Genomic DNA, 48,029 nt, shown 5'->3' with positions numbered 1-48,029 from the left:
ATGTCTTGCGTAGAAATCAGGAATTTCATTTCTCTGCTTTGGAGATTGCTAAAAGTCAGTTGTCTTGGATTGGCAAGGGAGAGCAAAAGCATGGAGTTTATTTCATTGAGGCTTTCAAGCATGATTCTTGGGCTACCGTGAAGGTGGTGAACGCTCAAGGACATACCTCCAGCAATCCTTATGCAGAAGAAGTGGCTTTGCACTCTGGGGTAAACAAGTTTAGAATCCGCTATGTGAACAATCACGGCAAGATGTTTTTCTCTAAGGAAATAGTATATTTCTCTGACAAGGAATCTGTGAGTTTTTTCCCTAAGCAAGTAGAGCATAGTTTGACTTTCTCTGCACAGGTCAAATATGAAATCCATGATGAGCATAACAACTTGGTAATGAAAGGCGAAGGAGAGCAGGTGAACTGTGCTACACTCAGAGCAGGCAATTACTACATGATTTATGACAACAAGACCGAGAAGTTTAGCAAGGTAGAACCTGTCATCTTGGAAACAGCTAAGAAAAATAAAAAGGGAGGAAGATAAACCAAATAAGGCTTTTATTACCATATTTTTCATAGGCATCATATCAACATAAAAAATATAAACCGATTTAGCTATATTTATGCTAAATCGGTTTTTGTTGTATTTTTGTAGTACATAAAAAATTTACAATTCCTATGCTCAACTATTTTATTTTTTTGTTTTTAGCAAGTTGTTCATTTGTTGTTCAAGACAATGATAAGCCCCAAATTATCAAAAAACACCTTGCCCATAAGTGTTCTCGCTCCCGTACAGCCAACGATGATGTAAGTAGAATTATGCTTCATTTTTGTAGCATTGCTCCTGAGGAGCCTGATAATCCGTATGATTTGGACAAAATTTTAGCTTTGTTTGAAAATAACGGAGTTTCTGCTCATTACATTATCCATAGAAACGGGCAGATTTATGAGCTTGTAAGCGAAGACAGAGTAGCTTACCATGCAGGCAAGGGCAAACTCCCCTTTTCTCCTTCTTTTGAAAATAGTTTGAATGGTCATTCTATTGGTATAGAAATGACCGCCATAGGCTCAGAAAAAGACATGATGATGTTCATGAGCAAGGAACGATATGCCCAAATAGACAAAAAGCATATAGGCTTTACTGAGGAACAGTACGCGGCGTTGAATTGGCTATTGAAAGATATTATGAGCCGCTATCCTGCCATCAAAAAGGATAGACAGCACATAGTTGGTCATGAAGAATACGCACCCCTGCGCCGCACTGACCCCGGTGAGCTTTTTAATTGGAAAAAGATAGGCTTAGAGAAATAGTGTTAATTAATGATAAATAGAAGCACTTGTCGGAACTTTGGTATTATTTTGAACATTTGAGGATAAAATATGTTATAACATATATATAACATTATTTCCCAATAATACCAAATATAATTTCTTTTCTTCAGTTCACTAAACACTAATTTTTTAAGATTATGAAAAAGTTTTTCGCTTCTATCATCGGATTTGTTGTGATTTTTTCAGTAGTAGCTTTCACTACTTTTAAAACTGAAACTTACAAAGCCAGTGTTCAAGAAAGTAAGATTGGCTGGTTTGCTAAGAAAGTAACAGGACAACACAATGGATATGTAACGCTCAAAGAAGGCGCACTCAAAGTAGAAAATGGGAAAATCGTAGGAGGGGAGTTTACAATGGACATGACAAGCATTTCTTGCGAAGACCTTAAAGATGAAGGGATGAACACTAAACTTGTAAATCACCTCAAGTCTGATGACTTTTTCTCGGTGGAGAAAAATCCAACTTCTAAGTTTGTTATCAAGAAGGTAAAATACACAGGGAAAAAAGGGAACGATGACACTTATAACCTTACAGGCGATTTGACTATCAAAGGAATTACTAACTCTATTACTTTTGATGCTAAGACTACAAGCAGCGAAAACAAAATCACTGCGGCAGCAAAATTTACCTTTGACCGTTTACTTTGGAAGATAGAGTACCGCTCTGGAAAGATTTTTGAAAGTATAGGCGACAAGATGATTTATGATGATGTAGAAATGACCTTAAACATGGTCTTTACTAAGTAATTTATCATAGCAATTTTTTCTAAATGAATACCCTTGTGAAGTTTGGTAAACTTTACAGGGGTTATTTGTTTGTTTTTCTGCCTATCAGTAGCGTATTCGCCCCTTCTACTTTCTCGTACCTGCTCAAATCAAAACAAGTCGCCAATTGAGTACAGATACAAGAAACCTTCTCGTCCTCGATTTGATGAATACCAGCATTGAAAATGAAATACCCATTTTTTTGTATCAGTAAAGTAAGTTTTTTCCAAAAGTCAAACTGAAAAAGTGAATCAGGCACCGCATCATCAATAAATATATCAATTATCACTAAATCATATACTTGTTGGCATTGCTGGACATAGCTTATGGCATCTGTACACAGAATAATTAAGTTTTCATCTTGCTTAATCCTAAACTCTTCGTCAGCGATTTGAATAACTACTTCGTCTATTTCTATTGCCGTAATTTTCCCTTTGTGCTGATACTTTTCTCTCAAAGTTTTTAGTACACTTCCACCCCCTAACCCAAGAAGAAGAAGGTTTGCCTCTTGGTGAAAATTTACTTTGGAAAGTCCGAAATCCAATATTTTTTGCAAAGAACCATACGAATAGTTAGCATGAAGGCTGTTAAGGTATTTTTTCCCATCAGCCCAAGTAATCTCTAATTCTCCATTGATATTTGAGCTAATTTTTTTTGTAATAGGGAAAAGGTAACTCAGTAATTTTTTCATTTGGGATAGACTTTTAGTTCTTTGTAAGTAGAAATAGTATCTAACTCACGAGTAAAACGCAACTGTGGTAGTATGCCTATGGCAATTTCTGCGGTGGTGTAAACTAAGCAACCTTCTAATAAGTGTCCGCCAATGGTTTTCCCTGTACTGTCCGAAATAGAAAGATGCAAATGACTTCCACTTGTGGCAAGCGTTCCTACCAAAGATACTATTTCTTGTTTGCCTTCAAACGTAGTACCTTGCGGTTGATTTGCCAAACGTAAATGACTTGCTTGCAAGCTACCTACACAAGTCAAGACAATTCCCGCTTTTATCTGATTTTCTTTGACGAAGTTTTCTAATGACTTTTTTAAATCTTCCATAGGTCGCAAGCGAATAACACTTACTTGCATTGAGCTGCTTAACATAGTATCGGACTTTGAGTTTTCAAGTGAGCTTTTCTCTTGACAGGCGAGAACAAGCCAACACAAAAATAGGTATTTTCTCATTGAGTTTCTTTGAGTTTGAAAAAATCACGAACAGCTCGTACCGCATTCTGAAGTCTATCTTCTCCCAATCCTCTAATTTCTATAAAATTTTGCTGATGATGTATAAGTGCATTTTTAAAAAGAGCGTGCATTTCGCTGCGAGCATAGGGACGATCGCGCAGAGGGTCTGCCTCCCAAACCACATCTACATCAAGCAAAAGGTATAAATCGTATTTCCGATTTACTACTGCTCTGGGTAGCCAAGCTGGGTGTTTTTGGAAATAGTAGTTGCTGTAAATCAGGTTAGTAAGCAAGTTGGTATCATAAAATATCAAATTCTGTGCTTGACCTTCTAAGCTATCTTCTAAAGCAATTTGTCCAATAGCCATAGGCTCTATGTCTGCATAAGTAGATACAATATGCTTGGCATATCTGCCCTCAAGATGGTTTTTCATAGTCAAGTAAGCACGCGTAAACTCTGGACACCAAAGCGTATGAAAATATATAGCTAACTGCTTAGCCAAAGTGGTCTTACCTGTGGACTCGGGACCGAAAATGACTACTTTCTTTACTATTTCATTCATCTAAGAAAAGTGCATGTAGCTTGAGCTTGCGTTTTTCACAAGGCATTTTTCAATAAGTTTCTTTCAACTCATAAAAATAAGACATTTTCTCAGGAACGTCATCATAAGTCAAGATTTTCCTTTGTCGGTTTTCCCAAAAGAAACTTACTAAGGCAAAATCACCTCCAGAAGCCAAACTATGAAAAATCAGGATACTCAAGCATACGTAAAACCAAAAACCTGTGCATAGAAAAAGTCCTACTACTAAGCCCAAACTAATGCACACAAAAGGAATCAGAGCAATGAAGTAAAACTCTTTGGCATTGGCTACAAACTTATCTGCTACGGCTACAAACACAAATTGCTTCCAATTAGCGTGTATTTCAGTGTTTTCTGCTCCTACTATTTTATAAGCCAATACATGCAAATACTCGTGAATCAAAATTATCCCTGAGAAGCAAAGCAAGATACCAAGCCCGACTCCTCCCAACAGTTTTGCCCAAGAAATTTTTGCCTCAAGGAGGTCAATAGTAACCACTGCTCCCAAAAAGCCAAAGGAACTCATGCTAAAAAGAAAATAGGCAACAGTAAAAATATTGCGTTTTTTAAGTTCTTGTTGTGCAAATTCTCTAATTTGCTCATGATTGAGTTTATAGAGAAGTTGGTATTTGTGCGTATCTTGTAATTCTTGAATGGATAGTTGCATAGTGATTTTGTTTAAAATTATTCAACTTAGATTTTTAATTTTCTACTTAATCATTTTTTTAATTTGACGATGAGAAAAGCTATCAATTTTACAATACAAATAACGAGGCTTTATAGAAAAGTGTTAGTGAAAAAAAAACTAAAGAAAACTTAAAGAAAACTTAAAAATATATCGCATCAATCATGTTTTTAGAAGTCAAAAATATTTCCAAAAAGTATCAACAACAAGCAGAAAAAGCAGTATCTAACATTTCCTTCTCAGTCGATAAAGGAGAAATTTTAGCCATAGTCGGTGAAAGCGGCAGTGGGAAAACTTCACTTCTGCATATCATCGGCGGTCTTTTAGAACCTGACGAGGGCAGTATTTTCTTAGAAAATGAAAGAGTACTACCTCCCTCAGCACGCTTAGTAGCAGGACACCCACACATCAACATAGTACATCAGAACTTCAAGATGTTTCCTTTATTCAACGTTTACGACAATATTTCTTACTTTTTACGCCATTACAATATTGATTATCAAAACCATAGAGTATCAGAACTCCTTTCTTTATGCAAGTTGGAGGGTATAGAACGCAAACTCCCCAATGAACTTTCTGGAGGGCAATTGCAAAGAGTTGCCTTAGCTGTGGCTTTGGCAAACAGACCTAAATTGTTGCTTTTGGACGAACCTTTTAGTAACTTAGATGCCAGCCTCAAATTGTATTTGAAAAAAGAAATAGCTAATATTCTCAAAGAAAGTAAAACTACAGCAATTATCGTTACTCATGACCCCCAAGATGCTTTCTTGCTTGCGGACAGGATTGCCGTGTTGCATCAAGGGAAGTTGCTTCAAGTAGATAAGCCTCATATAGTTTATCAGTTCCCTATCAATCAATACGTTGCACAACTTTTTGGAGAAGTAAACTTATTTGATAATGGTACGGCAGAGCTATTTCAACTCACCCATAAGCAATCGTCTATCATGATTCGCCCTCATGATGTTCTGATTGGCAATAAAAAAACCCTCAATGCAGTAGAGGCAGCAATAAAAACGATAGATTTTATGGGCGCGTTTTATCGTTTGGAAGTAGTATTGCCCAATGACAAGGCATTTATTATTTATACTTCTTTTACAGATGCACAAGTCAATGAAAAAATTTGCGTACAAATAGACAAGCAAAAACTCTTAATATTTTGACAATTTTACTTGCATTTTAACAGATTATTTTTTTTCATATCCCAAATATTTTGCCTATATTGACGTTCCAATTACTAATTAAACCGAAAGTAAATTATGGCAATATTAGTAGAAGTTTCTCTTTGGATACTTATTACCGTTACGATACTTACTTCATGGCAAGGCTTCCGCAATTACGCCTATTTTGATAGATATTTATTTGAAGTGGAAAAGATAATCATAGACAAGCAGTTTTATCGTCTGCTAAGTGCAGGTTTTTTGCATACCAATTGGCTACATTTGATTTTTAACATGGTATCGCTCTATGTTTTTAGCGTAGGCGTAGGGCATATACTTGGAGTAGTTAATTTTTTTACTGTATATTTCGGCAGTATGTTGATAGGAAATTTATTGGCATTATACATTCATAGGCAACATGAGGACTACTCTGCCGTAGGTGCTTCTGGGGCGGTAAGTGGTGTTATTTTTTCTTCTGTCTGCTTCATGCCCCAAGCAGAAATTGGTTTTTATTTCATTCCCTACACTATCCCTGCTTGGGCTTTTGGGTTGTTTTTTGTCCTTGTATCTATTTACGGCATTAAAAAGCAAGCAGATAACATTGGACACGAGGCACACTTAGGGGGTGCTTTGGCGGGCATTATTATTTCTATTTTTCTTAGTCCTCATCTACTCAAACTGAACTATCTCCCTATACTTATCATGTTAGTCCCTATCATAATTTTTTTGCTTTTAATTGCTCTTTATCCTACTTTTTTGCTTCTCCCTAATCATTGGAGCATTACAAAAACTACCAAAGAAACTGTTAAAACCAATTATGATGACTTAGATGATGAAACTGCCCTCAATGAACTCTTAGAAAAAGTAAGTGCCGTCGGCTACTACAACCTCACTAAACAAGAAAAGAAAAAATTGGAAGAATTGTCAAAGAAAATTGAGAGCTAATTTTTTCATGAAATCTTTGAAATGTTAAATCCTGTTTAATGACTATCAAATTTCAAACGATTGCAGGACGCATTTTTTAAACATTTTACCTAAGAAAAATATAATTTTCATAAAAAGCCTTGACTTGTAAAGTAAAAGCACTAATTTAGCCTCATGGTTTTACTAATATCTGTTAAAATTAATACAAGTAAGTAGTCATATATATGGATTTATGACTTTGTCTTTAACCAGTTTAATTAATTCACCTATCTATTTTAAACCTTATTTTTTATTACATTTTTATTCACTCTTATCTAAAAAAAAAGTAGATATGAAAAGAGCAAGTACAACTCGTTCCAAACCAAACACAACAAGTAAGAGAAACTTGTTTTCTTTTATCCTTGCCTTTTTACTTTGCATGGTGCTGATTCAAGGGACTTATGCACAAAGTAGAACGGTAAAAGGGAAAGTAACCTCGGCAGATGATGGTTCTTCCTTGCCCGGGGTAAACATTGTTATCAAAGGGACTTCTACAGGGACAACTACCGATGTAGATGGAGCTTACACTATCAACGTTCCAGACGGAAATGCTGTTTTGGTGTTTTCTTTCGTTGGTTTCTTATCACAAGAAATAACCGTAGGGAATCAATCTACCATTGATGTCAAACTGGCGGCTGATATAAGAGCTTTGTCAGAAGTAGTAGTAGTAGGTTACGGCGAAGCTAAAAAAACAGATGTAACAGGTGCAGTAGCCCAAATTACTTCTAAGGACTTCAACGTTGGGGTGATAAATAACCCCATGCAAGCTGTGGCAGGTCGCGTAGCAGGTTTAGTAGTAGGTTCTCCCAACGGCGACCCTACTAACAATAGACCTACTATTCGTCTTCGTGGTACCTCTTCGCTTAGTGCTAACTCCGAACCTTTGGTAGTCATAGACGGAGTAATTGGCGCACCCTTGAATAGCGTTGCGCCAGAAGATATCGAGAAATACGATGTGCTAAAAGATGCCTCTGCTGCCGCAATTTACGGTTCTCGTGGTGCCAATGGGGTCATCATTATTACTACTAAGAAAGGCAAATCTGGCAGAACAACTGTAGATTACAATACTTATGTAGGATTTGAAAGCGTGGCAAAGTTTGCAGACCTATTGACTGCTGACGAGTTTAGGCAAAAAGCCAGAGAAAGAGGCTTGCCTTCTCAAGGCTTAGACTTCGGGGCAAGCACCAATTGGTTCAAAGAAATTACCAGACAAGCAGTAAGCTATAACCACGGTCTTTCTGTTTCTGGCGGTAACGATAAGTCTAACTATCGCGCTTCTGTAACTTACTTGAATCAACCCGGTGTAGCTTTGAACTCTGGCTATGACCGCTTAAATGCTCGCTTGAATATTGGACAGAAAGCATTGAACGACAAGTTAGACATGCAACTCTTAGTTTCTGCAAACACAGAAAAGTATAACTTTGTCCAATACGATGCTTTCCGTTCAGCTTTCCGTGCTAACCCTACCCTTCCTGTATTCAATGCTGACGGTACTTACCGCCAGCCTGACGGCTTTGAGATTGAAAACCCTGTAGCAAGGTTGCAACAGCTAACAAATGAAAGACGCGATAAGCAGTTCTTAATCAATGGGAAAGCTTTTTATGAGATTATCCCCGGATTAAAAGCAGGTATCAATGCTTCTTATAGCATCTATAATCAAAATGGCTCAAACTTCACCCCAGCAGAGTACAGAGGTTTTGGCAATAGGCTTTCAAGAGGGGAAAGATACACCAGAGAGGTAGCTGATAGGTTAGTGGAAACTACTCTGTCTTACAATAAAACTATTGATAAGCACAGATTTGAAATCTTAGGTGGTTATAGCTATCAACTTTTAACTAACGAAGGTTTTGGAGCCAATAACAGAGATTTTCCTGACGTATTTGGAGCAAATAATTTGGGAGCTGGTGAGGTAAACGTAGATGGTACATTCTTAGGAGGGGTATTCTCTTACAAATCTGAAGCTAAATTAGATGGATTGTTAGGTCGCGTGAGCTACTATTTTGACGACAAATATTTGATTACGGCTAATATACGTCGCGACGGTTCATCTCGTTTCGGTTCTGCTAATAGATATGGGGTTTTCCCTTCTATTTCCGCAGGCTGGGTGATTAGCCAAGAATCTTTCATGAAGGGAATTGACTTTATTAACTTCTTGAAATTGAGAGTAGGTTATGGAGTTACTGGTAATCAGGACGGTATTGCTGACTATGCTGCTCGTGCCTTATACGGTCCAAGTGGTAAATACTTCTCTGGTGGAGCTTATAGAAACGCTTATAACTTTATCCAAAATGCTAACCCTGATTTGAAATGGGAGTCTTCTGCTATGACTAACGTAGGCATTGATTTCAAAATCATGGAAGGCAAGTTGGAAGGTTCTATCGAGTACTACAATAAAGATACCAGAGATTTGTTGTTTAACTACCCTATTGCCTTAGGAACAAGATATGGTTCTCAAGAACTTACTGCGGTAGCAAGCTCTATTTTGACTAACGTAGGTAGAGTACAAAATAGAGGTATAGAGTTCCAATTAGCTTATGCGGTAGTAGAAAAAGAAGATTTCTCATGGAACATGAACATCAACTTTGCTCATAACCGCAACAAGATTGTAAGTTTGAGTAACGATGTCTTCAAATTCCCAGAAGATGGTATTCGATATGGTGGTTTTGGTACAGGACAAGGTGGCTTACAACAACCTTCATGGATTCAAGAAGGCTATCCTATTGGTCAGTTTATTGGTGCGGAGTTCATAGGCTTCAATGACAGAGGAGAATTCCAGTATAGAAACGCACAAGGTCAGTTAGTAAATGATGCTTCTCAGGCAGTTTTAGCTCCTATCGGCGATGCTCAACCAAGATTAACTTTTGGGTGGAATAACTCCTTTACCTACAAGAATTTTGATTTGAGTTTCTTCTTTAGAGGCAACTTAGGACAAAAGATAGCCAACGGACCTGACATTGTATTCGGCAATCCTACACTTTTCCCTAATAACAATGTACTGCGTTCAGCATTCCAAGCACCTTATGACCAAATCAAAGCACCACCTCAGTTCTCAAGTCTATATGTGCAAGATGGTTCCTTTGTACGCTTAGACAACTTTAACTTAGGCTATAGGATTCCATTCAAGAATATGTTGGTTAAGAGTGCAAGATTGTATGTTTCTGGTCAAAACTTAATCGTGATTACTAAGTACAAAGGCATAGACCCAGAGTTGCGTACAGGGGCGCCGAGAGATATTTATGGTGGTGCTGATTTAGGTTTGAACCTCTCTCCGGGTGTGAATGAAATTTCGTTCTATCCACGTACCAGAACTTTTGTAATAGGCTTGAATGTTTCCTTCTAAAAATGAAACAATTAATTTAAACAAATTGCTATTAAACTAATATCATATATTTTAAAATTTAGTTAAATATGGTTCAAAAAATTAAAATCTCAGGCATTGCACTAACATTGGTGTTATTTTTAGCACTGAGTTCTTGCAACTTGGATACTAAGGTTTATGATAGGGCTTCCGCGGAAGACTTCCCTAAAACCGAAGCAGAATTTCTTTCCACAGTGAGTGGTGCTTACAGTGCTTTAGGTGGATACAACTGGGCTCCTTTTGAAATCAACGGTCCTACTTCAGATGAAATCGTAGTGCCTACACGTGGTCCGGACTGGGACGACCAAGGCTCTTGGCGTTCTTTGGAAACGCATACATGGACACCTGACCGTCCCGGACAAATCAATGGAGCATGGGAATTTGCGTATGGAGGTATTACCAATGCTAACTTAGCTTTGGCAAGATTAAAAGCAAGTCAATTGCAGTTAGCAGGTAAAGACGTGATTGTAGCAGAAGTGAGAGCCTTACGTGCTTTTTACTATTTTGTATTGTGCGATTTCTTTGGTAATGTGCCTATCATTACAGAAGATACACCCGCAGGAAATCCTCAGCAATCTACTCGCCAGCAAGTATTCTCCTTTATCGAAAGTGAGCTAAAAGCGGCTATCCCACTTTTGCGTAGAGAAAATTCTCAAGAAACTTATGGTCGTGTTACTCAAGGTGCAGCAAACGCTATCTTAGCTAAGTTGTACTTGAATGCACAGGTCTATACAGGAACGCCTCGCTGGGCTGATGTCATCACGACTTGTGATGCTATCATCAACTCTGGTCAGTACCGCTTGAACCCTAACTTCTTTGATAATTTTTCTGTGAACAACAGGAATAGTGCTGCTGCAAGAGCAGAGAACATGTTTATCATTCCTTATGATAAAGTTAATCAAGGTGGCATGATATTCCAGTATAGGACTTTGCACTATGCTCAACAAGCTACTTATCGCTTAGCTTCAACTCCTTGGAATGGTTTTTGTACCATTGCTGAGTTCTATAATTCTTTCCCTGACAACGACGTAAGAAAGAGAATGTGGTTAGTAGGTCCTCAACCCGGTCCCGATGGGCAAACGCTCCGATACAATGACGCTGTAACAGGAGAAAACAACGTGCCTTTGAATTTTACTCCATCAATTGCCTCTCTAGAGCGTGCTTCTCAGAGAGATGGGGTAAGGTCGCAAAAGTTTGAAATCCAAGTGGGCAACAACGTAAACGACCAAGATAACCACTTTGCTATCATTCGCTACGCAGACGTACTAATGATGAAAGCAGAAGCCGCATTTCGCTTAGGTCAAACAGGGGTGGCACTTCCATTAGTTAATGAGGTAAGAAGACGTGCAGGATTGACAGAACTTACTTCTTTGACTTTAGATGCTATCCTTGCAGAGAGAGGTCGAGAGTTTGCTTGGGAAGGCTGGAGAAGAAACGATTTGATTCGCTTTGATAGATTTGCTAATGGCACTTGGCAGTTTAAGCCTGTTACTCCAAAAACTCGCGAGTTACTTCCTATTCCTACTCAGCAGTTAGCTCGTAATCCTAACCTAAGACAGAACCCAGGATATTAATAAATCATTGATTTAAAAAACGTTATAAGGTTTTAAAAATCTTATAACGTTTTTATTTTAGCAGTTTTACTTCTTATTGTTCTTTCTTACCTCTGCAACCTCTTCCTCTGTAATTGCCTCATAATCGTTGCCAAAACTTTTTCTAATAAAAGTCAGCACATTAGCAATTTGTTTATCTGTGAGGAAGTCATGCGAAGCCATTACTCCTTGATATTTTTCTCCATTAACGGTAATCGGTTCATTTAGTCCATTCAATACTACCTTAATCAAACGAGTTTTGTCCCCTCCTACCCATTCTTTGTTCACCAAAGGCGGATTCATGTTAGGTACACCTTTGCCGTCAGCTTGGTGGCAAACACTGCAATAAGTCGTATAAATCCCTTTGCCCGGTAAGTCTGCCACAGTAGCGGTTGCCGTATTGTCTGAAGGAGTAGTTTGTTCTTTTTTTGTTTCCTCTACCTTTACTTCTTCTGTCTTTGCTGTTTCCTGTTTTTCAGTGGTTTGTTCCCCACCTCCACAAGCTACTAAGATGCAAGACATGGCAATCCCTAATAAAAAAGTCATGGAAAAGTTTTTCATTTTAAAAATAGTTTTTGAAATTGATAATATTTTCAGGCTCTTCTGACCTTTTAGCGCAAAGTAATTCATGTGATAACACATAAATTAACGAAATATTAGTTTTGCTGTAAAATTACTGATGAGCCAATTTTCATATTTGCTTTCAAATATATGAATGGAATCAGCCAAATTATTACTAATTTTTGAAAATCCTTAATTTTTAATTACCTTTTCTATGCGAGCCAATCGTACTAATCTCTTGTATATACTTGCTTTTGTTTGTCTAATAGTAGGCATAGGGCTGTTATTTACTGATTTTAACCACGTTGCAGGTTTATTTCTGACGACATTTTTTATTTTCATTGCCTTTGCTTTCCAAACTCACCCTTTCCTCAAAGGCTTTTCCTATACCATGACTATTTTTGCGGCAGTAACAGTAGCGATGTTTTTTCCTCAATATCTCAAACAAGTGGGTGATTTTCAGTTAAAAACACTCATTACTCCCCTTTTACAAGTCATCATGTTTGGCATGGGAACAACTATGAGTTTAAAAGACTTTGCTGGCGTAGTTCAAATGCCCAAAGGCGTAATCATAGGAATTCTTTGCCAGTTTACTATCATGCCTTCTTTAGGTTTTGGTTTAGCAAAACTCTTTGGCTTCGAGGCAGAAATTGCGGCAGGAATGGTACTTATTGGCTGTAGCCCAAGCGGATTAGCTTCCAATGTGATGGCTTACTTAGCCAAAGCCAACGTTGCCTTGTCTATTACTTTGACTGCAATAGCTACTCTCATCGCTCCTTTGGCGACTCCCTTTCTCATGGAAAAATTAGCAGGGCAGTTCATAGAAATCAACTTTTGGAAAATGGTCTTAGATATTACCTATATCGTGATAGTTCCCATAGTGATTGGGTTGATTTTTAATAAGTTGTTTTATGGGAAAGCTAAGTGGTTAGATAGACTCATGCCTTTGGTTTCTATGGCAGGCATAGCCCTGATTATTACTATTATTACTGCCTCAGGAAGAGATAACTTGCTCAAAATCGGCTTGTTACTCATTTTCGCTACTTTCTTACACAACATGTTTGGCTACTTGATAGGCTACTGGACAGCCCGCTTATTGGGCATGAGCGAGAAAAACTGCCGCACTATTGCCATAGAAGTAGGTTTGCAAAATGGAGGCTTGGCTTCGGGCTTGGCAGTGCAAATGGGCAAGGAAGCTACTGTAGGGCTTGCCCCTGCCGTTTTTGGTCCTTTGATGAATATTACAGGCTCATCTTTGGCTACTTGGTGGAGTAGCAAACCTCCTAAAGAAAATAATTAAAGTTTTCTTAACTTTGCAGAAACAATTAGGCTTTTTAACAGTCCTTAAAATGTATATTTATTCCTTTAAAACCAATTAAACGCTTTTACTATGAAAAAAATAGCAATCTTCTCTTTCCTATTTTTGGCAGTCTGCCTAACTACTTCCGCCCAAAGTATTGTGGGCAAATGGAAAACCATAGATGATGAAACCAAAAAACCCCGCTCTATCGTAGAGATTTACGAGCAGAATGGGAAATACTTTGGGAAAATTTTGGAAGTGTTCTATGAACCAGATGAAAAACCCACAGGAATATGCGATAAATGCACAGATGACCGCAAGGGGCAGAAAATAGCAGGTTTGCAAATCATCCGAAATTTGGAAAAGAAAGACAGCGAGTACAAAAACGGAACTATCTTAGACCCAAAGAACGGCAAGGTATATGACTGCAAACTTTGGTTAGAAAATGGGGCATTGAAAGTAAGAGGTTATGTTGCTTTCTTCTTCCGCACCCAAACATGGTACAAGTACGAACAGTAGCAATGGACTTAGCCTAATAACCTGACCTTATTAGGCTAATTTTTCTCACCTAATCCTATTGGGATAATAAAATCGGCGTTTGAGGATTTCCGTAACTGAGCCTTTGTGTCGGTAGCCTTGGAAAGTTCCCAAAAACTGCATGAATCGGAATAGGGGAATATCTACGATGTTTGCCCAAAACTTGCCTTCTTTGAGGGCATGGGCATAGTCAAAAAGTGTATTGGAAAAGAAAAGCAAGATGAAATCCCAAAAGGAAAAATGGGCTTCGGGGAAAATGCGCTTGTAAGCTATGGCTTCTCTTTTGTAGCGATTTTTGATTTTAGCGGGAGTTTCTTCGTGTATATGCACGATGCAAGCCTCTGCTACGTAGCTAATCCAATAACCTTTTTGTAAGATTTTATTTGCCCAATCTAAGTCCTCTAAACCTGTAATATTTTCATCATAAGGCTGCTGCTCCCAGAGCGATTTACGAATCGCACAGTTGGCATTGTTGCAAAAAGGGTGCTTTTGCAAGGGGTGCGACTCTGCGGGAAACCATTTTTTGAAAATTTGATGCTCGGAATATTTAGTAATTTCGTTGCCGATTTGTCTGCCATAGCTTAAAGCAATTTTCTCATTTTCAAAAGGTTTTACTAAGTTTTCTATCCAAAAATCGTCCGTAGGATACACATGTGCAGAGGCAAAAATCAATATCTCGCCCTGTGCCGCCGCTATGCCCTTGTTTAAGGCTCTACCAAAGGTAAACTCTGCGGGCGTAATCGGCACTATTTTGACTGCAAACTGTTTGGCAATTGCTACGGTGCGGTCTGTAGAGCCAGAATCAACTAAAATTACTTCTGTTTCTTTGATAAAACTCTGCCTAAAGATTCGTTCAAAAAGCTGACCAATGTATTTCTCCTCATTATAGGCTCTGATAATAATAGAATATTGGGGCATACGGCTATTTTTTCTCTAATATTTGAACCTTATCATTGTTTTTGGCAATGATGATTACCTCTTTCTGATTAGCTAACCTTAAAGAAATCATATCTCGGACCTCTCCTTGTGCAAAAAATCCACTTTGGCTCACAGGAATGGGGGTAAAGTTGTTTTTCCCATCGCCTTTGAGCAGCAAACCATAGCAAGCATCGTAATTACCTATTTCTGGCTTGACCGCAGTGAAGTTCCCTGCCAAAAGTAAGTCTTTGTTTCCGTCCTTGTCGTAGTCCAGCACTAAAAAACAAAATACAGGGCTTAACTGGGCTAAGGTGGGTAGGGATTTTACTTCAAAGTTGCTACTGCCCTTATTTTCTATAAAACAAGATTGTAAGTTTCTTGCTTCCAATATTTTAGCTCCTTGTAATTCCTCAGTAGTAAAAATATCTTGAATAGTTTTTTCCGCATAATCCTCGTATTTCAAGTACTTTCTCTTTAGTGGTAAAATTTGGGAAATCAACTCGTCTTTGAGTGCCAAAGGATAACTATTCCTCCCTCCTTTTTCGTTGGGTTTATAATAAGTAAGAATGGGGTCTAAATCCCCATTTTTATCAAAGTCACTCAGATACAATTGGATAGGTTCTTTTGCAGAGGCTTGGAGTTTAGTGTTTAAGCCTAAGTTTCCAGCAAAGAAATCTATGTCGCCATCATTGTCAAAGTCATCTGCAAGAAGGCAGTTCCAGAAACCACTGTTAGAGGTGAGTTGTTGGTTATTTGTTGTTACGTTGATGAGTTTATTGTTTTTATTTTCAAAGAAAGCTATCGGCAACCAATCACCAACTACCACCAAATCAGGCTTTTTATCACCGTTAAAGTCTGCCCAAACTGCTTCTGAAACCAAGCCCAGTCTTTCTAAGTCTGGGGCTACCTCTTTGATGACATCTTTGAAAACACCTTTGCCATCATTTTGCAAAAGCATATTGCGTGGGGGAATACCGTACTCAAAAGGAATGACCCTGCTCCCCACAAATAGGTCTAAATCTCCATCTCCATCAAAATCAGCCGCTTGTACGCAAGAACCCACATTAAACTCACTTGGAATGGCGTTTTCTGCTTTTTTGAAATTGCCTCTGCCGTCATTCAAGTATAGTCGGTCTTGCAAAGGTGAGGCTTGCCCTGAAAACTCATTGCCTCCACTTACTACGTATAAATCCAAATCTCTGTCCCCGTCTGCATCAAAAAATAGGGCATCTGTATCTTCTGAGGCTTTGTCTGTTTCAAAAAGAACTTGGTTGGTACTCAAAAAAGTACCATTTTTCTGCTGGATAAATAGTTTCCCCGCACTGTCTTTTGCCCCACCTATATAAAAGTCTTCCAAGCCATCGCCATTTATATCTCCTTTGGCTATTTTAGGTCCCAAAGTGGAAAACATTTGAGGAATTAGGCGTTCTCTATTAAACTCATTAAACTCATTTTCAAGGTGTTTATAGTCTAAACTGATTTGCTGGCTAATGTCTTGGAAAATGGTTTGTGTATTATAAACTTCTGAAAGTGAAAAAGTTTTAGCGGATTCAGGCGTTTGATTTGCTGCATATTGAGCATTTTTTTCCTCTAAGACAACTTGTTGATTAATTTTTACTTGGGGAAGCACTTGTTTTCTCCCACTCGACCAAATCACTACCAAAGAATCTATGCCCTTATTTTTTCCCAAACCAAAATTCATCACAGGGTCTATGGAAGATTGGAAACCGCGTGCGGGGGCTTGTTCTAAGAAAAGCATATTGGGAGAATTGCTGATACCTATATTGATTTCAGGGGTTTCTTTGGCAAAAATCATAACTTTTGCTCCTATGCCCAAAGTGTTTTTCCCTTCACCTACAAGTTTGACTTTCAAATAGTTATTTTGTTCTAATTTTTCTGCATTATTTCTGTAAATGAAAGCCTCTTGGTTGACATTATTCACTATTAAGTCCAAATCTCCATCATTGTCCAAGTCAGCATACGCCGAGCCGTTGGAAAAACTTTTTTGGTCAAGCCCCCACTCTTGTACTTTGTTGGTAAAGGTCAAATCCCCATTATTTTTAAAAGCATAGTTAGGAATAAACACAGGATTGCTTTTTTCTTTGAACTTTGTAAAGTCAAAACTCTTGGTTCTGATAGCCTCCATGATGTTCTCATCGCTGGTAAGAAAGTTCACAAAATCCTGATTAGTAAGGTCTTCAAAAATGCCATTAGAAACAAAAATATCTTTCAAACCGTCATTGTCTAAGTCCATAATCAGTGCGCCCCAACTCCAATCAGTAGCAGAAACTCCTGAAATCTGACCAATTTCTGTAAAAAATCCCGCTTGTCCATTTTTTGTACCTTTAGCCAAAGGTATATTGAGTTGGAGCATATTGCGGGTAAATTGGTGGTAGTAGTCCTGTTTGAGTTTTTCTTGGTAGGTATCATAAGAATTAAAAGTGGTCGTTCTTTTCAATCTGCCGTCAGTTTCGGGGAGCATATCGGTAGAGAAAATTTCAGGACGACCGTCATTGTTGATGTCTGCCATGTCTGCCCCCATAGAGGCTTCGCTGGTGTGGGCTATCCATTCTCTTAGACTTTCTTTGAAAGTGCCATTTTTTTGGTTGATATACAGATAATCAATCTCAAAAAAATCATTGGAAACGTAAATATCGAGCCAACCATCATCATTGACATCGCCAATCGTTACGCCTAAGCCAAAGCCGATAACGCTGCCGTAAATATTGGCTTGGGTGCTAACATCTGTAAATTTACCATTATCGTTTCTATACAGTTTATCGCCTCCCTTTATATCTCTTTCATTTCTAAGGTTTTCCAACCCAAAGCTACTGATGGGTCTGAAAGAATTGTTGAGTAGGTACAAATCCAAATCGCCGTCTTTGTCATAGTCAAAAAAGGCGGCATGGGTAGAAAGTCCCTCATCGGCTATTCCGTATTCTTTGGCTTGCTCTACAAAAGTAGGGATTCCGTCTTTAATACCTTGATTGATAAATAGTTCGTTTGCTCTGTCATCTCCTTTGAAATTCCCAGAGTTGCAAACATAAATGTCCAATAAGCCATCTCCATTGATGTCGACCATTGCCACCCCCGTACTCCAAGATTTTTTACCTTCTACTCCCGCCTCTTTTGTAATGTCTTTGAACCGCCAATTACCCAAATTGAGGAACAGTTTATTTTCTTTCATATTGGCAGTGAGGTAAATATCAGGCAAGCCGTCATTGTTCACATCTCCTATGCCTACGCCACCCCCGTTGTAGAAATTGCGGTAGCTAAAAATATTCATCTCTTTAGACCCCTCGACCTCGTTTTTAAAATCTATGCCCGTAACTGTTTTAGGAATAAGGGAAAACAGTTTGTCTTGTGGAATATCTTGAATAGATTTTTGTTGGCAAGAAAAAACAGAAAGTATCAGTAAACAATAGAATAATCGCATCTTATACGAGTTTTAAATTTAGAGGGCAAATTTAAGACAAAATTTGAGAAGTTACAATTTGGTAAGGGTTTCTAAAAATAGAAACAAGAAAATGGTTTTTCTATTTACAATGCGTTTATTTGGTCATAAATACTATGATAAATCCTATTAAATTGATGAGCATTAAAAACCAAAGAGCGGCAAGGTTAGGTTGTATAAAATTAACAGGTGTCCTCTCATCAAGTTCTTTAGCCACCTTTTCACTAATATCTCCTATCGTTTTTTCACTTATTTCTTGGTTTTTTATGACGGATAATAAGGTTTCATGAACAGGTACTTTACTTAGTAAAAAGGAAATGATGAACTGTATAGGTTTGGGAAAGTGCTTGAGCCAAAGAGAAGTTTTGGACAGATAGTCTTTAAAATTTTGAGAAGTAAGCACTTTGTCTTTGGCGGAGTTAAGTATTTGATAAACAATGTACTCAAAGAGAGCCACCTTTTTTTCTTTGAAAATCAGATATAGTCCTCTGCGAATAGCATAATTTTTTCCAACCTGAAAATAAGCAATAGGCAGACCTACCATAAAACCTAACAATAATACTACTACCGCACCAGAGGACAAGGGCTTGATAATAAAAAAGCCTATTACCGCCAAAGTCCAATTAACAAAAATACCTAAACTTACTACAACTATGAGAGTTCGTATGATAGCAAGACCTGCCTTACTTATCAGTTTTAGATTTTCCTTAATGTCCATGCCAAATTATGTTTAGTTTATTGCCCACTTCCTATCTGCACGGCATCTTCCAATATATAAATAAGATGGTCAGGGTTGTTAGGGTTAAGTTTTAACCTGCCTTTGACCGTAAACTCACTGCCTTGAAACATCTTTTTTTGGATAAACCTCTATAATTGTTTCGGGTCCTGCTTGTCCACAAAAAAACAATTTGATGCAGGTTTAGTAGAGATGATGCAATTGATTTTGCTACCAATTCTGACCAATTCATTGATGGCTTACTACTATTTGATTTTCAAAAAAATGATGCTGTCATTTTGATTGAGTAATGTAAAATTTAGCACAAAATTTAATTCCAATTTAAATATGCTCAATCCAACTTTTTAATTTTTATATCTTTGAACTCCACCCCCTGCCCTTCGGCTTGTAGTCCTATGTAGCCCTCTGTCAATGGCTTGCCATCTATTTTGACGGCAGGGTCAAAGCGTGTAGATACACCGCCACCTATTTGAGGTTTGGTATATTGGAGCACTGTATCTCCATTGACTTTATGAATCACCAGAGAATCTTTATAAACTATCAATTCTCCACTTACCCATTCGTACCATTCGTAAGTTTTCGAGGAGGAATTAATGCAATGCTGTGGGGACTTCTCTCCATTAAAAAATACATCTGTCCCTGGCGAACACATGTTTCCTGTGGGGCGAGGTTCTCCTTCCTTTTCTCTGGCAAGCATTTGATATTCCACAGAAATAGGCCAATCTTGCTCTTTGAGAATGGTTTTGGGGTCTTGCGAATGAAACATGACACCACTGTTTCTATAGGTGTAAGAGGGGGCATCTTTCATCCATTGGTCAGTAAAGCGATATTGGAATTTTAGGTGAAAAGAGGAAAAAGGCTCTTTGTAAAACAAATGTCCATAGCGTTCATTAAATTCTTTGTAGCCATCATAGTTTACTTGAATGACGCTATCCACTACTCTAAACGTATTGGCATAGTTATCCCCTAACTCATGGTGATGAAATTTTGGTGTCCAACCATCGAGGTCTTTCCCATTAAAAAGCACCAGCCATTCCTCAGTTTTGCTTTCCTCTTTGGTATTTGCAACTTCTTCATTTTTATCTTCTTGAGAAGCACATGAGGCTATTATCAAAAAAATGAATAGAGATAAGATTACTTTTATTTTCTTCATATGAGTTAAATTGTATTTTATCTATCATTGCCCACTTCCTATCTGCACAGCATCTTCCAATATGTAAATAAGATGGTCAGGGTCGTTAGGGTTAAGTTTTAACCTGCCTTTGACCGTAAACTTACTGCCTTGAAACATTTTTTTCTTTTGTGGATAGACCTCCATAACCGTTTCGGGACCTGCCTGTCCACAAAAGAAACAATTTGATGCAGGGTAAGCAGAGATGATACAATAATTGGTATCTCCTCCATACATTTCCGAAGGCACGAGGTAGCCTGTAATGGTAATTTCTTTGCCGTCAAGAGCCTTGATTTCAGGGTTAAAAATGGGAAATTCTATTTCTTCTTTCATTACTTCACTATATTTTTTGTACCACTTTACTTTAAAAAGTGTTTCCCAAATATTTGTTGAAGCAAAAACAAGAGTCAAAGTACTTAGAAAAAGCAAACTAATCAAAGACGGGAAAAGTATTTTTTTCATATCTATATTTTGTTTTAAGACAAGGCGAAAATACGAGAAAAGCGTTAAAAAAGCGACTAAAATTTACAGAAAATAAAGGAAAATTGTAATTTTCAGGCATATTCAATGATTTCTAATAAAAAATCACATTTACTATGAGAAAAACAATACACATTTGTAGCAGTTTTCTGCTTATCGTTGCGCTATTTTTAGCAGATTTTTCTTTGGCTCAAACTCGTGAGAAAATTGATACGGCAATGGTTGCTAAAATCAAAGATGAAGGAATGAATCGCTCCCAAGTCATGGACATTCTGAGTATGCTCACTGATATTTACGGACCTCGCTTGACCAACTCTCCTAATTACAGGAAAGCGGCAGACTACGCCAAGAAAACTATGGAAGAATGGGGCTTGCAAAACGTGCATTTTGATTCTTGGAACGAAGAGTTCGGCAGAGGTTGGGAACTCAAAAAGTTTAGTTTACACAGCTTAGAGCCTGCCTATTTCCCTATGATTGCTTTCCCTAAGGCATGGTCGCCAAGTGTAAAAGGAACAGTACAAACCGAAGCTATTTATTTAGATATTAAAAATGAAAGTGATTTGGATAAATACAAAGGAAAGTTAAAAGGGAAAATTGTGCTTTTTAGTGGTCCCACACCTGTAGAGCCGGGTTTCAAGGCTGATGCACATAGGTTTGCTGACTCTACCTTGCTACAAATGGCAAATGCCAGACTGCCAGAGGAATTTCCTCAAAGAGGCGGAGGTAGGGGTTTCCAAGGGGTACGCACTGCCCTACAACTCAATTATTTAAAGTGGGAACTGTGTCGTACAGAAGGAGCAATTGCCGTATTAGAAGCAAGCCCTAATGCTCGCCTTGAAGACGGCACTGTCTTAGTAAGTGCCGCCACTGTGCCTTATTCCCCTGATGTGCCTTTTGATAAAAGAGAACGAGTATATAGCCCTAACGCTCCTACTATTTTACCGCAAATAGTGGTTTCAGCGGAACACTACAATCGCCTTTACAGACAAATCCAAAAAGGATTGCCTGTAAAGTTGGAACTTACCTTAGAAACAGCCTTTACCAAAGCAGAATCAGGCTTTAATGTGATTGCTGAAATCCCCGGTACTGACCTTAAAGACCAAGTAGTCATGATTGGGGCGCACTTAGACTCTTGGCACTCAGGCACAGGAGCTACCGATAATGCCTCTGGCTCTGCGGTTTGCTTGGAAGCAATTAGAATCTTGAAAAAATTAGGTATTAGCCCTCGCCGAACTATCCGCATTGGCTTGTGGGGCGGTGAGGAACAGGGTCTATTGGGTTCTCGTTCTTATGTAAAGCGAATTTATGGTGAAAGATTGGACGTGAGCGCGCCCTACGACTCCATTAAGACTACACCTGCGGCGGACAAATTTTCCGTTTATTATAACATGGACAATGGCACAGGAAAGTTCAGAGGTGTTTACTTACAAGGTAACGAAGCCGTAATGCCTATTTTCCGCGAATGGCTCAGACCTTTTGAGAAAATGGGAGCATCTACGCTTACTTTGAACAACACAGGCGGCACTGACCACCTATCTTTTGATGCCATTGGTTTACCCGGGTTTCAGTTTATCCAAGACCCTATCGAGTACTCCACACGTACCCACCATACCAGCATGGACGTGTACGACAAAGCGATAGAGGCAGACCTCAAACACAACGCAGTCATGATGGCAGTATTTGCATGGCTCTCTGCCAATAGAGAGGAGATGATTCCAAGGAAAAAATAGCTAAGCAATAAAAATACAGACATTTACTTAGCAAAACCTAAAAAGTGATAGAAATAAAATTTTATTTTTATCACTTTTTATTTATTTTTGCAAAAATAACTCATAACTTATTACTTCTAACTGATAACTCAAAAAGGTGTCTTTATTCCAAAAAACTGTACTCAAAGAATTTGTCAAAGCACAAAATCAAGTGCTTGTCCAAGAGGCGTATGAGAAATTTCAGGCGCACTTTGGCGACCCTACGATTCAGCAAAATATCAAAGAGGCAAAAGAAGAACAGTACCAAGAAGGTTTTTTGAAAGACCTGTTTGTAGGCATCTTGGGCTATACTTTATTTCCTCATGAAAAGCACAACCTCATTACTGAATACAAAAACCCCAATGATGCGAAAAAAGTTGATGCCGTCATTGTGCTAAACGAAAAAATACTTGCAGTTATCGAGCTAAAAGATACCAAGACGATTGATTTGAAAAATATAGAATTACAGGCTTTTGCCTACAAAAATGCCCACCAAAACTGTCGCTATGTCATCACTTCCAATTTTCAAAAGTTGCGATTTTACTTAGACAATACCCTCGAGCATGAGGAGTTTGACTTGTTTAACTTAGACTTAGAACGCTTTAAGGTGCTTTACACCCTTTTGCACCAAAGAAATATTGCCAAAGACCTGCCATTAGACCTCAAACAAAAGTCTATCCAAAGAGAGCAGGAAATTACACTTGCTTTTTACAATGACTATGAGGCATTTAGAGAGTCTTTGTTCAAAAACATTGTCCACCTCAATCGTGGGTACGACAAGCTATTGCTTTTCCAAAAAACCCAAAAACTTTTAGATAGAATCGTATTTATGTGTTTTGCTGAGGACAAGGGCTTACTCCCTGCCAATCTGATACACACCATTATCAAAGAGTGGGAAACAAGAAAAGAGGAAGGAGATAAGATAAGTCTTTACGACAGATTCAAGGCACATTTTGGCTTCATCAACGATGGCTTCCGAAGCAAAAAATATGACATTTATGGGTACAATGGAGGCTTGTTTGCTTATGACGAGGTACTTGATAATCTAAGGATTGATGATGAAAACCTCAGAAGCAGAAGTGAACAGTTAAGTAGCTATGATTTTGATACAGACATAGATGTAAATGTATTAGGACATATTTTTGAGCATAGTTTGAACGAATTGGAAGCGAAAAAAGCCGAACTATTGGAAGACATTGCAGATGAAGAAGCGGGTAGGGAAGTGAAGCAAAGAAGCAAGCGGAAAGTCGATGGTATTTTTTATACACCCCTTTATATTACCAATTACATCATTGAGGAAACCTTGGGGAAACTCTGCACAGAAAAGAAAAAAGAGTTACAACTTGATTTTGTGGTTATTGACTTTGAGAAAGAAGAAAATAGAAAACTCATTTTAGAAAATTTACAAGCCTACCAAACTTGGCTTTCGCAAGTGCGTGTACTTGACCCTGCCTGTGGAAGTGGAGCGTTTCTGAACCAAGTCTTAAACTATTTCTTAAAAGAATACACTTGGATAGAAAATACGAAGAAATCAATTCCAAAAACAGAAGCTCCCAAAGAGGAAAAACCAAAGCAAGAAAACGCTTTCTTTACGCCATTTGCGCTGCCAGAGAAAAAAACAAGCGAACAAGATTTTTCTCATCAAATCTTGGAAAACAATATTTTTGGGGTAGATATTAACTTTGAAAGCGTTTCTATCACCAAACTTTCCCTCTGGCTTCGCATAGCACAGGGCAAGCGCAAACTCAACGATTTGAGTGAAAACATCAAACAAGGCAACTCCCTCATTGACGACCCAAGCATAGACGAAAGGGCTTTTGATTGGAAAAAGGAGTTTCCAAAGGCGTTTGTAAACCTGTCAGGTTTTGAAGGTTTTGATTTGATTGTGGGGAATCCGCCTTATGTACGCCAAGAACTTTTAAGTGAGGCGCACAAAAAATATTATGAAAAACGCTACTCATCTGTGTATAGTGGGGTAGCAGACTTATATGTATATTTTTATGCGAAGGGCTTAGAGTTGCTAAAAGAAGGAGGGACATTGGGCTTTATCACTCCTAATAAATGGTTTAAAACAAAGTATGGAGAGGGATTAAGAAAAATACTAAAAAATCTTGAAATTGAGCAAATTGTAGATTTTTTTGAAGAAAGAGTTTTTGAGGACGCAAGTACAGAACCTCAAATCATTATCTTGAAAAAAAAACTATCTGATAATAATTTTTATTATTTTGCTATCACCCAAGTATTATTAGAAGAAAAGGAAATTACTGATTTTGATAAAAAATTAGATAATCCACTCATTGTTGAGAAAAAGAACTTCACAGATACAGAATGGATTTTTGCCACAGGTGAAAAACAAGCTATTTTTGATAAAATTTCAGGCAGAAACATCCCTTTTGAAACAAAGCCTTTGTATGAGTATGTTAATTTTAATATTTACAGAGGCATTGTAACAGGTTTCAATAAAGCATTTATCATTGACCGCAAAACCAAAGAACAACTGATTAAGAAAGATGCTCGAAGTGCTGAGTTGATAAAACCTTATATGATGCCTACAGATATTAAAAAATGGCATTTGGAAAATAAAAATGAATGGTTTTTGATAAATACAGGCTACAATATAGAAATTTCAGAGAATACCTATCCTGCTATTTTCAAGTATTTAAAAAAGTTTGAGAAAGAACTTGTTGCAAGGCAAGATAAAGGCAAAACACCTTATAATTTAAGAGCTTGCGACTATTATGAAGAATTTGACAAGCCCAAAATCATTTATATTTACACAGCAGTCAATCACTACTTTTATTACGATACAGAGGGTTATTATCTCAATAATTCAGCCTATTTTATCACCAATGCAGATTTATTTCTCTGTGCTTTTCTTAATTCAAAAGTCTTCGATTTTTATAAAAGATTAAAGTTTGTAGCGTATGGCAATGCAGAAGAAAGAGGGCGCAATAAGTTGGATTACAATAAAATGGTACAAGTGCCTATTCCTATTTTGAGTTTAGAACAAAAGCAACCTTTTGAGCATAAAGTATTGGAATTGCAGAAGCTAAACAAAGGATTAGATAACCTTTCTCAAAAATTCTTAAAAATTATCCAAGCAGAATTTAAGCCTGAGAAAATCAATGGTAGCTTAGGAAAGTGGTATCTCCTTACGTGGGAAAAATTCCAAGACGAAATCAAAAAGCAAAAAGGGCAAATTAGCCCTAAGCAAAGATTTGAATGGATAGAAATTTTTGAAGAAAAGCAAAAAGAAGCAGTAAGCATTGACACAAAAATTCAACAGCTTGAAAAAGAAATAGATAACTTAGTTTACAAGCTTTACGACTTGACCGAAGAAGAAATAAAAATAGTAGAAAATGGATAGCTATGAAAGCATTTTGGCGATTGATTTCCGCAAGCAAGAAGGCATTTTTTACAGCCCAAATTTTATTACCAACTACATCATTACTGAAACTGTAAAAGAATACCTTGCAGGTCAAAACAATACTTTTGAGGCTTTGCAAAATATTAAAATTCTGGATTTGGCTTGTGGGACGGGTGCTTTTCTGATAGAAAGTTTTGATTTCTTACTCCAAAAATATCACACGCTTTTCCCCGATTTCCCTCAGTCTGAAAAGTGGATTATCGAAAATAATTTGTATGGTGTTGATTTAGATGTAAATGCAGTTCAGATTTGCAAGGAATTACTTTTTGAAAAAAGTGGTTTTATTTGCGAAAACATCAAACAAGGAAATTCGCTCATAGATGAACCAAGTATAGACGAAAGGGCTTTTGATTGGAAAAAGGAGTTTCCAAAGGCGTTTGTAAACCTGTCAGGTCTTGCAGACCTGACAGGTTTTGAAGGTTTTGATTTGATTGTGGGGAATCCGCCGTATGTGAGTACTAAATTGATTCAAGAAAGTCAGAAAAAATACTTTTTGGAAAAGTATGTAACTGCCAAAGGGCAGTTTGATTTGTATGGGCTTTTTATTGAAAAAGGACAAAAATTACTAAAAAAGGGTGGCGTACTTAGTTTTATCACCTCCAGCACTTTTCTGAGTAACAAAGACTTTGTTGATTTGAGGCGTTTTTTGTTTGAAAAAACTCAAATAACGCAAATTGCCTATTTAGGAGAAACCGTTTTTGACCAAGCGGCAGTTGATGTTTCTATTCTTATCTTTAAAAATCAAAAAGCTGAGGAACATAACCAAATCCAAGTTTTTAAAAATCGTAAAAATTTTGATGAAGACATTTTTCACCTTATTCGTCAAAGTCGGTTTGATTTAGAGAAAAATAATTATGAAATTAAACTTAATTCTGAAGAAAAAGATTTTGATTTGATTGATAAAATTTATGAAAATAAAGAAACTTTAGGAAATATTTTAGACCTGCCGAGAGGCATAGAGATAGGGGGAAATTCTGAAAAAATTACTTCAAAATATCAAATTGGGCTTGAGAAAGTATTAGTTGGCAAAAATATTGGTCGTTACCAAATTAATTTTGAGGAAACATACATTCAATTTGAAAATGATAAATCTATTTTCAAAGAATTAGAAATTTATAAACAACCCAAGATTTTAATTCAAAGAATCAGAAATTTAACTTTAAAACAAAGAATCGTAGCTACTTTGGATAGTGAAGGCTATTTATGTACTAACACATTGAGAATAGGCATTTTAAAGAATGAAAATTATGATTTGAGTTTTATTTTAGGGATTTTAAATTCTAAACTTGTCAATTTTATTTTCTCTAAATTCTTTTTAAACAAAGACATTTATGCCTATCAATTAGAAAGAATACCAATCCCTCAAATAAGTTTATCAGAACAGGAAAACCTTGCTCAAAAAGTCAATCGCTTACTTTTTCTCAACAAACAATTTTACCAGTCTCAAAAAGATTTTTTAGACTTGATAACGAGTAATTTTGGAAAAGACCAATTCACTCGCAAACTTGAAAATTGGTATAAATTGGATTGGAACGAGCTTTCCAAAGAATTAGAAAAATCTAAAATCAAACTTTCTTTACCCAAGCAAAAAGAATGGAAAACATTTTTTACAGAGGAAAAAGCCAAAGTAATGCCCTTAGATGACGAAATTCAACAGCTTGAAAAAGAAATAGATAACTTAGTTTACCAACTTTACAATTTAACCGAAGAAGAAATAAAAATCGTGGAAAATGGATAGCTATGAAAGCACTTAAATCCCTAATTAAGTAGCAGATAGAGAGAAAAGTAAGAAATATTCTCTCAAATTTTCCCTTGTAACTTTTTTGCTTTTTCCACAATTATTTTTTTTCTTTGCCCACTAAATATCCCAATTACAGTGCGTTTAATAGATTTTAGCGTAAATTATGGCAAAGAAACAGTTTAAGTTTGAAGGACTTGTCAAGCAAGCAGAGCAGCAAAATAAAGAATCTACAGATTATATTCGCCAAAATATCATCATTGACGAAGAGCTACAAAAATTTATCCCCCCACTTTTAGACGAAGAGTTTAAGTTATTAGAGGACAACATTTTAAAAGATGGTTGCCGCGATGCCCTCATCGTTTGGGAACAGCCTGAGGGCAATTATGTTTTGATAGATGGACACAACCGCTATCAAATTTGCCAAAAGCACAATCTCCTTTTCAAAGTCCAAGTAGTTAATTTTGAGGATAAGGAGGAGGCAAAAGACTGGATGATTCTCAACCAACTTGGCAAGCGAAACGTTACCGAAGAAGCCAAAGCCTACTTGCGTGGCTTGCAATACAAGCAAGAAAAAAAGCGAATAGGCGGGTCAGGTGTAAATCAGTTTAATAAAGACCAATTTGCTAAAGATGCAGAACGTACTGCCGAGCGTTTGGCAAGCCAGCATAAAGTTTCCGAAAAAACCATTCGCACCGATGAGAAATTTGCAGAAGTGATAGATAAAATTACGCTTGGCAATGAGCGATTGAAATGGGATATGCTCAACCGCAAAGTTAAGTTTGGAAAAGTAGCCCTTACCAACCTATCAGGCGAGCCAGAAGATATTTTGGTGCAGATAGGTAAGAATATGGCAGAAGGTAAGGGATTTAGGGAGTCTATCAACATTGCCAAAAAAGTAGAAAAAAAGCCTATCAAAAAAGAAAAAGCTAAAGAAACTCTCCCTGCTAATTACATTCCTTTGGAAATTACTAACCCTCATGTCTTAGCTGATGAGGATAAAAACATGAAAATCATGGACTTAAAAGACAAAATAGTAGATGATTTCGTAGCAGTAGTCAATCAGCAAGACAAACAAGCCTTAGAAAGACTAAGGGAATACTTAGATGAGTTAGAAGATTTACTTTTTGATGAATAAATATACAAATACCATGATTCGTCCTTACATTTTAGCAGAAACCAATTGGAAAACTGTCAAAGACACAGATTATCAAGTAGCTATTTTGCCTTGGGGAGCTACTGAGGCACATAACTATCACCTTCCTTATGCCACAGATACTATCCAAGCAGACTATGTAGCCGCCGAGTCTGCCCGATTAGCATGGGACAAAGGAGCAAAAGTGATTGTGCTTCCTACCGTTCCCTTCGGCGTAAATACAGGGCAGTTTGGGGTTAAGCTGTGTATCAATATGAGTCCAAGCACACAACTTGCTGTTTTAAAAGATATTACAGATGTTTTATCTCGTCAAAAAATTCAAAAATTAGTCCTCATGAACGGGCATGGGGGCAACAATTTCAAGCAGATGATACGTGAGTTGTACGTGCATTTTCCTGATGTTTTTGTTTGTGCAATGGATTGGTACAAGGCGGCGAATTGGAATCTGTACTTTGATGAACCCGGCGACCATGCAGGAGAAATGGAAACAAGTGTCATCATGAAAATAGCCCCTCAATGGGCTTTGCCGCTTTCCGAGGCAGGTGATGGCAAAGAAAAGAAGTTTACTATCAAGGGGCTAAGAGAAGGTTGGGTTATCTCCCAACGCTTGTGGACAGCCATTACCGAAGATACGGGCGTAGGCAACCCACACAAAGCTACCCCTGAAAAAGCAGAAAAATATCTCAAAGCTACTACAGAAAAAATTGCAGAGTTTTTGGTAGAGTTAGCTCATTGCCCTTTGGATAGCTTGTATGAACAATAGGTATAGGAAAAATTTTATACTGAAGCCCTTAAAGTTAAGTAAAAAGGATTTTCAATCTGTGTTTTGGAGGAGTTAAGCACTAAATTAGCGGCGGTTGCGCCCATACGCTCAAAATCTGTAGAGATAGTCGTAAGTCCGTTCATAATAAATTTTTTTAAAGGTGTTTCATTATAAGAAATCAGTCCTATTTGCCTGCCCAAAGTCCACTCCAAAGCAATGACTTTCTCTAAGATTTGCACTAAGTCCTCCTCCGTCAAAGTAATGTATAACTCCCCTTCCCCGATAAACTCATCGCTGCGAATGATTTTAGATTGAAAAGCATGGTCTTGACAAAAGCTGATAAATCCTTTGACTATCTCGCTTGCTGAGTAAGAGCTTTCGGGAAATATAATTTTTAGAGTATGATATTTTTTGAGTGCAGGGAGAGCTTGAGTAAGAGCTTGGTAGATGTCTTTTTCAAAATTTTCATATACCGCTCCATATTCCCCACTAATTGCATTAGGCTTTTTACCTACTAAAATAAGTTTTTCTTTGGGTATGTTATCGATTAGCCTGAGTGCATTTTGCTCATTATCAGCAAAATGTGGAATAATAACATAATGGGTATAGTTTTCTTTTGGATGGTCTAACAATTTTTTGAAAAGGGTATAATCGTTGTTATAGATGTAAAAATCTATAGTGGCTTCTTGGTAGAGGTTCTTGACAAAAGCATCGTAGATAGTTTTTTTGTGAGTGCTTAACTTGTTGAAAAGTAAAAGTATTCTTAGGTTTTGCTTGACAGAGGTGCTGGCAATAAAGTAGCCTTTCCCTTGGATAGCCTGCACAATTCCCATTTTTCTCAGTTCATTATAGCCTTTTTCCACCGTAAGACGCGACACATCAAACTCAAAACTCACTTCATTGATAGAAGGTAGCATATCTCCTACTTTCAACCTATCCTTTCTAATACTTGCAATTACAGCATTAATTACCTGCTGATATTTAGGAGTAGCAGAAAATTCATTGATTTCTATACAGTTGATATTTTTTTTAGCATACATATCTTATTTTCTTAAACGCATTTTCCAATCACCTTGAGTAATTTGAGGTATCCCTATAAGCCCTTTACTATTTGGTCTTACGTAAATATACGCTTGCAGGGCATCGTCAAATATCCTTGTGTAAAGTCCCTGCTCTATTCCCTCTAACTTATCTATTTTTGCTAAGCAATGCTCGTCTATTTGCCATATTTCTCCTTTGATTTGACCCACTGCCGTTGGTACGACAAAAGGATATTCTACTAAATCATACATAGTATATCCTTCTGCCCACACCTCATCTTCTACCAAAAGTCCTTGTTCTAAATAATGGTGATTACTTTCTCCTTTTCGTAATGTTCCGTAAACAAAGACTCGATAATTCATGTAATAAATTCACTTATTTTTTAACTGATTTTAATAGCATAAATGCCCAAATATAGAAAATTTTTACTAATTATCAATATTTAAAACAAATAAGGAACGGTATTTGGTGTAAGGATAAAAAACAAAGTTTACAAAATTTTCGTGTATATTTTCAGTATAAATAAAAAAAAATTATTAATTTTATGCTGAATAATCTTTACATCTCACATTAAATTTACCCGTGTATAAACTTAATCTTTATGTTTTAATTAATAACAAACTGATTGCTTGATAGTTATTTATTACAATTTGTTTACAATGAAAAAAATACTACTTTACATAGTGATATTAGCAGGCATTGGACTTACTGCCAAGGCACAAGACCCACACAAAGGCTTGGCTCACTACGTTGATGGCATGAATTATCAGAAAACTGGACAGCACCAAAGAGCAATTGATGAGTTTAACAAAGCTTTACGCAGTGAACCAAGTAATTACAGGTATTTGCATGCCAAAGCTGTTTCTGAATTTAAAATCAGAGATAATGAGTCCTCTATCAACTCTTTGAATAGCCTTTTGAAGCTCAAAGATGATTTTGCCCCAGCTTACGTACTGCTCGCCCAGATTTACTACCAACAGGGCGATTACAACAAGGCAGCAGAGTTTTACGACAAAGCAGCTATGCACGAGCCAAACCCTGCTGATAAGTACAAATACAAAATGATGGTTACGAATAAGTACATCAAAGATGGTAATATGAAGATTGCTTATGAGAAAGCAAAAGAGTTAAAAGCCATTTCTCCAAAAGATTTGAAAGCCAACTATTACTTTGCTCGCCTTGCTAACAAAGTAAAAAAATATGGAGAAGCCAGAGATGCCATTTTAGATGTAGAACCCGCTATTAAGTCTATGCAACCCAAAGACAATGCAAAATACTATTTCGAGTTAGGGTATGCCCATTATTACTTAGAAGAATATGAAAAATCAAAAGCTGCTTTTGATAAGACTGTGGGAACAAAATATGCTCAAGCAGCAGAGAAGTTTAGCCCAAAGTATTTCTACCGAATAGCTATTGCTTATTATAAGTTTCATGAGAACGAAACAAGCAAAAAATACTTGGACTTAGCAGAGAAAATACAAAAGGAGCTACCTGAATTACACGTACTTCGCGCTCAGCTTTCCAAGCGTATGACCAATAAAACCGCAAATCAATCTACTATTACGCACTATGAAAATGCGGTAAAGACCCAAGCTGACCCAGCCAGAAGGGAAAGTATTTATGAGAAAATAGCAGAGCTATACTTGGAATCAGAAAATTACGAAGGTTGCTTGCGTACCTCCGAAGAAGCCCTCAGGCTCAATAAAAGTGATTCAAAAGCACTACTGAACAAAATCAATGCGCTTTACAAACTCAACCGCTTAAAGGAAGCAGTAGAAACAGCCCAAGAAGCACTCAAACAAAAAATGGAGCCAGCTATTGCTGCAGATATATCTTTCCTTTTAGGCTTGTCTGCTAAAAAATTAGGTGATAAAAATATAGCTAAGCAAGCATTTACTCAGTTGCAAAGAACTACTCTCAGAGATGCAGCAGAGTTAGAACTAAAGTCTATGGGAGAGATGAAGGAAGATGACGAGGAGATGTCTGATGAGTAAGTAAAAGGTCGATTATTAGTAAAATAAGTTTAATATTATAGATAATCAAACATTTATAAGTATAAAATCTTATAAATGTTTGATTTTTTTGATATAGCCCTTAACTCCACAGTCTATCCCAAGAGCGTTCTTTGTCCCACTCTGGCGTAGGAGCAAAATATTTTTCCCCGTCAATAAGGTGCTTTTTCACTTCCTCTTCGTTCACTTCTACCCCCAAACCGGGCTTATTAGGAACTTTCACAAAGCCATTTTTCATAATAGGTTTGTCTATCCCTGTAACTAAATTTTCCCACCAAGGAACGTCTATTGAGTGATGCTCTAAAGCAATGAAGTTTTGTGTAGCCGCCGCACAGTGAACATTTGCCATAAAGGAAACAGGACTCCCTGCAAAGTGCATTGCCATAGGAATGCCTCTTTCTTCTGCATAATCGCCTATTTTTTTAGTTTCTAAAAGACCTCCTGAGGAGGCTAAGTCTGGGTGAATCATATCCACCGCATTAGCATCTATCAATTTGATGAACTCCTCTTTTAAGTAAATATCTTCCCCTGTGAGTGTAGGCGTTTCTATAGCATTGGTGATTTGCTTCCAAAGTTCGGTATATTTCCATGGCACCATGTCCTCCAGCCATGCTAACTGATACTTTTCTAAGGCTTTACCCAAGCGAATACAACTATTGACGCTGATGTGTCCAAAGTGGTCTGCCGCCAAGGGAATGTCCATACCTACGGCTTCTCTGACTGCCGCTACGTAAGAAACCATAGCATCTAAGCCCTTATCTGTAATTTGAATAGCAGTAAAAGGGTGTTCTGTCCAAGTATATGAGCGTCCCCAGTCAAAATTTCTCGGCACAACTAACGCACCCGGAATATCTTTGACCATTTCTACTCCAAAATCCATTTTGAGGAATGTAATCCCCATATCTGCTCTTGCCTTCATTCTCTTGGCATATTCTGCATGGTCTTGGGACTTGGTGGTGTCAGCATAGATACGAATTTCGTCTCTGTATTTCCCTCCAAGTAGTTGATAAGCAGGTACATTATAGGCTTTACCTGCTAAATCCCATAATGCCATTTCTACCCCACAAACTCCACCTGCCTGCCTGCCGTGATAACCAAATTGCTTAATTTTCTTAAAAATCTTTTCTACATTGCAAGGATTCTCTCCTAACAAGCGACTTTTTAGAAAAAGAGCATAACGCGGACTCCCTCCATCTCGCACCTCACCCCAACCAACTAAGCCTTGATTGGTATCTATGCGAATAAGTGGTACATTCATAGGGGCTTCCTTAATGTAGGCTACTCTCAAATCAGTAATTTTCAAGTCTGAAGGAGAACCAAAGCGATTCACATTCTTAGTCGACTCTGCCAATGTATCCTCGATAGAAGAAAACATAAAGCCTCCTAAAGCCACGCCACCCAGCGTTTTTTTCATAAAATTGCGACGCGGATGAGTATTTTCTGAACTCGTGCCATCGTTTGCATTATTCTGATAAATAACTTCAGAGGGTGGATTTTTTAATTTTGCTAAGATTTTTTTCAAATTAGATTTCATATTTACCTTTTAGATTTAATGTGAGAAAATAGTATATAGATAAGAGGCTGATATTTTTTTAATCTAATAGCAAGTTAAGCAAAAAATTATAAATTTTTCTAATTTACGAAAGCGTAAGTAACATATTCTCAAAAAATTTACCTTTGTCATGAGTAAACAATCACATATTGCTAAAAAAACACAAAGTTTATATGTAATAATCAATTCTTTGTGTGCTTACTTAACTATGTCTATTGTCTTGATTTATGGTTATTACTTTTTCCAAATGGCTGTTGCTAAGCTCTTTTATATCCAATCTACTCTTTATTTTGACCGTATTATTTTCATCAGTCGTGATGCAATGTGGTCGCCTAAAATAGTTTTAGTTAGCTACTCCGCTCCTGTAGTTTTTAGTTTTTTTGCCTCCATTTTCTTTTTTTATATGTATGTATTGCTTCGTCGTCAGCTTTATTTAGTGCGTATTTACTGCCTTTGGGGACATATTATCAGCATAGGTTTATTCTTCAGCAGTTTTATTCACGGAGCATTTGCTTACAAAGGTTTTGCTGTGATTTTCAAATGGTTCAATATTGCAGAGAAATGGAATTATCTTTTGGCAGTCATTGGCATCATTGGCTTGTGCATTATGGGCTTGTATATAGGGTTATGGTTTTTAAAAATGGCTCCCTCAAAGGAGTTTGATGTGCATAAGAAACCACGCAAATTTCTTTTCCAAGTAGCCATGTTGCCCTTCCTGATAGCAGCTATCATTACTTCTTCTGTGCTGATTATCAAGCTACAAGATAGCATTCCTTTAGTAGTTATCCAATTAGGGATATTTTTGATGCTCTCTTTTACTATTTTGCGGGCGGAGCCTCTGCCTCAGCGAGTAGTACTTGTTAAGAACTCCGCTACGGGCAAATTTTCTCTGCCTGCTGTACTGATAGGAGTTTTTTCTTTGATTGCGGCTATCTATTTGACCTACAAGGGCATTAGTTTATAGAAATGCTTAACAACAAAACAAAAAAGCATACACCAGAGGTATATGCTTTTTTCAAGGGATTAAACGATAATACTATCATCTACATTTGCCATTATCTCTATCTTGAATCTATGATACAAAGATGAGTGACTTTCCGAAGAAAAAGAATGACATTTGTCATAGGTACAGATGATTTTTAGCATTAAAATTCAATCTATTGGAAAATTTCTTTGATTTCTATTTCTAAGCCTTCTAATAGCTTGGAGTTTACCTTGCCCTCCTTGCTGGCAAAGGAGAACGGTTTGAATCCTTTGTCGGTATTTTCAAAAACTTCTATGCTCTCATTTTTAAGGTCAATAATCCAATACTCTGCAACTCCTTTATTCTCATATAATTGATATTTAGTGAATCTATCTGTTTTGATAGAACTTGGGGAGATAATTTCTACGAGTAGGTCAGGTACCCCCATAATTCCTTCTTCTTTGATAATTTCCCTGTTGGCACTTGCTGTAAAAATAATATCAGGCTGTAAGACATTGGTTTCATCTAAGACAACTCCAAAGGGGCATGAAGCACTATACCTAAGTTTTTTTCTTTTACATAATTATAAAAACGCGCATATAAGTTGCCTGAAGCAAAATGATGCTTATAAGAAGGGTAGTTTTGTCGAATAATTTCTCCATTTATGAGTTCAAAGAAAAATTCTTTGAGTTCCCACTCATCAAATTCTATTGCTTTGAATTCTTGATAGGTTATTGGTTTTTCTAATATGAGCATAGTCAGTAATGGTTTTACTCAAAAATAACTTATTTTTTTAAGTTTTCCAAATAGAAAACCTGCTACACTTTTAAAAGTGTAGCAGGTTTAAGTAGTTAATCAATTGGAAATTATTTTTAGTTATTTTTCTATTTATCCCACCAAACTTTGGTATCCATGTTATCTGCTCCTTGTCGCTGAACCGCCGCTTGTAAGTTGGTTTGATTGACAGCTACTTCTGATATTGGATAGACCATTCTGTTGATGAAGTTTCCTTGAATCTGTTGGCTTGGATAGGGATTTTTTCGCAAAGCAGGAAAACCTGACCGACGGAAATTTGCCCATGCCTCAGGACCATTCAAGAAAGAAGCTATCCAATACTGTGTATTGATTTGTTGCAAGGCATTAGCAGCATCAAACGGATTGGCTGCTAACCAAGCATCTATAGCCGCTGCGGGGATAGCTGAGGCAGCATCGTACTCAGCAAATTGTTGCATGTTGGCACGCACCCCATTGGCATAGTAAGTAGCGGCATTGCCTGTAACCCAACCTCTTTGTGCAGCCTCAGCTAAAAGCAGTTGAGTCTGTGCATAAGTAACTAAGAAACAAGGAGCTATGGGTTTTACAATACGTGTTCTGTCCACTTGCGTAAAGTCATAGAAACTTGCTAAACGCAAGGAGTTTACTACAGGTGTAATAGAAACGTTGTCATAGCCTATGGGCATACCTATTTGGACTTCTGGACTTCTGTTCGCCACTGCCGCAGTCTGTCCTGCCCCAGAGGTTGCCCCAACATAGCGTACAGCAATCGCTCCTAAGCGAGGGTCATTGGTGCTTTTGAGTGCATTTACAAAGACATCGGTCATATAGTAATTTGCCGCCTCAGTAGCATTAAGCAAGTTACCAAAAGGATAGGTATAGTTGGCAGTATGCCTGATAACAGCATTATCAGCATTAGACTGCATGACTCCACCTTGGAAAGCTGCTTGTACTACTTGTTGCGCTCTTTGTGGATTTACCTTGGTTAGTCTCATTCCAGCTCTTAACAAGAGAGAATAGCCCAGTCTTTTCCATTGGGCGATATTTCCTGCATACATAACATCACTACTTTCTATCGTACCCGCAGTATTAAGTGCCGCAGATGCTTCCGTCAATTCTTTGATAATATCATTGTAAATAGATTCTTGGGTATCGTATTTAGGGAAGGTAGTATTTTCTATAAATCCCTTTCCTGCCTCAAAGTACGGGACATCACCATAAGCATCAGTTACTATCATAAAAGCAAAAGCTTTCCAAATACGTGCCATTTGTGTAAGATTGGAGCGAGCAGGTACATTTTTGGTATTTTCAATTATATCTACGGTATTCCGAATTACATTTCTGTAATAATTTACCCAAACTCCCTCGGCATTACTGTTATTGATTTGGTTAAAGTTTGCTCCTGTCAATACCCCAGAATTAGGAGTGACCATTTGCTGAACGATGCCGATGTCATAGTTAGCCGTAGTAGTGGGAAAAGAAGAACTGACTATTGCATTATTGAGTATAAATATCCTATCTACTGCAGTCGCAGCAATAGGATTTACATTTAACTCATCAAAGCCTTTATCGCAACTGCTTATACTAAGCATTGCAATACATAAAAAACTATATATTGATATTTTTTTCATAATCTTCCTGAATAGTTAGTTGTTAATTGTCAATGGTTAATAGTTAGTATTGTTTCAACTGATAACTTCTAACTATCAACTCATAACTTGATTTAGAATTTCACATTCAAGTTAAAGCCAAAGCTACGTGTCGTGGGAACGCCTGTGGCTTCCAAACCATTGAGGTTATCAGAGCCATAGCCCATCTGCTCGGGGTCAATATTTTCTACCCATTTTCTCAGAATCAGTACGTTATTAGCTACAAAGTTGAGTCTAAGCCCTTTGATAAACCAAGAACTTGGTAGATGCTTAGTAAAGTCGTAGCCTGCAGTGATTTGACGTAGCTTCCAGAAACCTGCATTGTAGATAAACTGCTCGCCAATATCTCGGCTACGTACTTGTTCATAATATTGTTGCAAAGGGGCAGCAACAGTATTTACCTCTCCCCTTTGATTTACTCCTTCTCCAACTATTCTATTCTGTTCTCTGCCAGGCAATGTACCTTTATGTAAGCCATGTCGCCAAGCATTGAAATTAGTCCCAGAGGACATAATGTGTCCTAACTTATAGTCTATAAGGAAAGACAGCATAATACCCTTGTAATTGAATGAGTTAGTGATACCACCTACCCATTTAGGAATAGTAGTACCAAAGGGTTGCAGTGGTACTATCACTGGAAAACCTGCATTATCAAATACTCGACGTCCTTGGGCATCCTTAGCATAGGCATTAGCAAAAAGTGTTCCCATAGGTTGTCCTACTACCTGCCTAATCTGTCCTTGACCTGGATTCCAGATAGAGTTCCCTACTACAATCTGCTCTGGACGTCCATCACCGTTATAATCTCTATCTGTACCATTGTCATCGGTAATTATTCTTTGTACTAAGGTGGTATTGTAAGACCCATTAAAAGAAATTTCCCAGCGGAAATTATCAGATTGAAAAGGTACTACATTTACTAAATATTCAAAACCTCTATTTCTGCTTTGCCCGCTATTAATGCGTGTAGAAGTAAATCCAGAGGCATCGGAAATCTGGGCGGACACAATTTGGTCTTTAGTAACCTTATTATAAAAGGCAAAATCTACGCTTACCCTATTGTTGAACATTTTTAACTCCAAACCTACTTCTGCCTCAGAAACACGCATGGGACGCAAGTTCGCATTAGGCACAGTCAAGCCGCTAATAAAGCCGAGAGGTGCTTGTCCTGAGGTAGTTCCTATGGGAAAAAGGTTGGCATTGATACCATAGAATAGGTTATTGGCATAAGACCCTACGTCTGTATCACTACCTACTTCTGCATAAGCGGCGCGTATTTTCCCAAAGTTTAACCAAGAAGGCATATTATTAAAGGCATCGGAAAACACAAAACTACTTGTAACAGAAGGGTATAAAATGCTTCTATTTTCAGGAGAAAGTGTAGAGAACCAATCATTTCTCGCCGTTACGTTCAGAAATAGAAAGTTTTTATAAGAAAACTCAGCTGCACCATAGAGAGAATTTACCTTTCTTTCACTAAATCCGTATATTGGGTCTCTTACGCGAGTATTCATAATAGTATAGAGGTCTCTTACTACAAAGTCTGTTCCTTGTGCACTATTCAACTCACTTTGTACATACAGTTGGTTTCCCCCGAAAGTCGCATCTACCCCAAAATTTCCAAATTTACGAGTAGCCCCAATCAAAAAGTCAGTATTCACTTCTCTTAGACGGCGTACCTCTTGTATAAAACTACCATTCACAAAGCCTGCGGGAGCAGGAGCGAGTGATGCAGCACCTGTAGGGAAATTATACTCTTGCTGGCGTGTCCAGAAATCCTGTCCTACCCTTACTTGTGCATACAGCCAATCTTTAATATTATAGCGGAGAGTTATATTGCCAAAAAGACGGTCTCTAAAGATATTTTCAAACTTCCGAGCCATATTGAAATAAGGATTAGTACGGTTTCTAAAACGTGACCAAATGTACTCATTCCCTTGAGCATCAAAGGCATTGTCGCGAAGCACGTCCATAGGCATAGAGTTCGCAATCGTATAAAGTACAGTTGGTACGCTAAAATCTTGCTGAGCAAACTGTGGAGGGTTTCTGTTAATCTCCTTAGAATAGTTGGCATTACCCGAAACGATGAGTTTTTCTCCCAAAGTTTGTGTAAAGCCCAGATTAAAGGTCTTTCTATTAAAAGAGTTATTCGGCATGATACCTGTATTGTCCATATTAGAAATAGAAAGATTGAAACCGCCTCTATCCGTACCTGATGAAAGGGAAATAGTATTGGTAAAAGTATTTCCATTTCGTAGAAATTCTCTAATTTGGTTTCTTTGAGGAACATAAGGAACAGTAACCCCATTAAATAGTACTTGGGTCATACCGGGTTGGAATTTTTCTCCAAAAGACCATACCCCAGAAGTCGGATTGGCAGTAGTAGGTCTTACCCCTCCTTCACCTTGCCCGTATTCGTATTGCCAATCGGTCAGAATCATGGGGATGTCGGTAGTAAAGTTGCTATTGAACTCTACCCCAATGCCTTTACCCACTCCTTTGGTCTTGGTAGTAATCATAATTACCCCGTCTTTAGCACGACTGCCGTACAAAGCTGCTGCGGTCGCTCCTTTTAAAACTGTCATGCTCTCTATATCATCCGGATTAATAGAAGAAAGACCATCGCCACCGTCAGAGTTATTATTGCCTCTACTTTGAATAGAGCCATCACTACCTTGGTTTCCTTGGGCTAAGGCAAAGTTAGTATTATCGATAGGCACACCATTGATAACGATGAGAGGGGCATTGGTGCCTCCAAAAGATGACTGTCCTCTAATCCTCACTTTGGAAGTACCTGCAGGACCGGAGCCAAGTGTAGTAATATTCACGCCTGCCATCTTGCCTTGCAAAGCGTTCATAAAGTTTACAGTACGATTGATGTTGATTTGGTCAGGGGTAACAGAAGCAGTAGCATAACCCAACTTTTTTGCTTCTTTTTTGATACCCAAAGCAGTTACAACGACCTCGCCAAGTTGCGTAACATCCTCCTCGAGGGCTACGTCCAATACACTCTGATTGCTAATTGCAATTTCTCTGAGTGCAAAACCTACAAAACTAAATACTAAGGTTTCCCCACTGCTAACAGCAATGCTATACTTGCCTTCACTGTCAGTAATCGTGCCTCTTTGCGTGTTTTTCACGATGACCGACACGCCCGGTAGTGGGCTTTTGTCTTTCGCAGAACTGACCGTTCCCGAAACCCTGTTTTGTGCAAACGATTGTGTGAATAGCAATAAAGATAACAGCAAAGCTATCCCACAACATGGTAAACTTCTTTTCATTTTCATATTTTACTTAGTGTTTGATTAAAAATAGACCAATAAAAGTATATGACTTAGCACTAATCTACCAAAACAATTGGTTCATTTTAAATAGCTTATTGTTATAAGTGAAAAAAGTAAATCATATATCTTTTATTTATACTTTACTCAAAGTTAAGCATGAAAACTTTAAATAACTACCACTAAATTTGCTTAAATTACAAAAAAATTTGCTTAATTTTAGTGTATTTCTTGTGCTTATCTAAAACTTGAAAAATACAATGTATAAGTTATGAAGCCTCAGTTTATTAGAAGAAATGACAGATTTTTTAACGAGTCCTTCGCTGTCAAGTGGTATCGCTTACCTCACTTTGAAAGATTTTGGCATTATCACACAGAAATGGAATTGGCTTATAACTTCAAAAGTACAGGAACGCGGTTTATCGGGGACAGCATAGCTCCTTTTGAGGAAGGGGAGATAATACTTTTAGGTTATAATCTGCCTCATGTCTGGCTCAACGACCCGCAATATTTTGAGAATAGAGCGGATTTATATACAGAAGGTATTAACTTGCATTTCGAGAAGAATATTTTAGGCAACTCATTTTTTGTAGCTGAGGAACTCAAAGAAATTGGGCAACTCATTGAAAGAGCTTCCAGAGGTATCATTTTTTTGGGAGAAAGCAAAAAAAACGTTCCCCCCTTATTATTTGAAATGCTCGATGCCAAAGACAGTTTTGAAAGACTAATTCTCTTACTTAAAGTACTGAAGATTCTCGCCAATGAAACTGAATATCAGTACATCGCAAGTTTAGGCTATCCTGAGAAGTTTGATACTAAAGATGCACGAATGAGCAAAGTATTCAATTATATTTTGCACAATTTCCAAAGCCCTATTACACTAAACGACGTAGCCGAGATAGCTAAAATGAATAAAAGTGCTTTCTGCCGCTATTTTAAAAAGGTAACTAATAAGCATTTTGTACAGTACCTGAATGAAGTACGAATAAGCTATGCTTGCAAATTGCTGTTAGAACAAAATACTAAATCTATTACTGATGTATGCTTTGCCTCAGGGTATAACAACCTGTCCAATTTTAATCAGCAGTTTAAAAAAATCAAAAAAATATCTCCTTCGGATTTTATTCAAAAATATTCACTAGTATTTAAAGTATAGTACTATCTTCTTATGATTCTGACAATTAATTTATCTCATTTTGGATATAAAAGAAATAAAAAATGTTAAGTCCCCTATTTTTCCTTAAAATAGACCTACCTTACAAAACATTTCATTTTTAAACTTTAAAAACCTCCATAAATTCACAATTGTATGACAGCCAAAGGACAAGTTAGATTTATTAAACAAACCGATAAAAATGCTTTTCACGCTACTCTCAAACGCAGAGTTGATAACTATTTCAAAGAAAATAACCTTTGTAAACACGCCAATACCGACATGATAGTCAAGTCTGTGGCACTTATAGGACTATATGTATTGCCTTTTGTAGGGATTTTGTATTTTGTACCTCCCTTCGCAGTAACTCTCTTGCTTTGGGCTATCATGGGATTAGGCATTGCAGGTATAGGTATGGGCGTAATGCACGATGCCAACCATGGGGCATATTCTACCAATCCTCTCATAAATCGTCTTATGGGACATTCACTAAACTTAGTAGGAGGAGCAGTACTAAATTGGAAACTCCAACACAATGTATTGCACCATACTTATACTAACATTACACACATAGACGAGGACATAGATGACAAGCTCGTACTCAAGTTTTCACCTCATACCAAAGTAAAGCCCTATCATCAATTTCAATTTGTTTATGCTTTTTTCTTTTATGGGATTCTGACTTTGTATTGGGTATTGGCAAAGGACTTTATACAATTTGTAAAATTTAGGCAAAATAAAGTGAATAAGAATAGCCGAAAGGAAAATGTTTTTTTCCTGACTAAACTCATTATGAATAAGTTACTTTACTTTTTTATTATCTTGGGTGTGCCGACTTTATTTTTCAATATTCCTCTTTGGCAGTCTATGGTCGGTTTTGTGCTTATGCACTTTGTCGCAGGAATAGTTTTGACGGTTATTTTTCAGTTGGCGCATAGCGTAGAAGGCACAGAACACCCTCTTCCCAATAGCGAAGGAATGATAGAAAATGATTGGGCTATTCATCAGTTAGAAACTACCGTCAATTTCTGCCCAAATAATCGCTGGCTTTCATGGTTTGTCGGCGGATTAAATTTTCAGATAGAGCATCATCTGTTCCCTACGATTTGCCATGTGCATTATCCAAAAATTGCTCCCATAGTCGAGGCGACAGCAAAAGAGTTTGGCATAAAATACATGGTGCATCAAAGCTTTGGCGATGCCTTGAAATCTCATATCTTTTTTCTTCAGAAAGTAGGGACTTTACCCTCGCTCAACGAGGCTCTGGCATAGTCTATTCCCTTTTTCTTTGATTTTTACACGTGCTAAGTATTAGCTTGATATTTTAAAGCTACTCTTAGTCATATTGAACTTGTCCTAAAATTGTATTTTTTATAGGCTACTACTTCCTTTTATATAAGCAATATGATTATTTTTTAATAAATAAAACCGTCTTGCAAATATAAAACTTGTATTTTTTCAATATTTTTCATTAATCAAAATTGGCTTGTAAAAAATGATTTTTTGACCATAAAAATAAGAGTTTCAGCAATGGGACTCTTTTTGTTTGTTTTTTCTTTTAGAATTAAGTATTTTGGAAGCAGAAACAAAGGATTATAAAAAAGAAATTTTTACGGAATCGTTTGCAAAATTTGATTGCATGAAAAACAAGAAAAAAGAATAGTACTAAAAATAGATTTAATAAATTTTTAACTAACTAAAAGTATGAAAATGAATTACTTAAAAAGCAACATTTTTTTAATTTTTGCTCTACTGCTTAGCTTTCCTATGCTGGCACAGACCATTACCAAAGAGCAACTCATTGCCCTTACTGCTGAGTGGAAAGGGGAACGCTTCCCTGACGGTCGCCCAAAATTGGAAGACAAATGGTTAGAAAGAGCTAAAAAAGTTTCTTTGGAGGAGGCATGGGGTGTATTGAGAAACGAAGGCTACTATAATCAGTTCGAGGGAAACTGGGAAATCCTGCACCCTAATTTAGTACTTACGGGTAGGGCATTAACTGCCATGTATATTCCAAGTCGCCCTGATATAGACAAGCAGATTCGCGACAGAGGCAAAGCAGAGGGTAGAAAAGGCTCTCCTAACTCTTGGCCTATAGATATGCTTACTCCGGGAGATATTTATGTGGCTGATGCTTTCGGCAAAATAGTAGATGGGACACTCATTGGCGATAACTTAGGTAATGCGATTTATGCCAAATCTAAAAATGGTGTAGTTTTCTACGGTTCTGTCAGAGATGTGGAAGGTTTGGCGCAGATAGAAGGCTTCAACTATTTCGTAAAAGGAACTGACCCTTCCTTCATTCAAAACTTGATGCTGGCAGGTTTGAATGTTCCTATTCGCATAGGCAGAGCGGTTTGCTTGCCGGGAGATTTGGTCATCGCTAAGCGTGGGGGTGTTATATTCGTTCCTGCTCATTTGGTAGAAAAAGTGATTTTAAATGCAGAATTTATTTCTTTACGTGACCAATTTGGGCATCAGAGATTGAGAGAAGGTAAGTACAGTCCGGGAGAAATAGATATGCAATGGACTGATGCCATTAAAAAAGATTTTCTCTCTTGGCTCGACCAAAATCCAGACAAACTCCCTATGACTCGCAAAGAGTTAGATGAGTTTATGAAAAATAGGACTTGGTAAATATTATTACACCTGACAGGTTTTGAAAACCCGTCAGGTGTAAAGTATTGATAATAATATTTTTATTTACAACTATTCCTTTTTTGCCTTTTTCAGCACCTTCCCCGTTTTTTGTTGCCATGCCTCAACTCTGCATTTTTCAGAACAAAACTTTTGATTGTGGATTTTGTACTCATACAAGTTGCCACAGTGCAGACAAACCCGATTTCCCTCCCTCAAAACAAACTCATGCTGAGGTTTTAGCTTTTCTGCCTCATTATGAACAGCTTGCAATCCAAATTTATACCCTACCTTCTGAGGTTGGACAGGTGCATTGGTGCTTGCAATTTGGAAGTTTTGCTGCCCATTGATGAGTTGTTGGAGGACTTCTTTCATCTTATCGTAGTCATTATCAATTTTTTCTATCTTTGGCTCGTTTTTACTACTCGCCTTTTTCTCCAATTCCAACACTTGAAAATTCACTGCTTCTGCCTTTGCTTCTGCCCTATATTCCCATTGGAAACTATACGCCCACAGCAAAAGCATTTCTAAGACAAACACAATGCCTGCCACTACCCAAGCTGCATTGGTACTTTGCATCAGATTTTTAGTCATATCTCCCTGATAATCTGACTTCAAACTGAGTAAATCTGATTGTAGCTGATTTTCTAACTTAGCCAATTGGGTTTTATTATGGTTGAGCGTATTGCTTTCTTCTTTGGTGAGTCCCCACATAGGAGAGCGTTTTAATCTACTCGCTTTCAGCTGATTAGTCGCATTTATCTCTGCTTGTAAGGTTTGTATCTTGGTTTGATAATAGTTGCGGATACTATCCGATTGGCTAAGATATATATTTTTGATTTCTCCTGTTTTATCGCTGGTTTTCAAACTAATGACTGCCCCTCCTACCGCTGAAATCAGAATACTTATGGTCATCATTCCTACCAATCCCACCAAAGTCGCCGATTTGTTTTTATTTTTGATGACTTTATTCCTAAAAAAAGTATTGGACAGATTTCCTTTTATCATCTCAATCCCCACGAGCAGAACTATTAAAAGGATACTCAACAAAATCGCTATGCCCCAAAGCACGATAGGATGAACACCTTTGGGCATATTTTCAAAACCAACAAATACATTGACTAACAGATAGATACAAGCTAAACCAAGCAAAGTAGAAACGATGTGATAGGCATTGGCATACAGTTTTGCTAACAAAAAGACAAAGCGGTAACTCACCGCATAAGGCAGAGGTTCAAGGTCTTTGATAGCCTCCTCATAGTAGCCCAATTCTCTGCTTTGTCGTGAAGACTCCGCAAACTGATTGGGTTGGTGTATCTGCGAAGGGGCTTTCGCAGAAAACTTAGAAAAGTAAGTATTGAATTTAGACATAGCAACATGGATTTTTATAATTCCGTTATATTTTTTTACACGTTCACTACAAAAAAAATTGACTAATCCTGTCAAATTTTCCAATTAAAGCGCGTATATCTGCTTATTATCTACCACACAAAAAGGGCTTATTTTCTGTTATAAATTTATACACGATTGACCTACTTAGTACACATACACTAAGCTACTCACCAACAGAGCATTACAGGCTCTCATTTGGAAGTGTTATAAAATTTTACACATACACTACTGATAAAATATGCCTCAGAGATTCAAGCAGGCTATTTTTTCTCTTACCTTTTCTTGCATTATAATATTTTACACACTTTACTCTTATTCTGTCGCTTGCTCAAATCAGTGAGCAAACGACCACGAATAAGAGCGTCCCTTTACAATTTTTGCGTTTAACCTTGTATAGCTATCGATTGAAAGACAAGTTTGCTGGCTGAAGAAAATCCCATCACTTTTATCTTGAAAGAAAATAAATTACTGAAAATCAAATTTATAATTTTTCAATTATTCATTTATAAGACTTTTATATCTGTATTTTTAAGTTTAATAAACTAAAAGTTCTTTATACAGTAAAGAAAATAAGTAAAATAACGAGTAGTTGAATAATCAAAAAAGTGTATTACTCATATAATTATATAAAAACAATATCTTATTTTCAATTTCAAGACAAATTTAAAAGAAAAACTTTTAAATTTAAAAACTTTTTAAGATTTTTTTTTGAGATTTTTTTCAGTAAATCCTTTTCACTATAATTTATAAGTGTTTTTAAGAAAAAGTTTTCTTTTGAAGGTATAACTTATGCTTAAATATTGCCGAGTGTAAAAATAAAAAGTGCAAAATTTTTTTATTTTTGAAAATAAAAGTTATATTTTTGTAGTGAAGGAAATAAAAAAAAACGGAAACGTACTTAATATACTCACTGTCAAATACTTTAAATTTTAAAATCAGAGTACCATGAAAATCAAAGGAATCAAAATCAAAGAAGAAACCCATACAGCTCTATTGAAAAAACAGATAGAGGTAATGGAAAAGACAGGCGATAAGCCGAATATAGTTGATTTGGCGAGTGACCTGATAGAAAAAGGATTAGACGCACTTGACGACCCTCAAATGAAGGCATTGAAACCTAAAAAATAAGTATTCTTTTTAGATGATATAAAAGTAGAAAACTTTTAAAGAGTTTTCTACTTTTGGAAAGTAAGTATTCTATAATCTTTACATATATCTGTATGAATATTGACGACTTAGCTGTTTTCTCTGAACTACTCCGCAAAGTAGATAGAATCGCTGAAAATCAGATTATTACTAACGAGCGATTGGAAAAAATAGAAGAATCTCTCCAAACTCAGACACAAAGATTTGAGCGTGTGGAAAGTATTTTGCTTGACAATAGTAAAATCATGATGCGTATGCTTGACCGCATGGAGTCTATGGAAAATCGCCAAGAGAGATTTCAAGAATACTTAGATGAGCTATCTAAGCAGTTCTCAAAGGTAGAAACAACTTTGAGCAAGGTCAGTGAGGCTCTCATGCGTTTAGTAGATTTTAATGAAAGTTTTGCTCACTTAGACCAAAGAATTATGCAATTGGAAAATGCACGCCTACTCCAACGCCTCTCAAGATTGGAAAAAATTGTATTGAATGAATAGTTAATCGTAACAAAATAATCATTATTACCAATTGTGCTAGTTAAAATATAAAGTTTTTTATATCTAAGATAGGTTGTTGAGTTATAAAGTTTAAATAAATAGCAAAAGTTAGGGATGTTATTTTTGCGATAATTCTATTTGTTAGTCCCCAAGCACTCTTTGCACGTGTATATTGTATGTTAAACTGCTCTGTCAGTATTGAGTTTACTGTTTCAATGGTTTTACGAAAAATACCAAGAAATGCTTTTTCAGTAGCAGTATTAGCTACTTGGTTTGCTCTATTTTGTATAATTAGCTCATAATCAAGTGTATTCTCAAGCCTTTTTCCCAACCCTACATACCCTT

The 48,029-nt window shown here is 37.1% G+C and carries 39 protein-coding genes and 1 pseudogene; 21 read left to right on the top strand and 19 right to left on the bottom strand.

Translation table 11 applies throughout. From position 1 onward, the window contains the following. From BM141_RS23085 to BM141_RS18265, 3 genes are all read left to right on the top strand, one after another. On the top strand, window positions 1-533 hold a 533-nt coding region (locus BM141_RS23085), incomplete at its 5' end, for a hypothetical protein (protein WP_394331691.1). Between the two features lie 134 nt (window positions 534-667). Then, window positions 668-1,300 carry an N-acetylmuramoyl-L-alanine amidase gene (locus tag BM141_RS18270; RefSeq protein WP_091548912.1) on the top strand — a complete coding sequence of 211 codons (633 nt, stop codon included), beginning with the start codon at window positions 668-670 and terminating at the stop codon, window positions 1,298-1,300. Window positions 1,301-1,458: 158 nt separating this feature from the next. Then, on the top strand, window positions 1,459-2,067 hold the full coding sequence (locus BM141_RS18265) for a YceI family protein (protein ID WP_091548911.1): 609 nt from the start codon (window positions 1,459-1,461) through the stop codon (window positions 2,065-2,067). Window positions 2,068-2,128: 61 nt separating this feature from the next. On the opposite strand, the gene BM141_RS18260 is transcribed toward BM141_RS18265, so the two are convergent. The 4 genes from BM141_RS18260 to BM141_RS18245 all read right to left on the bottom strand — a co-directional run bounded on the left by BM141_RS18260 (window position 2,129) and on the right by BM141_RS18245 (window position 4,512). Next, entirely contained in the window at window positions 2,129-2,776 is a 648-nt protein-coding gene (locus BM141_RS18260) for a spermidine synthase (RefSeq protein ID WP_091548910.1), read from the bottom strand. Beyond that, window positions 2,773-3,183, bottom strand: a complete 411-nt coding sequence (locus tag BM141_RS18255) for a PPC domain-containing DNA-binding protein (protein ID WP_245764105.1) — start codon at window positions 3,181-3,183, stop codon at window positions 2,773-2,775. The genes BM141_RS18260 and BM141_RS18255 overlap by 4 nt, the downstream gene beginning before the upstream one ends. A 77-nt stretch (window positions 3,184-3,260) precedes the next feature. Continuing rightward, window positions 3,261-3,827 (bottom strand): AAA family ATPase, encoded by a 567-nt coding sequence (locus BM141_RS18250; protein ID WP_091548909.1) that lies wholly within the window; start codon window positions 3,825-3,827, stop codon window positions 3,261-3,263. 49 nt (window positions 3,828-3,876) lie between these two features. Next, window positions 3,877-4,512 (bottom strand): DUF3267 domain-containing protein, encoded by a 636-nt coding sequence (locus BM141_RS18245; RefSeq protein WP_091548908.1) that lies wholly within the window; start codon window positions 4,510-4,512, stop codon window positions 3,877-3,879. Between the two features lie 182 nt (window positions 4,513-4,694). On the opposite strand from BM141_RS18245, the gene BM141_RS18240 reads away from it, so the two are divergent. The 4 genes from BM141_RS18240 (at window position 4,695) to BM141_RS18225 (ending at window position 11,582) form a co-directional block, all read left to right on the top strand. Beyond that, entirely contained in the window at window positions 4,695-5,690 is a 996-nt protein-coding gene (locus BM141_RS18240; RefSeq protein WP_091548907.1) for an ABC transporter ATP-binding protein, read from the top strand. A 96-nt stretch (window positions 5,691-5,786) separates the two neighbouring features. Then, on the top strand, window positions 5,787-6,632 hold the full coding sequence (locus tag BM141_RS18235) for a rhomboid family intramembrane serine protease (RefSeq protein ID WP_091548906.1): 846 nt from the start codon (window positions 5,787-5,789) through the stop codon (window positions 6,630-6,632). Window positions 6,633-6,942: 310 nt separating this feature from the next. Further along, complete coding sequence (locus BM141_RS18230) at window positions 6,943-9,990, top strand: SusC/RagA family TonB-linked outer membrane protein (protein WP_177217446.1); 3,048 nt, start codon at window positions 6,943-6,945, stop codon at window positions 9,988-9,990. Between the two features lie 68 nt (window positions 9,991-10,058). Beyond that, on the top strand, window positions 10,059-11,582 hold the full coding sequence (locus tag BM141_RS18225) for a RagB/SusD family nutrient uptake outer membrane protein (RefSeq protein ID WP_091548904.1): 1,524 nt from the start codon (window positions 10,059-10,061) through the stop codon (window positions 11,580-11,582). Between the two features lie 66 nt (window positions 11,583-11,648). On the opposite strand, the gene BM141_RS18220 is transcribed toward BM141_RS18225, so the two are convergent. Then, a complete protein-coding gene (locus tag BM141_RS18220; protein ID WP_245764104.1) occupies window positions 11,649-12,161 on the bottom strand; it encodes a c-type cytochrome in 513 nt (170 codons plus the stop codon). Window positions 12,162-12,375: 214 nt separating this feature from the next. Between BM141_RS18220 and BM141_RS18215 the strand changes: the two genes are divergently transcribed. After that, entirely contained in the window at window positions 12,376-13,461 is a 1,086-nt protein-coding gene (locus BM141_RS18215; protein WP_091548902.1) for a bile acid:sodium symporter family protein, read from the top strand. 90 nt (window positions 13,462-13,551) lie between these two features. After that, window positions 13,552-13,980 carry a DUF2147 domain-containing protein gene (locus BM141_RS18210; RefSeq protein ID WP_091548901.1) on the top strand — a complete coding sequence of 143 codons (429 nt, stop codon included), beginning with the start codon at window positions 13,552-13,554 and terminating at the stop codon, window positions 13,978-13,980. 45 nt (window positions 13,981-14,025) lie between these two features. Here BM141_RS18210 and BM141_RS18205 read toward each other — a convergent pair whose 3' ends face one another. From BM141_RS18205 to BM141_RS18185, 5 genes are all read right to left on the bottom strand, one after another. Further along, window positions 14,026-14,916, bottom strand: coding sequence for a glycosyltransferase family 2 protein (locus tag BM141_RS18205; protein ID WP_091548900.1), 891 nt, complete (start codon window positions 14,914-14,916; stop codon window positions 14,026-14,028). Between the two features lie 4 nt (window positions 14,917-14,920). Next, window positions 14,921-18,352, bottom strand: a complete 3,432-nt coding sequence (locus BM141_RS18200; protein WP_091548899.1) for a VCBS repeat-containing protein — start codon at window positions 18,350-18,352, stop codon at window positions 14,921-14,923. Between the two features lie 115 nt (window positions 18,353-18,467). Continuing rightward, a complete protein-coding gene (locus BM141_RS18195) occupies window positions 18,468-19,088 on the bottom strand; it encodes a hypothetical protein (RefSeq protein ID WP_091548898.1) in 621 nt (206 codons plus the stop codon). 349 nt (window positions 19,089-19,437) lie between these two features. Further along, window positions 19,438-20,259, bottom strand: a complete 822-nt coding sequence (locus tag BM141_RS18190; RefSeq protein ID WP_091548897.1) for a 3-keto-disaccharide hydrolase — start codon at window positions 20,257-20,259, stop codon at window positions 19,438-19,440. Window positions 20,260-20,283: 24 nt separating this feature from the next. After that, window positions 20,284-20,739, bottom strand: a complete 456-nt coding sequence (locus tag BM141_RS18185; RefSeq protein ID WP_143090983.1) for a hypothetical protein — start codon at window positions 20,737-20,739, stop codon at window positions 20,284-20,286. Window positions 20,740-20,873: 134 nt separating this feature from the next. Between BM141_RS18185 and BM141_RS18175 the strand changes: the two genes are divergently transcribed. The 5 genes from BM141_RS18175 (at window position 20,874) to BM141_RS18155 (ending at window position 29,589) form a co-directional block, all read left to right on the top strand. Then, window positions 20,874-22,487, top strand: coding sequence for a M20/M25/M40 family metallo-hydrolase (locus BM141_RS18175; RefSeq protein ID WP_091548894.1), 1,614 nt, complete (start codon window positions 20,874-20,876; stop codon window positions 22,485-22,487). 136 nt (window positions 22,488-22,623) lie between these two features. Next, on the top strand, window positions 22,624-25,872 hold the full coding sequence (locus BM141_RS18170; RefSeq protein WP_091548893.1) for an Eco57I restriction-modification methylase domain-containing protein: 3,249 nt from the start codon (window positions 22,624-22,626) through the stop codon (window positions 25,870-25,872). Next, entirely contained in the window at window positions 25,865-27,670 is a 1,806-nt protein-coding gene (locus tag BM141_RS18165; RefSeq protein ID WP_091548892.1) for an Eco57I restriction-modification methylase domain-containing protein, read from the top strand. Before BM141_RS18170 ends, BM141_RS18165 begins: the two co-directional genes overlap by 8 nt. Window positions 27,671-27,836: 166 nt before the next feature. Further along, on the top strand, window positions 27,837-28,808 hold the full coding sequence (locus BM141_RS18160) for a ParB N-terminal domain-containing protein (RefSeq protein ID WP_091548891.1): 972 nt from the start codon (window positions 27,837-27,839) through the stop codon (window positions 28,806-28,808). Further along, complete coding sequence (locus tag BM141_RS18155) at window positions 28,801-29,589, top strand: creatininase family protein (RefSeq protein WP_245764103.1); 789 nt, start codon at window positions 28,801-28,803, stop codon at window positions 29,587-29,589. Before BM141_RS18160 ends, BM141_RS18155 begins: the two co-directional genes overlap by 8 nt. 14 nt (window positions 29,590-29,603) lie before the next feature. Here BM141_RS18155 and BM141_RS18150 read toward each other — a convergent pair whose 3' ends face one another. Continuing rightward, window positions 29,604-30,629: a GntR family transcriptional regulator gene (locus BM141_RS18150; protein WP_091548890.1), complete on the bottom strand. Its 1,026-nt coding sequence runs from the start codon at window positions 30,627-30,629 to the stop codon at window positions 29,604-29,606. A gap of 3 nt (window positions 30,630-30,632) precedes the next feature. Continuing rightward, window positions 30,633-30,992, bottom strand: coding sequence for a gamma-glutamylcyclotransferase family protein (locus tag BM141_RS18145; RefSeq protein WP_091548889.1), 360 nt, complete (start codon window positions 30,990-30,992; stop codon window positions 30,633-30,635). Window positions 30,993-31,289: 297 nt separating this feature from the next. On the opposite strand from BM141_RS18145, the gene BM141_RS18140 reads away from it, so the two are divergent. After that, complete coding sequence (locus tag BM141_RS18140; RefSeq protein ID WP_091548888.1) at window positions 31,290-32,624, top strand: tetratricopeptide repeat protein; 1,335 nt, start codon at window positions 31,290-31,292, stop codon at window positions 32,622-32,624. Between the two features lie 100 nt (window positions 32,625-32,724). On the opposite strand, the gene BM141_RS18135 is transcribed toward BM141_RS18140, so the two are convergent. Beyond that, entirely contained in the window at window positions 32,725-34,176 is a 1,452-nt protein-coding gene (locus BM141_RS18135) for a mandelate racemase/muconate lactonizing enzyme family protein (protein ID WP_091548887.1), read from the bottom strand. 148 nt (window positions 34,177-34,324) lie between these two features. Between BM141_RS18135 and BM141_RS18130 the strand changes: the two genes are divergently transcribed. Further along, entirely contained in the window at window positions 34,325-35,158 is an 834-nt protein-coding gene (locus BM141_RS18130) for a hypothetical protein (protein WP_091548886.1), read from the top strand. A gap of 193 nt (window positions 35,159-35,351) precedes the next feature. Here BM141_RS18130 and BM141_RS23750 read toward each other — a convergent pair. The 4 genes and pseudogenes from BM141_RS23750 to BM141_RS18110 form a co-directional block, all read right to left on the bottom strand. Next, window positions 35,352-35,669, bottom strand: a pseudogene (locus BM141_RS23750) (Uma2 family endonuclease); the annotation flags it as partial. A 14-nt stretch (window positions 35,670-35,683) separates the two neighbouring features. Further along, window positions 35,684-35,914 carry a PDDEXK family nuclease gene (locus BM141_RS23745; protein WP_091548884.1) on the bottom strand — a complete coding sequence of 77 codons (231 nt, stop codon included), beginning with the start codon at window positions 35,912-35,914 and terminating at the stop codon, window positions 35,684-35,686. A 128-nt stretch (window positions 35,915-36,042) separates the two neighbouring features. After that, on the bottom strand, window positions 36,043-37,563 hold the full coding sequence (locus tag BM141_RS18115; protein ID WP_091548883.1) for a SusD/RagB family nutrient-binding outer membrane lipoprotein: 1,521 nt from the start codon (window positions 37,561-37,563) through the stop codon (window positions 36,043-36,045). A gap of 92 nt (window positions 37,564-37,655) precedes the next feature. Continuing rightward, window positions 37,656-40,868 carry a SusC/RagA family TonB-linked outer membrane protein gene (locus tag BM141_RS18110; protein ID WP_091548882.1) on the bottom strand — a complete coding sequence of 1,071 codons (3,213 nt, stop codon included), beginning with the start codon at window positions 40,866-40,868 and terminating at the stop codon, window positions 37,656-37,658. Window positions 40,869-41,133: 265 nt separating this feature from the next. Here BM141_RS18110 and BM141_RS18105 point away from each other — a divergent pair, with 265 nt between their 5' ends. The 3 genes from BM141_RS18105 to BM141_RS18095 all read left to right on the top strand — a co-directional run bounded on the left by BM141_RS18105 (window position 41,134) and on the right by BM141_RS18095 (window position 44,652). After that, window positions 41,134-42,018: an AraC family transcriptional regulator gene (locus BM141_RS18105; RefSeq protein ID WP_091548881.1), complete on the top strand. Its 885-nt coding sequence runs from the start codon at window positions 41,134-41,136 to the stop codon at window positions 42,016-42,018. A 153-nt stretch (window positions 42,019-42,171) separates the two neighbouring features. Further along, window positions 42,172-43,287 (top strand): fatty acid desaturase family protein, encoded by a 1,116-nt coding sequence (locus tag BM141_RS18100; protein ID WP_091548880.1) that lies wholly within the window; start codon window positions 42,172-42,174, stop codon window positions 43,285-43,287. Between the two features lie 432 nt (window positions 43,288-43,719). Then, the gene (locus tag BM141_RS18095; protein ID WP_177217445.1) at window positions 43,720-44,652 is read left to right on the top strand and encodes an RraA family protein; all 933 of its coding nucleotides are present in this window, start codon (window positions 43,720-43,722) and stop codon (window positions 44,650-44,652) included. A gap of 72 nt (window positions 44,653-44,724) precedes the next feature. Here BM141_RS18095 and BM141_RS18090 read toward each other — a convergent pair whose 3' ends face one another. After that, the gene (locus tag BM141_RS18090) at window positions 44,725-46,023 is read right to left on the bottom strand and encodes a hypothetical protein (RefSeq protein ID WP_143090982.1); all 1,299 of its coding nucleotides are present in this window, start codon (window positions 46,021-46,023) and stop codon (window positions 44,725-44,727) included. Window positions 46,024-46,989: 966 nt separating this feature from the next. On the opposite strand from BM141_RS18090, the gene BM141_RS18085 reads away from it, so the two are divergent. After that, window positions 46,990-47,172, top strand: coding sequence for a hypothetical protein (locus BM141_RS18085; protein WP_091548878.1), 183 nt, complete (start codon window positions 46,990-46,992; stop codon window positions 47,170-47,172). A gap of 92 nt (window positions 47,173-47,264) precedes the next feature. Next, window positions 47,265-47,684: a hypothetical protein gene (locus tag BM141_RS18080; protein WP_091548877.1), complete on the top strand. Its 420-nt coding sequence runs from the start codon at window positions 47,265-47,267 to the stop codon at window positions 47,682-47,684. Window positions 47,685-47,724: 40 nt separating this feature from the next. Here BM141_RS18080 and BM141_RS23080 read toward each other — a convergent pair. Beyond that, a partial coding sequence (locus BM141_RS23080) for a hypothetical protein (RefSeq protein WP_394331678.1) occupies window positions 47,725-48,029 on the bottom strand: 305 nt, incomplete at its 5' end.

The organism is Thermoflexibacter ruber (assembly GCF_900113045.1).
Taxonomy (GTDB): Bacteria; Bacteroidota; Bacteroidia; order Cytophagales; family Thermoflexibacteraceae; genus Thermoflexibacter; species Thermoflexibacter ruber.
The sequence above is the reverse complement of the archived record's forward strand: the minus strand, read 5'-3'. Positions and strand labels throughout refer to the sequence as shown.

Coding starts and splice junctions, on each gene's coding strand:
- BM141_RS18160 (WP_091548891.1), top strand. CDS start 27,837: ATGGCAAAGAAACAGTTTAAGTTTGAAGGACTTGTCAAGCAAGCAGAG.
- BM141_RS18260 (WP_091548910.1), bottom strand. CDS start 2,776: ATGAAAAAATTACTGAGTTACCTTTTCCCTATTACAAAAAAAATTAGC.
- BM141_RS23745 (WP_091548884.1), bottom strand. CDS start 35,914: ATGCTCATATTAGAAAAACCAATAACCTATCAAGAATTCAAAGCAATA.
- BM141_RS18245 (WP_091548908.1), bottom strand. CDS start 4,512: ATGCAACTATCCATTCAAGAATTACAAGATACGCACAAATACCAACTT.
- BM141_RS18140 (WP_091548888.1), top strand. CDS start 31,290: ATGAAAAAAATACTACTTTACATAGTGATATTAGCAGGCATTGGACTT.
- BM141_RS18235 (WP_091548906.1), top strand. CDS start 5,787: ATGGCAATATTAGTAGAAGTTTCTCTTTGGATACTTATTACCGTTACG.
- BM141_RS18220 (WP_245764104.1), bottom strand. CDS start 12,161: ATGAAAAACTTTTCCATGACTTTTTTATTAGGGATTGCCATGTCTTGC.
- BM141_RS18150 (WP_091548890.1), bottom strand. CDS start 30,629: ATGTATGCTAAAAAAAATATCAACTGTATAGAAATCAATGAATTTTCT.
- BM141_RS18225 (WP_091548904.1), top strand. CDS start 10,059: ATGGTTCAAAAAATTAAAATCTCAGGCATTGCACTAACATTGGTGTTA.
- BM141_RS18200 (WP_091548899.1), bottom strand. CDS start 18,352: ATGCGATTATTCTATTGTTTACTGATACTTTCTGTTTTTTCTTGCCAA.
- BM141_RS18255 (WP_245764105.1), bottom strand. CDS start 3,183: ATGTTAAGCAGCTCAATGCAAGTAAGTGTTATTCGCTTGCGACCTATG.
- BM141_RS18205 (WP_091548900.1), bottom strand. CDS start 14,916: ATGCCCCAATATTCTATTATTATCAGAGCCTATAATGAGGAGAAATAC.
- BM141_RS18165 (WP_091548892.1), top strand. CDS start 25,865: ATGGATAGCTATGAAAGCATTTTGGCGATTGATTTCCGCAAGCAAGAA.
- BM141_RS18210 (WP_091548901.1), top strand. CDS start 13,552: ATGAAAAAAATAGCAATCTTCTCTTTCCTATTTTTGGCAGTCTGCCTA.
- BM141_RS18110 (WP_091548882.1), bottom strand. CDS start 40,868: ATGAAAATGAAAAGAAGTTTACCATGTTGTGGGATAGCTTTGCTGTTA.
- BM141_RS18265 (WP_091548911.1), top strand. CDS start 1,459: ATGAAAAAGTTTTTCGCTTCTATCATCGGATTTGTTGTGATTTTTTCA.
- BM141_RS18185 (WP_143090983.1), bottom strand. CDS start 20,739: ATGAAAAAAATACTTTTCCCGTCTTTGATTAGTTTGCTTTTTCTAAGT.
- BM141_RS18155 (WP_245764103.1), top strand. CDS start 28,801: ATGAATAAATATACAAATACCATGATTCGTCCTTACATTTTAGCAGAA.
- BM141_RS18145 (WP_091548889.1), bottom strand. CDS start 30,992: ATGAATTATCGAGTCTTTGTTTACGGAACATTACGAAAAGGAGAAAGT.
- BM141_RS18080 (WP_091548877.1), top strand. CDS start 47,265: ATGAATATTGACGACTTAGCTGTTTTCTCTGAACTACTCCGCAAAGTA.
- BM141_RS18090 (WP_143090982.1), bottom strand. CDS start 46,023: ATGTCTAAATTCAATACTTACTTTTCTAAGTTTTCTGCGAAAGCCCCT.
- BM141_RS18085 (WP_091548878.1), top strand. CDS start 46,990: ATGAAAATCAAAGGAATCAAAATCAAAGAAGAAACCCATACAGCTCTA.
- BM141_RS18115 (WP_091548883.1), bottom strand. CDS start 37,563: ATGAAAAAAATATCAATATATAGTTTTTTATGTATTGCAATGCTTAGT.
- BM141_RS18130 (WP_091548886.1), top strand. CDS start 34,325: ATGAGTAAACAATCACATATTGCTAAAAAAACACAAAGTTTATATGTA.
- BM141_RS18250 (WP_091548909.1), bottom strand. CDS start 3,827: ATGAATGAAATAGTAAAGAAAGTAGTCATTTTCGGTCCCGAGTCCACA.
- BM141_RS18105 (WP_091548881.1), top strand. CDS start 41,134: ATGAAGCCTCAGTTTATTAGAAGAAATGACAGATTTTTTAACGAGTCC.
- BM141_RS18190 (WP_091548897.1), bottom strand. CDS start 20,259: ATGAAGAAAATAAAAGTAATCTTATCTCTATTCATTTTTTTGATAATA.
- BM141_RS18215 (WP_091548902.1), top strand. CDS start 12,376: ATGCGAGCCAATCGTACTAATCTCTTGTATATACTTGCTTTTGTTTGT.
- BM141_RS18240 (WP_091548907.1), top strand. CDS start 4,695: ATGTTTTTAGAAGTCAAAAATATTTCCAAAAAGTATCAACAACAAGCA.
- BM141_RS18175 (WP_091548894.1), top strand. CDS start 20,874: ATGAGAAAAACAATACACATTTGTAGCAGTTTTCTGCTTATCGTTGCG.
- BM141_RS18270 (WP_091548912.1), top strand. CDS start 668: ATGCTCAACTATTTTATTTTTTTGTTTTTAGCAAGTTGTTCATTTGTT.
- BM141_RS18135 (WP_091548887.1), bottom strand. CDS start 34,176: ATGAAATCTAATTTGAAAAAAATCTTAGCAAAATTAAAAAATCCACCC.
- BM141_RS18095 (WP_177217445.1), top strand. CDS start 43,720: ATGAAAATGAATTACTTAAAAAGCAACATTTTTTTAATTTTTGCTCTA.
- BM141_RS18195 (WP_091548898.1), bottom strand. CDS start 19,088: ATGGACATTAAGGAAAATCTAAAACTGATAAGTAAGGCAGGTCTTGCT.
- BM141_RS18100 (WP_091548880.1), top strand. CDS start 42,172: ATGACAGCCAAAGGACAAGTTAGATTTATTAAACAAACCGATAAAAAT.
- BM141_RS18230 (WP_177217446.1), top strand. CDS start 6,943: ATGAAAAGAGCAAGTACAACTCGTTCCAAACCAAACACAACAAGTAAG.